This is a genomic window from Acinetobacter sp. Q85-2 (genome assembly GCF_013420555.1).
Lineage (GTDB): Bacteria > Pseudomonadota > Gammaproteobacteria > Pseudomonadales > Moraxellaceae > Acinetobacter > Acinetobacter indicus.
On record NZ_VOXW01000025.1, the window covers coordinates 1 to 41,573 of the forward strand.

General features: G+C 44.6%; 46 protein-coding genes and 1 pseudogene. 27 read left to right on the plus strand and 20 right to left on the minus strand.

Translation table 11 applies throughout. The features are described from left to right. Window positions 1–202: pseudogene (locus FTT68_RS13990) on the plus strand (DDE transposase); the annotation flags it as partial. Between the two features lie 112 nt (window positions 203–314). Here the strand turns inward: FTT68_RS13990 and rpsT are convergent. Continuing rightward, window positions 315–581: a 30S ribosomal protein S20 gene (gene rpsT / locus FTT68_RS12155; protein WP_104499671.1), complete on the minus strand. Its 267-nt coding sequence runs from the start codon at window positions 579–581 to the stop codon at window positions 315–317. A gap of 212 nt (window positions 582–793) precedes the next feature. Here rpsT and FTT68_RS12160 point away from each other — a divergent pair, with 212 nt between their 5' ends. The 7 genes from FTT68_RS12160 (at window position 794) to FTT68_RS12190 (ending at window position 9,079) form a co-directional block, all read left to right on the plus strand. Further along, complete coding sequence (locus tag FTT68_RS12160; protein ID WP_075167976.1) at window positions 794–1,459, plus strand: NAD(P)H-binding protein; 666 nt, start codon at window positions 794–796, stop codon at window positions 1,457–1,459. A gap of 11 nt (window positions 1,460–1,470) precedes the next feature. Next, entirely contained in the window at window positions 1,471–1,983 is a 513-nt protein-coding gene (gene rraA, locus FTT68_RS12165; protein WP_005178481.1) for a ribonuclease E activity regulator RraA, read from the plus strand. A 54-nt stretch (window positions 1,984–2,037) separates the two neighbouring features. Beyond that, window positions 2,038–2,814, plus strand: coding sequence for a glutathione S-transferase N-terminal domain-containing protein (locus FTT68_RS12170; RefSeq protein ID WP_034597779.1), 777 nt, complete (start codon window positions 2,038–2,040; stop codon window positions 2,812–2,814). A gap of 123 nt (window positions 2,815–2,937) precedes the next feature. After that, window positions 2,938–3,294, plus strand: a complete 357-nt coding sequence (locus tag FTT68_RS12175; RefSeq protein WP_180175399.1) for a hypothetical protein — start codon at window positions 2,938–2,940, stop codon at window positions 3,292–3,294. Between the two features lie 129 nt (window positions 3,295–3,423). Then, window positions 3,424–6,885: a transcription-repair coupling factor gene (mfd, locus tag FTT68_RS12180; protein WP_075174539.1), complete on the plus strand. Its 3,462-nt coding sequence runs from the start codon at window positions 3,424–3,426 to the stop codon at window positions 6,883–6,885. A gap of 218 nt (window positions 6,886–7,103) precedes the next feature. After that, window positions 7,104–7,538 carry an HIT domain-containing protein gene (locus FTT68_RS12185; RefSeq protein ID WP_005178471.1) on the plus strand — a complete coding sequence of 145 codons (435 nt, stop codon included), beginning with the start codon at window positions 7,104–7,106 and terminating at the stop codon, window positions 7,536–7,538. Window positions 7,539–7,621: 83 nt separating this feature from the next. Then, window positions 7,622–9,079 carry an adenylate/guanylate cyclase domain-containing protein gene (locus FTT68_RS12190; protein WP_171525163.1) on the plus strand — a complete coding sequence of 486 codons (1,458 nt, stop codon included), beginning with the start codon at window positions 7,622–7,624 and terminating at the stop codon, window positions 9,077–9,079. Between the two features lie 95 nt (window positions 9,080–9,174). Here FTT68_RS12190 and fdx read toward each other — a convergent pair whose 3' ends face one another. From fdx to FTT68_RS12230, 8 genes are all read right to left on the minus strand, one after another. Continuing rightward, window positions 9,175–9,513 carry an ISC system 2Fe-2S type ferredoxin gene (fdx, locus tag FTT68_RS12195; protein ID WP_005178469.1) on the minus strand — a complete coding sequence of 113 codons (339 nt, stop codon included), beginning with the start codon at window positions 9,511–9,513 and terminating at the stop codon, window positions 9,175–9,177. A gap of 15 nt (window positions 9,514–9,528) precedes the next feature. Then, window positions 9,529–11,388, minus strand: a complete 1,860-nt coding sequence (hscA, locus tag FTT68_RS12200; RefSeq protein WP_168398037.1) for a Fe-S protein assembly chaperone HscA — start codon at window positions 11,386–11,388, stop codon at window positions 9,529–9,531. 39 nt (window positions 11,389–11,427) lie between these two features. Continuing rightward, window positions 11,428–11,943 (minus strand): Fe-S protein assembly co-chaperone HscB, encoded by a 516-nt coding sequence (hscB, locus tag FTT68_RS12205; RefSeq protein ID WP_016659013.1) that lies wholly within the window; start codon window positions 11,941–11,943, stop codon window positions 11,428–11,430. A 104-nt stretch (window positions 11,944–12,047) separates the two neighbouring features. Then, window positions 12,048–12,368, minus strand: a complete 321-nt coding sequence (gene iscA, locus FTT68_RS12210) for an iron-sulfur cluster assembly protein IscA (RefSeq protein WP_180175400.1) — start codon at window positions 12,366–12,368, stop codon at window positions 12,048–12,050. Window positions 12,369–12,405: 37 nt separating this feature from the next. Then, window positions 12,406–12,792 carry a Fe-S cluster assembly scaffold IscU gene (iscU, locus tag FTT68_RS12215; RefSeq protein WP_005178460.1) on the minus strand — a complete coding sequence of 129 codons (387 nt, stop codon included), beginning with the start codon at window positions 12,790–12,792 and terminating at the stop codon, window positions 12,406–12,408. 102 nt (window positions 12,793–12,894) lie between these two features. Then, a complete protein-coding gene (locus FTT68_RS12220) occupies window positions 12,895–14,112 on the minus strand; it encodes an IscS subfamily cysteine desulfurase (protein ID WP_005178458.1) in 1,218 nt (405 codons plus the stop codon). A 1-nt stretch (window position 14,113) separates the two neighbouring features. Then, window positions 14,114–14,587, minus strand: coding sequence for an Rrf2 family transcriptional regulator (locus FTT68_RS12225; RefSeq protein ID WP_005178455.1), 474 nt, complete (start codon window positions 14,585–14,587; stop codon window positions 14,114–14,116). A gap of 111 nt (window positions 14,588–14,698) precedes the next feature. Then, window positions 14,699–15,346: a hypothetical protein gene (locus FTT68_RS12230; RefSeq protein ID WP_180175401.1), complete on the minus strand. Its 648-nt coding sequence runs from the start codon at window positions 15,344–15,346 to the stop codon at window positions 14,699–14,701. A 186-nt stretch (window positions 15,347–15,532) separates the two neighbouring features. Between FTT68_RS12230 and FTT68_RS12235 the strand changes: the two genes are divergently transcribed. The 3 genes from FTT68_RS12235 to FTT68_RS12245 all read left to right on the plus strand — a co-directional run bounded on the left by FTT68_RS12235 (window position 15,533) and on the right by FTT68_RS12245 (window position 18,442). Then, window positions 15,533–16,000 carry a phasin family protein gene (locus FTT68_RS12235; protein WP_005178447.1) on the plus strand — a complete coding sequence of 156 codons (468 nt, stop codon included), beginning with the start codon at window positions 15,533–15,535 and terminating at the stop codon, window positions 15,998–16,000. Window positions 16,001–16,168: 168 nt separating this feature from the next. After that, on the plus strand, window positions 16,169–16,441 hold the full coding sequence (locus FTT68_RS12240) for an HU family DNA-binding protein (protein WP_005178445.1): 273 nt from the start codon (window positions 16,169–16,171) through the stop codon (window positions 16,439–16,441). 129 nt (window positions 16,442–16,570) lie between these two features. Further along, entirely contained in the window at window positions 16,571–18,442 is a 1,872-nt protein-coding gene (locus FTT68_RS12245) for a SurA N-terminal domain-containing protein (protein WP_180175402.1), read from the plus strand. 70 nt (window positions 18,443–18,512) lie between these two features. Here the strand turns inward: FTT68_RS12245 and FTT68_RS12250 are convergent, their stop codons facing one another. Beyond that, window positions 18,513–19,385 (minus strand): DUF2797 domain-containing protein, encoded by an 873-nt coding sequence (locus FTT68_RS12250; protein WP_075174536.1) that lies wholly within the window; start codon window positions 19,383–19,385, stop codon window positions 18,513–18,515. Between the two features lie 35 nt (window positions 19,386–19,420). On the opposite strand from FTT68_RS12250, the gene FTT68_RS12255 reads away from it, so the two are divergent. Together FTT68_RS12255 and FTT68_RS12260 are read left to right on the plus strand one after the other, a co-directional pair. Further along, a complete protein-coding gene (locus tag FTT68_RS12255; protein ID WP_005178437.1) occupies window positions 19,421–19,891 on the plus strand; it encodes a DUF6231 family protein in 471 nt (156 codons plus the stop codon). Window positions 19,892–19,998: 107 nt separating this feature from the next. Continuing rightward, window positions 19,999–20,610 carry a YidB family protein gene (locus FTT68_RS12260; RefSeq protein WP_104498959.1) on the plus strand — a complete coding sequence of 204 codons (612 nt, stop codon included), beginning with the start codon at window positions 19,999–20,001 and terminating at the stop codon, window positions 20,608–20,610. Window positions 20,611–20,720: 110 nt separating this feature from the next. On the opposite strand, the gene FTT68_RS12265 is transcribed toward FTT68_RS12260, so the two are convergent. The 5 genes from FTT68_RS12265 to FTT68_RS12285 all read right to left on the minus strand — a co-directional run bounded on the left by FTT68_RS12265 (window position 20,721) and on the right by FTT68_RS12285 (window position 24,947). Next, window positions 20,721–21,833: a porin gene (locus FTT68_RS12265; RefSeq protein WP_180057535.1), complete on the minus strand. Its 1,113-nt coding sequence runs from the start codon at window positions 21,831–21,833 to the stop codon at window positions 20,721–20,723. A 345-nt stretch (window positions 21,834–22,178) separates the two neighbouring features. Continuing rightward, window positions 22,179–22,592 (minus strand): HIT family protein, encoded by a 414-nt coding sequence (locus tag FTT68_RS12270; RefSeq protein ID WP_005178433.1) that lies wholly within the window; start codon window positions 22,590–22,592, stop codon window positions 22,179–22,181. 27 nt (window positions 22,593–22,619) lie between these two features. Beyond that, a complete protein-coding gene (locus FTT68_RS12275) occupies window positions 22,620–22,889 on the minus strand; it encodes a YARHG domain-containing protein (RefSeq protein WP_045795400.1) in 270 nt (89 codons plus the stop codon). Window positions 22,890–22,971: 82 nt separating this feature from the next. Beyond that, window positions 22,972–23,844 (minus strand): NAD(P)-dependent oxidoreductase, encoded by an 873-nt coding sequence (locus tag FTT68_RS12280; RefSeq protein WP_168398672.1) that lies wholly within the window; start codon window positions 23,842–23,844, stop codon window positions 22,972–22,974. Continuing rightward, window positions 23,841–24,947, minus strand: coding sequence for an alpha/beta fold hydrolase (locus tag FTT68_RS12285; RefSeq protein WP_180175403.1), 1,107 nt, complete (start codon window positions 24,945–24,947; stop codon window positions 23,841–23,843). Before FTT68_RS12285 ends, FTT68_RS12280 begins: the two co-directional genes overlap by 4 nt. A 137-nt stretch (window positions 24,948–25,084) precedes the next feature. On the opposite strand from FTT68_RS12285, the gene FTT68_RS12290 reads away from it, so the two are divergent. The 9 genes from FTT68_RS12290 (at window position 25,085) to trpB (ending at window position 32,824) form a co-directional block, all read left to right on the plus strand. Continuing rightward, window positions 25,085–26,272 (plus strand): O-succinylhomoserine sulfhydrylase, encoded by a 1,188-nt coding sequence (locus tag FTT68_RS12290; RefSeq protein WP_005178426.1) that lies wholly within the window; start codon window positions 25,085–25,087, stop codon window positions 26,270–26,272. Between the two features lie 80 nt (window positions 26,273–26,352). Further along, window positions 26,353–26,682 carry a YbaB/EbfC family nucleoid-associated protein gene (locus tag FTT68_RS12295; protein WP_005178423.1) on the plus strand — a complete coding sequence of 110 codons (330 nt, stop codon included), beginning with the start codon at window positions 26,353–26,355 and terminating at the stop codon, window positions 26,680–26,682. Between the two features lie 12 nt (window positions 26,683–26,694). Then, a complete protein-coding gene (recR, locus tag FTT68_RS12300; RefSeq protein WP_005178420.1) occupies window positions 26,695–27,291 on the plus strand; it encodes a recombination mediator RecR in 597 nt (198 codons plus the stop codon). A 220-nt stretch (window positions 27,292–27,511) separates the two neighbouring features. Then, window positions 27,512–28,654, plus strand: coding sequence for an HRDC domain-containing protein (locus FTT68_RS12305; RefSeq protein ID WP_104472778.1), 1,143 nt, complete (start codon window positions 27,512–27,514; stop codon window positions 28,652–28,654). A 129-nt stretch (window positions 28,655–28,783) separates the two neighbouring features. Beyond that, window positions 28,784–29,092, plus strand: a complete 309-nt coding sequence (locus FTT68_RS12310; protein ID WP_005178417.1) for a YcgL domain-containing protein — start codon at window positions 28,784–28,786, stop codon at window positions 29,090–29,092. A gap of 21 nt (window positions 29,093–29,113) precedes the next feature. Further along, a complete protein-coding gene (locus tag FTT68_RS12315) occupies window positions 29,114–29,497 on the plus strand; it encodes a hypothetical protein (RefSeq protein ID WP_045795396.1) in 384 nt (127 codons plus the stop codon). A gap of 37 nt (window positions 29,498–29,534) precedes the next feature. Then, window positions 29,535–30,386 carry a MoxR family ATPase gene (locus tag FTT68_RS12320; protein WP_045795395.1) on the plus strand — a complete coding sequence of 284 codons (852 nt, stop codon included), beginning with the start codon at window positions 29,535–29,537 and terminating at the stop codon, window positions 30,384–30,386. A 15-nt stretch (window positions 30,387–30,401) separates the two neighbouring features. Next, window positions 30,402–31,589, plus strand: a complete 1,188-nt coding sequence (locus tag FTT68_RS12325; protein WP_104505803.1) for a VWA domain-containing protein — start codon at window positions 30,402–30,404, stop codon at window positions 31,587–31,589. Window positions 31,590–31,615: 26 nt separating this feature from the next. Further along, entirely contained in the window at window positions 31,616–32,824 is a 1,209-nt protein-coding gene (gene trpB / locus FTT68_RS12330) for a tryptophan synthase subunit beta (protein WP_075167962.1), read from the plus strand. Window positions 32,825–32,936: 112 nt separating this feature from the next. Here the strand turns inward: trpB and FTT68_RS12335 are convergent, their stop codons facing one another. From FTT68_RS12335 to FTT68_RS12345, 3 genes are all read right to left on the minus strand, one after another. Further along, window positions 32,937–33,368 (minus strand): CBS domain-containing protein, encoded by a 432-nt coding sequence (locus tag FTT68_RS12335; RefSeq protein ID WP_005178410.1) that lies wholly within the window; start codon window positions 33,366–33,368, stop codon window positions 32,937–32,939. Between the two features lie 145 nt (window positions 33,369–33,513). Continuing rightward, on the minus strand, window positions 33,514–33,888 hold the full coding sequence (locus tag FTT68_RS12340) for a DUF2750 domain-containing protein (RefSeq protein WP_160241259.1): 375 nt from the start codon (window positions 33,886–33,888) through the stop codon (window positions 33,514–33,516). A gap of 137 nt (window positions 33,889–34,025) precedes the next feature. Then, window positions 34,026–34,259: a hypothetical protein gene (locus tag FTT68_RS12345; RefSeq protein WP_005178404.1), complete on the minus strand. Its 234-nt coding sequence runs from the start codon at window positions 34,257–34,259 to the stop codon at window positions 34,026–34,028. Between the two features lie 224 nt (window positions 34,260–34,483). Between FTT68_RS12345 and FTT68_RS12350 the strand changes: the two genes are divergently transcribed. Both FTT68_RS12350 and FTT68_RS12355 read left to right on the plus strand, forming a co-directional pair. After that, window positions 34,484–34,843 carry a hypothetical protein gene (locus FTT68_RS12350; RefSeq protein WP_075174531.1) on the plus strand — a complete coding sequence of 120 codons (360 nt, stop codon included), beginning with the start codon at window positions 34,484–34,486 and terminating at the stop codon, window positions 34,841–34,843. Between the two features lie 102 nt (window positions 34,844–34,945). Next, window positions 34,946–35,281, plus strand: a complete 336-nt coding sequence (locus tag FTT68_RS12355) for a hypothetical protein (protein WP_005178398.1) — start codon at window positions 34,946–34,948, stop codon at window positions 35,279–35,281. Here FTT68_RS12355 and FTT68_RS12360 read toward each other — a convergent pair. Further along, the gene (locus FTT68_RS12360) at window positions 35,205–36,788 is read right to left on the minus strand and encodes a pitrilysin family protein (RefSeq protein ID WP_180175404.1); all 1,584 of its coding nucleotides are present in this window, start codon (window positions 36,786–36,788) and stop codon (window positions 35,205–35,207) included. The two genes, FTT68_RS12355 and FTT68_RS12360, sit on opposite strands and share 77 nt — an antisense overlap. Before the next feature lie 11 nt (window positions 36,789–36,799). Further along, a complete protein-coding gene (locus FTT68_RS12365; RefSeq protein WP_180175405.1) occupies window positions 36,800–38,194 on the minus strand; it encodes a pitrilysin family protein in 1,395 nt (464 codons plus the stop codon). 176 nt (window positions 38,195–38,370) lie between these two features. Between FTT68_RS12365 and ftsY the strand changes: the two genes are divergently transcribed. The 3 genes from ftsY to FTT68_RS12380 all read left to right on the plus strand — a co-directional run bounded on the left by ftsY (window position 38,371) and on the right by FTT68_RS12380 (window position 41,162). After that, window positions 38,371–39,471 carry a signal recognition particle-docking protein FtsY gene (gene ftsY / locus FTT68_RS12370; protein WP_016658995.1) on the plus strand — a complete coding sequence of 367 codons (1,101 nt, stop codon included), beginning with the start codon at window positions 38,371–38,373 and terminating at the stop codon, window positions 39,469–39,471. Between the two features lie 275 nt (window positions 39,472–39,746). Continuing rightward, the gene (locus tag FTT68_RS12375) at window positions 39,747–40,340 is read left to right on the plus strand and encodes a nitroreductase family protein (RefSeq protein ID WP_016658994.1); all 594 of its coding nucleotides are present in this window, start codon (window positions 39,747–39,749) and stop codon (window positions 40,338–40,340) included. 162 nt (window positions 40,341–40,502) lie between these two features. Continuing rightward, on the plus strand, window positions 40,503–41,162 hold the full coding sequence (locus FTT68_RS12380; RefSeq protein ID WP_005178385.1) for a DUF2057 domain-containing protein: 660 nt from the start codon (window positions 40,503–40,505) through the stop codon (window positions 41,160–41,162). Window positions 41,163–41,573: the final 411 nt, after the last annotated feature.

Here is a 41,573-nt window from a genome sequence, read left to right on the forward strand (position 1 = left end):
TTTTCATATTGCATCTATTGCCCTTCTTAATTTACTCAGATTCGACTCTTTGGCTTCTGCAGGTAATCTACCCAAACATCTGGAAAGTTTAATGGAGAAATCTAATCGGTATGTTATACCTGAGAGACGGATGAGGAGTTACCCAAGAGTTGTAAAAGGAAAACCTCAAAAATACCCAAGAAAAAGCCAGTCAATCTCTTAACTGACTAGCATTACTCAAACGAGGGCTTTTTTTATAACTGAAATAAAATTAGAAAATAGAAAAACACAAAAACAAAAAAAGCCCTAAAAAGGGCTTTTTTCATCGCAACAAATTAGTTAGCTAAAGCTTTAACTTGCGCGTTCAAGCGGCTCTTATGACGAGCAGCTTTATTTTTATGGATGATGCCTTTATCAGCCATGCGGTCGATTACAGGTACAGCTTTTTTGTAAGCTTCTGAAGCAACAGCATAGTCACCAGCAGCGATAGCAGCTACTGTACGTTTAAGATAGGTACGAACCATAGAACGCAAGCTTGCGTTATGTTTACGTGCTTTAACGTTTTGACGAGCACGTTTTTTAGCTTGAGCAGAGTTTGCCACTCGTGCACTCCTTGAAATAGATTGGTCTGGGCGGGCCGCAATTCAACTGAAAACCACATCAGCAGAATTTCACCAGCCCGTAAACAAGTGCCATATTTTGATTAAACAATGCGTCGAAGTCAAGTCTTGACAAGCTTTGACAACATTTAAGATGCAGAAAAAAATGAAAGAAAACGTTAGATTAGTGTGAGTGCCTGAATATTGGATAAAAAATGACTCAAATCATAAAAAAAGCCATTGTCATTGGATCGACCGGTTTGGTCGGCCGGGCACTGGTTTCTGCCTTAAATGATCATCCTGCCTGTCAGCAGGTTACAGCGGTGGTGCGTCGTCCGGATGCAGCCTTTGAACAGATGGCCAAAGTACAGCCATTGGTGCTGGAAGATTTACTGATGCTGAATGATCAGGATGTCAGCGAGCATAGTCATGGCTTTAGCTGTTTGGGTACCACCCTGAAAAAAGCCGGCTCAAAAGATAACTTTTATGCGACCGACTTTACTATCAATGCCCATTTTGCCGAGCTGTTGCAGCAAACCTCTGCCCATTATCTGCTGGTCAGTGCCTTGGGGGCCAATGCCAGATCGCCATTTTTTTATAATCGGGTCAAAGGTGAACTGGAACAGTACATTCAGAACTTATCTTTAAGCAAAGTTTCACTGCTGCGCCCATCGTTATTGCTAGGCGAGCGTCAGGATGCACGTTTTCTGGAAGATCTGTCACAGCAGCTGTTTCAGCGCTGTTCATCTTTTTTGCCTAAAAATTTTAAACATCGGCCAGTGACAGCCGGGCAGGTGGCTCATACTATGGTCGAGGCTGCCTTAACTCAAACTGAAAAGTTTGAAATTTATGATAATTTACGCATACAACATACAAAATGAGGGAAACACACGTGTCTACAGTCGCTTTCGTTACTTGTGATTTGCTGGATGATAACCCGGATAAACAGCTGCAAGTGGTCACCCCATCAATGGATGGCAAATTTTTCAAAAGCTATGGCGCGCGTAAAAGTTTTGGCGGTCAGGTGGTGACGGTAAAATGCTTTGAAGATAATTCGCGTGTAAAAGAATTACTGGCGACTGAAGGCCGGGGCAAAGTGCTGGTGGTGGATGGTGGTGCGTCAATGCGCTGTGCACTTATGGGCGACCTGATTGCCGAATCTGCAGTAAAAAACAACTGGAATGGTGTGATTATTTACGGTTGTGTACGTGATGTCGATGCCATTGCTGAACTGGATTTAGGCGTACATGCGCTGGCAGCAATTCCACAAAAAAGTAACCGTAAAGGCGTGGGTGAGGTCGATATTCCGCTCAGCTTTGGTGGTGTGAATATTCAGTCGGGTGATTATATTTATGCCGATAATAATGGTATTGTGGTGGCCAAAGAAGCATTGGTGGAGCTGTAATCAACCCGATTCGGCATTCATCTTCTAGAACATAACAAGAACAGGAAGGTCATGATGTTGCATCATCAAATTAAAGTGGTACAGGCATTGGCTTCTGCTTTGACCGAAGGCGGGCGCGGAAGCAATGGCACAGCATTTCCCAAGCAACCTGAGCAGCCGCTCAAGTTGTATGAGTTTGAAGGTTCACCATTTTGTCGACGTGTCCGCGAAGTCATGACCTTGCTGAATCTGGATTATGAAGTCTATCCCTGTCCTAAAGGTGGTAAAAAATACCGTCCGCAGGTCAAGGAATTGGGCGGTAAACTGCAATTTCCATTTCTGGTAGATGAAAATACTGGAGATCATCTCTACGAATCGCAGCAGATTATTCATCATCTGTTTAAACACTATGGCAAAAGCGGGAAAACCCCGCGGCGCTATGCACATTATCCAAAAATTCCCTTTGTGGCCTTTGCTGGTACGCTGCTTAATGGTGCACGCGGGGTCTGGGTCAAGAAAAAGATTAAAAACCGTGCGGCACCAGAGCAACTGCTGGAGCTGTGGGGTTTTGAAGCCAGTCCGTATACGCGCATTGTGCGCAGTACCTTAACCGAGCTGGAATTGCCTTTTATTTTCCATAATGTGGCCAAAGAGCGCTGGCAGGATCAGGGGCTGGCCAAATTACGTTTAAAGCCAGGTAAATATGTACCTTTAAAGGGCGGTAAACGTGAGAAAGTCTTGGCACTGATGGGAGAGAATATTCAGGTGCCTTATCTGGTTGATCCGAATACCGGCGCTCATATGTTTGAATCGGATGATATTGTGCATTATTTGCAGCGCCAGTATGGTTAAAACTCTCAAGTTAAAAGCATCTTCGGATGCTTTTTTGTTTTTATGAAGATATCCGCGTTCAAACGCTGGATCTCCATGCTAAAGCCGATACACTAGGCACAGCGAATTTCAGGATATAACCATATGTTCAATAAAGTGGCGCAACTGTTTAAAAGCAAGCCCTCTCCAGAAGCAGAATTTCTGGCTGAACATCAGATTCAGTTTGATCCGCAACACGGCTATATCGTCGATGGTATTGTGCTGAATGATGCTTTATCGGAGCGGCTGGAGTATTTGTCTAATCGGCGTATGAACCGTTTTGATGACCTGAAAGAACTGTATATTACCGCCATGCTGATCAATGAAAAAATTGATCTGGAAATTGCCACGCAAAGCTTTGTGACGCGTTTGGGCAACACAGAAGAAAACCTGTTGCAGTTTAAAAGTATCGTGAAACGCCTGAATGATTATTATCGTCAGTTTTTGCGTGAGAAAAAGTAAGCTTCAATCCATTTTTCAGCCAGATGCAGTCTCATTTTTTCAGATAGAGATTAAGAAAAATTAACGTAATGGATGGAAATGCTCGTGTTAGTATAAGCCGCATGTTGATTAGACCTAAAAGCTATATACATGTTCCAACACGAAAGCTCCCAACTCAATCTGAAACAATTAAAAACGGGCGAAAAACGCTGGGTGGGCAATTTGCAGGGCTCATCCGCGGCCTTGCTGATCAAGCAGCTGAGTACCCAGCATAAACAGTTATTGATTGTGGTGGCGCGTAACAGCCAGCATCTGGGGCAGTTGGAAAGCGAATTTGAGTTTTACGGTATTCAACCGACCATTTTCCCGGATTGGGAAATTTTACCTTATGACCGTTTATCGCCGCATCAGGATATTGTCTCTGAGCGTCTGGCGATTTTATCGAATATGCCACAGCAGGGCGTGCTGCTGGTGTCGGCTGCAACCCTGGCGCAGCGTGTGGCGCCAACCTCTTGGGTCTTAGGTGAGCATTTTGATATTCAGGTTGGCCAGAAATTTGAACTGGAACAGCAAAAGAAACGCCTGATTCAGGCTGGTTATCATCTGGTCGATACAGTCTATGATCATGGTGAATTTGCGGTGCGCGGCAGTATTATGGATATTTTTGCTTCAGGGCAAGAAGCACCAATCCGGATTGACCTGTTTGATGATGAAATTGAAAGCCTGAAGTTTTTTGATCCGGAAACCCAGCGGACCACCCAAACCATTCAGCAATTTTCAGTACTACCCGCCAAAGAGTTTCCTTTAAAAGAAGGCCGTTCGCTGTTCCGCGATCGTTATGCAGAATTATTCCCAAGTGCAAATCCAAAGAAAAGCCCGGTGTATCAGGATGTGCTCGATGGCATTGCCTCGCCAGGAATAGAGTTCTATTTTCCGTTATTCTTTAGCGCTCAGGCAATGGCTGCCGAAAGTACCTTAATGGCGTACTTACCTGAGAATGGCATTGTCATTACAGATAAAGGGCTGGAAGAAAGTTTAAACAGCTTCTGGCAGGAAGTAAACCGCCGTTATGAAGATCGCCGGCATAATATTGACCAGCCTATTTTACCGCCAGAGCAACTGTTTTTATCATCACAGCAGGTGCTGGGACAGCTGAACCAGTTTGGCCGCATCATCGCCTCGGCAGATCATTTTGCTGAAAAAGCCGGTGTGGTAAATCTGGCCACTGAAGCACCGCCTAAATTGCCGGTCGATCCGAAACGGGAAAAACCATTTAGTCTAGTCAAAGAGTATATTAACGCGGCCAATCATCCGGTGTTGCTGGTCGCAGAAAGTGCCGGTCGCCGTGAAACCTTAAAAGATGCGCTGCGTTCCAGTCTGGGAGAAATCCCAACGGTTGAGAACTTTGCTGAATTCCAGAAATCTTTATATGCCGTTGCCATTACCAACGCCCCTTTAGATCGTGGTCTGGTAATTCAGGGCCAGCTTTCGGTCATTTCGGAAAATCAGCTTTATGAACATCGTGTGGTTCAGCGTCGGCGTAAACGTCAGCAGGAAGTCTCGGAAGAGTTTTTAATTCGCAGTCTGACCGAGCTGAGTATTGGCGCACCAGTGGTACATATTGATCACGGTGTGGGGCGTTATGCCGGACTGGTGACGCTGGAAATTGATCAGCAGGATCATGAATTCTTGCAGCTTGACTATGCCGATGGCGCTAAAGTTTATGTGCCGGTGACCAATTTGCATTTAATTAGCCGCTATAGTGGTGGCGATCCGGATTTGGCGCCGCTACATAAACTTGGCACTGATGCCTGGAACAAGGCCAAGCGTAAAGCCTTGGAGCAGATTCACGATGTCGCAGCCGAATTGCTGCATATACAGGCACGCCGTCAGTCCAAACCGGGCTATGCCTTTGAGCTGGATGAAAAACTGTATATGCAGTTTGCGTCCGGGTTTGCCTATGAAGAAACCCTGGATCAGGCCAATGCTATTGAAGCAACCTTATATGATATGCAGCAGGCAAAACCGATGGACCGTCTGGTCTGTGGGGATGTTGGCTTTGGTAAAACCGAAGTGGCCATGCGTGCCGCCTTTGTCGCCGTGCAAAATAATAAACAGGTAGCGGTCTTGGTACCGACCACCTTGCTGGCACAGCAGCATTATGAATCCTTTAAAGACCGTTTTGCCGACTGGCCGGTGCGTATTGAAGTCCTGTCGCGTTTTGGTTCATCCAAAACCCATACTAAAATCATTGAAGATTTGGCCGAAGGCAAAGTCGATATTGTGATTGGTACCCATAAAATTTTGCAGGAAAATGTCCAGTTCAAACAGCTGGGCCTGATGATTGTCGATGAAGAACACCGTTTCGGTGTGCGCGATAAAGAGCGGATTAAAGCCTTGCGCGCCGATGTCGATATGCTGACCTTAACGGCAACCCCCATTCCACGTACCTTGAATATGGCCTTTAGTGGTATGCGCGATTTATCCATCATTGCCACACCACCTGCGCGTCGTTTAGCCGTAAAAACCTTTGTGCAGGAACAGACTGGTGATTCAGTCAAAGAAGCGATTTTGCGTGAATTGCTGCGTGGCGGTCAGGTGTATTTCCTGCATAATGAAGTCGATACCATTGAACGTGCAGCAGAAAATATCCGCCAGCTGGTGCCGGAAGCACGGGTAGCAGTCGCACATGGCCAGATGCGTGAGCGTGAACTGGAGCAGGTGATGCAGCAGTTCTATCATAAAGAATATAATGTGCTGGTCTGTTCCACCATTATTGAAACCGGGATTGATGTCCCGAATGCCAATACCATTTTAATTGAACGCGCCGACAAGCTCGGCCTGGCGCAATTACACCAGCTACGCGGCCGGGTCGGACGTTCGCACCATCAGGCTTATGCCTATTTGCTGGTGCCGTCGATTAAAGGCTTAAAAGGTGATGCTGAAAAACGTCTGGATGCGATTCAGCGTGCATCGACCTTGGGTGCCGGTTTTATGCTGGCCACCGAAGATCTGGAAATTCGTGGTGCCGGTGAACTTCTCGGGGAACAGCAAAGCGGTTCGATGCAGGCCATTGGTTATAGCCTGTATATGGAAATGCTGGAAAAAGCCACTAAAGCCATTCAAAAAGGCAAAACCCCAAATTTCGATGCGCCGTTGTCGTTAACAGCGGAAATCAACCTGCACATGCCAGCCTTGATTCCGGATGAGTATCTGGGCGATGTGCATCAGCGTTTATTGTTCTATAAACGCATCAGTAATACCGATACTCAGGAAAAACTCGACAACATCCGTATGGAACTGATTGACCGTTTTGGTATTCCGCCACAACCGGTAAAACAGCTATTTGCCGTGCATCAGCTGCGTCTGAAAGCCGAGCAGCTCGGTATTACCAAAATTGATGTGGGTGCCAATGGTGGCAATATCGAGTTTTCACCAGATACCCCGGTGCAGGCAATCAGCATTATCCAGATGATGCAGAAACATCCGACCTATTTCCGGATGGATGGCGGACAGCGTTTAAAAGTCATGGTGCTGCTGGATGAACATCAAAAACGGATTCAGTTTATTTCCGATTTGCTGGAGCAACTGCTGCGTGAGCTGCCAGCCTGAGTTAGCGCTCAGTCCTGATGCAATTCCTGCTGTTTATTTAATCGCTGACTGCGCAAAGAAGTCTTGATTATTTAAGGAAATTTATTGAAGATAGGGGATTGCTCTGGCTGGCTGCAAATAGTGTGTTATTTGTGGTGAAACGGCCGTTATAGAATATTCACGTCCTTTGGGATGTGATAGTATTAGCCATCATTCTAATTTGCGTCATTTATAAAGATATGTTTAGTTTGCATCCACAACTTGCTCAAGATACTTTTTTTGTAGGCGACTTTCCCCTGTCAACATGTCGTTTAATGAATGATATGCAATTTCCTTGGCTCATTCTTATTCCACGTGTGCCGGGCATTACCGAACTCTATGAATTAAGCCAGGCCGACCAGGAACAGTTCCTGCGTGAATCGAGCTGGTTATCTAGCCAACTGTCACGTGTATTCCGTGCCGATAAAATGAATGTCGCTGCACTGGGTAACATGGTGCCACAATTACATTTCCATCATGTGGTGCGTTATCAAAATGATGTGGCATGGCCAAAACCGGTCTGGGGAACACCAGCAGTACCGTATAACAATGAAGTGCTGAACCATATGCGCCAAACGCTAATGTTGGCACTACGCGGTCAGGGCGATATGCCATTTGACTGGCGAATGGACTGATATTCGTGTTTGCATCATGCAGGGATGTATGGTGTGACCAGATCCGCTAAGGAGAGTAGAGTACGGTGTCACTAGGTTATTGGATGGATCGAGATCCTACACAATTTGATTACCTGCATCGGGTTATGGGCTATGCCAGTTTATCGCTGATCCTGATTGTCTATCATTACACCTATCCAGACACCCAGTACCAAATTTATATTCCGGTTTTATTGGCATTTTTGCTGTTTATTACCCCGAAACTGTCGCGCTGGCTACAATCTAAATATAACTATCAGATTAAAAGAAATATCTTATTTATTATAGATATTATGATTGTGGCCATCTGTCTGTCGGCCGTGCATTTAAATCTGGTCCTGACCTTTGCGGCTATTTTTGCCTTGCTGTATACCGCCATTAACGTCAAAGTGTCGTTCTTTTTGGTGTCGCTGGCGGCTTTATTTGCAGCGTCGGTATTCTATCTGTGCAATATTTTCGTATTTGGCTTTGGTGAATATTTTGAATACACCACCAATGAGCTGACCATTCTGGCCTTCCTGTGCATGATCGTGTATTTCGGGATGGGCAGTGTTTATCAGACCCGCCGGATTCGTGCCTCTAACCATAAGCGTGAACATTATTATCAGCAAATGAACCGCTATATGGAGTTTGCCAACCAGTTGAGCCGTTATGCGCCGCTTCAGCTCTGGCACTCGATCATGAAAGGCGAGTCAGAAGCCAAAATTGAATATAAACGTAAAAAACTCACCATCTTCTTTTCCGATATTCAGGGCTTTACCGAGCTGTCTGAAACCCTGATTCCAGACGATTTAGCCTACCTGCTGAATGATTATTTGAGTCATATGACTGAAATTGCCAAGCAGTATGAAGCCACCGTCGATAAGTTTATGGGGGATGCCATCCTGATTTTCTTTGGTGATCCAAGCAGTCAGGGTGTAGAAAATGATGCCAAGACCTGCGTTGAAATGGCCATTGCCATGCGCCAGCAAATGAAACTGCTGCGTGAACGCTGGATTAAAATGGGCTATCCGCCGTTACATATCCGCATGGGCATCAGTACCGGTTATTGCCACGTGGGTAACTATGGTGCGGCGCATCGGATGGCCTATACCATTGTCGGCCGCGATGCCAATCTGGCAGCGCGTTTGCAAAGCGCAGCCGAAGTTGATGAAATCCTGCTGTCAGATGATACCTATCAACTGGTGAAAAATGATTATCTGTGTGCGCCGAAAGCGCCAATTTTCCTGAAAGGTATTCAGGGTCCGGTGAAAACCTGGCAGGTCATGGAAAAATATGCGGCCAGAAAATCCGATTATCAGCGCTGGTTTGACTATGAATACAAAGGTTTTCATCTGTTGCTGAATCTGGATGAAGTGCAAAACTTTGAATATCCGGAACTGATTGGTGTGCTGGAAAAAATGATTAAACGGATTCAGACCCAGCAAAAACTGACCAACTCGCAGGGTATTGTGAAATTAAAACTGGAAGATGAAGTGATTGAAGAAGTCGAGGTTAATCGACCAGATCGGGAATTTCATTAAATTATAAAGATAGATGATCTGCTTGATCGAAGATTGTTGAGTGTTCTATCAAGTCAAAAAAACCACGCCGGAGCGTGGTTTTTCTGTTTTAAGTCTTAGTGATTTTCAGAAGCATGGTTAATGGTGTATTTTGGAATTTCAACTTCCAGATCTTCATCAACCACCTGTACCTGACAAGATAAACGTGAATCAGGTTCTAGACCCCAAGCACGATCTAACAGATCAGCTTCGACATCATTCATTTCTTCCAGGCTGTCAAAACCGCGGCGTACCACCACGTGACAGGTGGTGCAGGCACATGACATATCGCAGGCATGTTCAATTTTAATGCCGTTTTTTAACAGGCTTTCGCACAGGTTGGCATTTTGTTCAACTTCAAACTCAGCACCTTCTGGGCAGAATTGCGCATGTGGAAGTACTTTAATACGTGGCATAGTCTTTACCTTAAATTAGTTTGAGTTTGACCAGTCGTCGAGCTTGGTGCCTTTAAGAGCAGCATCAATATGCTGGTTCATGCGAAGCGCAGCAAAAGCATCACTGTGTATTTTAAGCTGTTCAACAGCCTGTTCAATAGCCTGAATATCGGTTGTTTCAAGCTGGCTGTACAAATGGGTTTTCGCACTATTCAATGCGTCCAGTTGCTCTGCGCTCAATAGCTGTGCATCAACTTTTAGTGCCTGCTCCAGAGCTTCCAGTTCACGCTGTGCTTCGACCTTGGTTTCCTGTAAATGACGCAGGTGTTTGTCTTCTTCTGCGTATTTGAAACCGTCAAGCAGTAAACGTTCGGTATCTTCGCTCGATAAACCATAAGACGGTTTAATGTCGATATGCGCGGAAACGCCAGAAGTCGTTTCTTTGGCAGAAACACTAAGCAGGCCATCGGCATCAACCTGGAAGGTGACTTCAATACGCGCCTGACCGGCAGTCATTGGTGGGATACCATGCAGGACAAAACGGCCTAAACTACGGCAATGCTCAACCAGATCACGTTCACCTTGCACCACATGAATCAGCATGGCGGTTTGTCCATCCTGATAAGTGGTGAATTCCTGACGACGCGCAACTGGAATTGCAGTATTACGTGAAATTAAACGTTCGACCAGACCGCCCATGGTTTCCAGACCTAAAGACAGTGGGGTGACGTCTAACAGCAATGAGCCGTCTTTGGTATTGCCAATCAGCTGATTGGCTGTAATAGAGGCGCCAATCGCAACCACTTCATCCGGGTTGATGGTGCACAGCGGTTCTTGGTTAAACACTTCGCGAACAGCTTTTTGCACCGCATAGGAGCGGGTAGAACCGCCAACCAGTACCACGTTTTGAATATCGGTCAGTTCCAGTTTGGCATCGCGCAGCACGCGTTTGCAGACGCTAATGGTCTTGTCTAACGCCACCTGAATAATGCTTTCAAAAGTTGCACGATCCAGTGTCAGTGTTTGATCGAGTAGTTGCAGTTCTACTGATTTCGCATCCGATAGCGCTTCTTTGGCCTTACGCGCTGCAACGACAAAGTGGGCATATTCGGTGTCATTTAATGTGTCAATATTCAGCTGTTTTTTCGCCCATTTGACAATTAAACGATCTAGATCATCACCACCTAATGCAGTGTGACCACCGGTCGCCAGTACTTCAAATACGCCTTGCGAGAAGCGTAAAATTGATACGTCAAAGGTACCGCCGCCTAAGTCATAAATCACATAGTTGCGATCGGTGCTTAAATTGCTGTCCTGATCCAGACCATAGGCCACTGCAGCAGCAGTCGGTTCATTAAGTAAGCGCAGCACATTCAGGCCAGCCAGTTGAGCTGCATCACGTGTGGCTTGACGCTGAGCTTCATCAAAATAGGCCGGAACAGTAATTACTGCGCCATTGACCGGATTTTTCAGGCTGTCTTCAGCACGGTCTTTCAGCTGTTTTAAAATTTCAGCCGAGATTTCTACCGGTGTTTTACGACCTTGTGCAGTTTCAAAAGCCGGCATTTCATTGGCTTCACCCACTAAATCGTAAGGGTGCTGAAACTTGATGTCTGCCTTGGAGCGACCCATAAATCGTTTCACTGAAACAATGGTATTTTTCGGATCGCTGGTGATAAACGGTTTGGCATCGTTGCCATATTGCGTGGCATTTTCGGCATAATGAACAATTGAGGGAAGTAACACACGACCTTGTTCATCATGAAGGACTTTGGCTTGCGCCGAAAGAACAGTGGCCACCAGTGAATGTGTGGTGCCTAAATCAATTCCAATCGCAATGCGATGTTCATGCGGTGCGCTTGATTGTCCTGGTTCTGCAATTTGCAAGAGCGCCATTGTGTTACATCCTTTGCACGTTAATTTGAAAAAATAAAATTAAAAATCGTCATCTAAGTCAAAGCTGTCATCGTCGAGGAAACGATCTTCAGCCTTGTCAATATCGGTCATGACTTTCTGGAAGAAACGCAATTTACGTACTGTATCGCGTGCTTCGCCCCAGTCTTCATCTGCATAATCAATTTTAAATTCGCGAACCAGACCATCAATCCATTGCTGGACTTCGGTTTTCAGGGAAGCCAGTTCATCGGCAGAGCGGGCATCATCCAGCTGCTCACGAATTTCCAAGGCAGACTGTAAAAACTCGAAATCACTGATCGACTGATCCAGATGATAATCCTGTTTTTTTAAGCTCAGTAAATAACCTGCGCGGCTGTCAACCTGAGATAAAACTTTATACGCCTGGTTGATTTCGCTGGACTGAATCAGGGCCTGGTCTTTATCTTCGGCTTTATCGGGGTGATATTGTTGCTGTAACTTTAAAAATTCTGCTTTTAAAGTAGCCAAATCAATATCGAGTGCTACAGGCAGGTTAAACAGCTCAAAATGATTCATGGGAGAGATAATCCGCGATTGATTGCAAAAAAGGACTGCATAAATGCGATTAAAACAGTGTACAAGACACTGTTTTAATCTGCAAAAGAAGGGAAGGTCGGGAGTTAAACCGTGAAGGATTCACCACAACCACATTCACCTTTTTTATTCGGGTTATTGAATTCGAAGCCTTCATTCAAGCCGTTTTTGACATAGTCCATCTCTAAACCTTCAAGATAGACCAAACTTTTCGGGTCAACGAATACTTTTACACCGTGCTGTTCAAATACCTGATCGTATGTATTGACGTCATCAACAAACTCAAGCACATAGGCCAGACCCGAACAGCCGGAAGTTTTCACGCCAACGCGAATACCTTCACCCTTACCGCGATTCTTTAAGTAATTGCTGATATGAGTTGCAGCATTTTCAGTTAAATGGATCATGAAAACTCCGTTAATCTGTCTTTAAAACGAGAAACAATTAAGCTTTTTGCTGTTTGGTACGATAGTCTTCAACAGCCGCTTTAATCGCGTCTTCTGCAAGTACAGAGCAGTGTACTTTAACTGGTGGTAAAGCCAGTTCGTTTGCAATATCAATGTTTTTGATGGCTTGAGCTTCGTCCAAAGTTTTACCTTTTAACCACTCAGTTACTAGTGAGCTTGATGCAATTGCCGAACCACAACCATAGGTTTTAAAGCGTGCTTCTTCAATTACACCGTCGTTATTCACTTGAATCTGTAAACGCATCACGTCGCCACATGCTGGTGCACCGACCATGCCTGTACCTACGTTGTCTGCATTTTTGTCTAAAACACCAACGTTGCGTGGGTTTTCGTAATGATCAATTACTTTTTCGCTATATGCCATTTTGCTTCTCCAAACCTCGGGGTCAGCGTTAATATTAATATGGGGTCAATATTCGTTTTATCAATGAGATGAAGCTGAATAAAGCCTCATCTCAGAGTCGAATTAGTGTTCCGCCCACTCAACTGTAGAAAGGTCGATACCTTCCTTATACATATCCCAAAGCGGAGAAAGTTCACGTAATTTCTCAACAGCAGCTTTGGTAATTGATAACACATGATCAATATCTTCTTCAGTGGTGTATTTGCCAAAACTGAAGCGAATTGAACTGTGCGCAAGCTCGTCAGACAGACCTAGCGCACGCAGTACATAAGATGGCTCAAGCGTTGCAGACGTACATGCAGAACCTGAAGATACTGCTGCATCTTTAAGCGCCATCATTAACGATTCACCTTCAACAAAGTTGAAGCTGACGTTTAAGTAGTTGGCTACGTTTTGAGTCGGGTGACCGTTCAGGAACACTTGTTCAAGGTCTTGCAGACCATTCCAGAGTTTGTCACGTAACACGCGTAAACGGGTTTGTTCAGCTTCCAGGTTTTTACCTGCCAGCTCAAATGCTTCGCCCATACCCACGATTTGATGGGTCGCCAGCGTACCAGAACGCATACCGCGCTCATGACCGCCACCGTGCATTTGCGCTTTCAGACGCACACGCGGGCTACGGCGTACAAATAAGGCACCAATGCCTTTAGGACCATAGATTTTGTGTGCAGAGAAACTCATTAAATCAACTTTTAAGGTTGAAAGATCAATCTCGACTTTACCCGCAGCCTGTGCAGCATCAACGTGGAAGAAGATTTTGTTGGCACGGGTAATTTCACCAATTGCAGCAACGTCAGTCACGGTACCAATTTCGTTGTTCACCATCATCAGGGAAACAAGAATAGTATCTGGACGAATTGCGTCTTGAACCATTTCCGGGGTAATTAAACCGGTTTGTGGTTGTGGCTCAAGATAGGTAATTTCGAAGCCTTCAGACTCAAGCTCGCGGCAGGTATCTAAAATTGCTTTGTGTTCAATTTTAGAGGTAATGATGTGCTTGCCTTTAGATGCATAGAATTGAGCCACACCTTTTAGGGCAAGGTTGTCAGATTCAGTTGCGCCTGAAGTCCAGACAATTTCACGTGGGTCAGCTTTGATCAAGTTCGCAACTTGTTCACGTGCATATTCCACTTTTTCTTCTGCTTGCCAGCCATAGGCATGTGAACGCGATGCTGCATTACCGAAGGTGCCTTCGAAAGTTAAGCATTCCATCATACGTTCTGCAACTTGAGGGTCTACAGGAGTTGTTGCTGCATAGTCAAGATAGATCGGACGTTTCATGTCAAATACCTGTAACCGATAAAAGGGCTGAATCAAAAGATGCTGAATTTTGGCGAATTGCAACGGCTTGAACGTTGTCACGAGCTACAAGGTCAGCAAGGGTGATTTTTGCAAGATAATCGGCAATATGGTGGGAGAGTTCTTGCCATAAATCATGGGTTAAGCACATTGCACCATTCTGGCAGTTGCCTTTATGGTCACAACGGGTGGCATCAACCGTTTCATTTACAGCTTCAATGATTTCTAATACGGTGATTGTATCGGCACTGCGCGCCAGGTGATAACCACCATTGGCTCCACGAATACTGGAAACCAGGCCGTGACGCTTTAATTTCGCAAATAACTGCTCAAGGTAAGCGACAGAAATAGATTGTCGAGCTGCAATTTCTGCAAGAGTGATCGTTTGTTCAGTTGGCTGCAAAGCTAGATCAAGTAGAGCAGTCACTGCGTAGCGACCGCGAGTGGTTAAGCGCATGATTCGATACACATGGTTGGACTAGATGTGTAGATTCTATGAATCCTGACTAAAATAGTCAAGTTTTTTTATTATTCGGATATTCGATTCAATCACAGGGAAATTAAGGATTTAAACGATCCATAAATTATACACTAATAACGCAATTAATAGCAGAGTAATTAGACTAAAAGCCAGATTAATTCGCTTTTGGTTGCGCTGCATGCGACGAATGCGGTTTTTATACTGTTTAACTTCTACCTGCAGGGTATTAATGGTCGAGCGTTGCAGGTCAATTTTCTCTAATAACGGGGCAATCCGGCGTTTAGAGGTTTCCAGTTCCTGCTCTTGTTCAGGATCGGCCAGCCATTGACGCCAGTCCGAAAGTACTTTAGGGATACTGAATAAGGTCAGCAGGTCGCGGAATTCATCTTTTAAGGTCGGGTCGCCTTCAATGCGCATGGCACGAATACTGCGGCGATTTCCCAAGACAAAAATTTTAATCAAATCCAGCAGGGTGGTGCGGACATCTAACTCGACGGCTTTTTCAGGTGCTTTCTGGTCAAACAGAATACCGTGTTCACTAAACTGCACATAAAAGTCGAAATACGGAATATAGCTGTTAATTTTGACCGCAATTTTCTGGTCTACAAATTTTTTGGCCTGAAGTGCAACAACACGATCATATTTCAAGATAAAGCTAAAGATTGTTTCCAGAACAATCATCACCATCGTCAGCAACAAATGTGATTCATTTTGTCTTTGTTGCGATTCATTCATACAATTTAGTCCCTAACCAGATCGAGTCGTGCATATCCAAGCAGTGCATTACCAGGAAGTAATACATAATATTCTTGCTTTGTAGAACAGTTTAACAAAACGTTCAAGTGCTTAATTTGCTATTATAAGAGCATTTTGTTGGTTTATGATATTGAATGGTATACAAAATAAGCAGGAGAAATGCGAATGGATGAAGCAGCAGTAGAATCGCCAGAACCACAAAACGAAAATGAAAAAGCGTCTAAAAACAAAGCAAGAGTACGTTCTGGGCGTAAATCGGCGCTAGATTTTCGCAAATATACCAAACAGATCTGGCTGGCCGGCTTAGGCGCATTTTCCCGTGCTGAAGAAGAAGGCAATAAATTATTTGACTCACTGGTCAAGGTGGGGGAAGAACTGGAATCCAAAACCACCGAAATTGCCGATCAAACCGTAGAAAAAGTTTCTGAAAAGGCCAAAGAATCGGTGGTCGATACCAAAGATAAGGTCGAACGGATGATTGACCATAGTGTTCATCATTCCTTGAACCGTATAGGGCTGGTAACCGTGAAAGATATCCAGCATTTAGAGCAGCTGGTGCTGCAACTGCACAGCAAAGTCGATGCTTTAATTGAAGAAAATAAGCAATTAAAAGAACAACTCCTGAAAAAGTGAAAATCTCGACAGCTTTGGCATTTTTTGGCAGATTTTTGCAACTTATTTTGTATAAATGCGTCTGGAGAGTATTGCTTTTACCCTCAAAGCATTGCTATAAAGGCATTACGGTAACTTAAACGAAATCTTTGGACCTTAAATAAACGATATTAAGAGGACGTAATCTTCATGAATAAATCAGAATTAATTGATGCAATTGCAGAGAAAGGGGGATTGTCTAAGACTGACGCTGGTAAGGCTTTAGACGCTACAATTGCTTCAATCACTGAAGCGCTGAAAGCAGGCGACACAGTGACTTTAGTGGGCTTCGGTACTTTCAATGTGAAAGAACGTGCTGCTCGTACAGGCCGTAACCCACAAACTGGTGAAACACTTGAGATTAAAGCAAGCAAAGTACCTAGCTTCAAAGCGGGTAAAGGTTTAAAAGATTCTGTAGCTTGATCTTTTAAGCAGTATTAAACGCGCCTCCTGGCGCGTTTTTTATTAATAATCAGAGTTTCGGGTTTTAATACATTCATTCGCTGAGGGTTTTCGGTTAAAATCCTGCACAAGTAAAATATTGGAATACTTATGGAATCTTTTCGTAATGTTATTAAGGGCTGGTTGGGCAAGGTTTTGCTCGTTCTGTTTCTGATCCCTTTAGCACTTGTAGGTATTGAAGGATATTTTAGTGGCGGCAATTCTGCCGACTCGGCAAAATTAGTAAATGGGCAACAGGTTTCCAAACAGGAATTAGAAGCCTTAACCAACTCATTAAAACAACAATATCTCAGCTATACACAGGGCGATGAGACCTTGTTGAATCAGGCGTATATTGAAAATAAAGCACTCGATACTCTGATTGCACGTACCTTGCTGTTACAACAGACGGAACATTTGGGTATTTCTTTAAGCGATGCGCAAATTGAGCAGATGATCGCCCAGCAACCAAGCTTTCAGGAAAATGGCCAGTTTTCTGAAGCACTGTATGCCAATTACCTGCGTTCAGTGGGCATGAGCAGTCAGGCTTTAATCCAGAACCTGCGTCAGGATCATGCCTTGAAAATGCTTAGCGCGAGCTTTATGGATCATGCCTTAGTGAGCGAGCTGGATATCCAGCAGATTGCCAATTTACAAACCGAACAGCGTACCTTGCATTTATCCAGCATTAAACTGGATGAATATAAGAAAAATATTCAGGTTTCAGCGCAAGAAATCAGTGATTATTACAATAAACATTCGACCCTGTTTAAGCAGGTCGCCAATGTTGATGTCGACTTTATTGTTCTGACGCCAGCACATATTTCCGCGACTGAAGCTGCAATCACCGATGCAGAATTGCAACAGGCCTATGACAAGTTTGTTGAAGCCCAGCAAAAAAATGCAGCGCGTGAGGTTAAACATATTTTAATTACCACCGATGCACGTGATGATGCAGCTGCCAAAAAACTGGCAGATCAGGTGTATGCTGAAATCCAGCAGGGCACCAGCTTTGCCGCTGCTGCTCAGAAATACTCAGAAGACCCGGAATCTAAAGACAAGGGTGGCTTATTTGAGGCTTATGACGTGGGTGCCTTTGGCAATGGCTTTGATCAGGCAGTCACCAGTCTGAAATCAGGTCAGATTTCTCAGCCGGTGAAAACCCAATATGGTTATCATCTAATTCAGGTTGAAACCGATGCAGTTCAGGTGCCTTCTTTTGAAGCGGAAAAAGCCCGTTTAACTGCAGAACTGAAAAAGACCAAACAGCAAAATGCCTTCTCGGATACGGTAAATAGCCTGAATGAGATGGTGGTGGGTAGTGATGCGCTGGATGTGGTATCTCAGGAAGTCAAAGGCACCAAGGTTGAATCGGTAAAAGGCTTTAGTCTGGCCTCTCAGCATCCAGTATTATCTGATCCAAGTGTGAAGGTGAAACTGTTTAATGATGATGTGAAAAACGGCGATCGTAACGCTTCAAGTAACATTCAAATGGCCAATGGTAATGTGGTTTGGGTGAAAGTACGTGAGTATCATGCTGCGGGTGTGCAAACCCTGGCTGAAGCAACACCACGTGTACGTGCCAAACTGATTGAAGAAAAAGCCTTTAATGCAGCCAAAGCCAAAATCCAGAAATCACTGGATGAGTTCAAGACGCAACCGGCTGCAGAAGTCTTGGCTCAGCAGCAAATCCGTTTTGAAGATGCTGGTGTATTTACCCGTGCTGAAGGTCGTTTAAAGCGTGAAATTGAGCGTGCTGCATTTAGCTTGATGCCACCGAAGCAAGGGATGTGGTCTGTGACCACGGCAGCTTTGCCAAATGAACTGGTGGTCGTGGCAGTATCGAATGTGAACCGTACCACTTCAAATGCTTTAACGCCTGAACAGTTACAGGAGCTGGCCAAGTTGTATCAACAGCTGCGCGCCCAGCAAGAACTGGATGACTATACCCAGTATCTGAAAGCTAAAGCAGATATTGAATAAGTCTGACTGCATAATAAAAAACCGGCGCAAACGCCGGTTTTTTTATTGTGCTTATATTTTGGTGAAAAGTTTATTCAGTACGGATAATCAGTTCATAGCCGGTATATTTACGGATATTAATTACGCCAGTATCTAAAATTAAATATTGTCCTTTAATCCCGAAAAGTTTGCCGCGAATCACCGGGGTCTTATCCAGATTATGCGATTTAATTTTTTCAGGATACTGTTCCACCGGATAAATAAACTCACGTGGACGTTCCTGCTCCATCAATTCCAGCGTTTCATTAAACTCAAGATTCTGGTTAAATTCTTCACGAATAGTGCTGATTTTAGGTGCAAATTCTTCAATCAGCTGGTCACGGGTCGCAATTAAATCGACCGGTTCAGCTTCACCTTTGAGCAGTTTGCGCCAGTCAGTTTTATCGGCAATTTGTGAGCCAAACATGATTTCCAGCTGGCCAGATAAACGACGAGAGCCGACTTTCATAATCGGTAAGGCCTGAGTTGCGCCCTGATCCAGCCAGCGTGTTGGCATTTGGCCAATACGGGTAATTCCGACCTTTAAGCCACTGGAGTTGGCTAGGTACACCACATGCGGTTGGAAGCAGACAGATCGTGCAAATTCTTCTTCGCGGCAAGTGCCTAAATGATAATGACAGGTTTCCGGTTTCATAATACACATGTCACAGGACGCTTTGGTTTTAAAGCATTTAAAGCAGTGACCTTGTGAATAGGATTTTGGAGTTTTGCTGCCGCAAGAAACACAGTAAATATTGCCGGTCCATTCAATTTCTATTTCTTGACCCAAGCGAAAAGGCAGTTCGATTTCTGAGCGATCCAGAATAAATTTATATTCAACATTTGCCCGGTGTGTCTGTTGATCAGTTACACTAAGGTCCTTTAGACCTGCATGCATTTTATGGCAAATGCCTTGTAGTTCCATAAAAAATACTCACTTTCATCATAAGGAATGCAGTCATGGCTGAGATGAATGTCATCACTTCTATGCTAGACGATTTAACCCAGGAGCAGCCAGTTTCTACTGCATTGTGTATTGGTCAACATCTTGAACAATACGATCATCATCAGACAATTCAATGGCAATATTTTAACGTAACTACGCTTTTAAATCTGCCTTTTACCCAGCGTTTTGATTTGGCTTTTGTACTACTCGATACTGAAGAAATGGCAGATTTGAGCAGCGCGCAGAAATCGCAGCTTTTGGTGAAACTGCGTGATTTGCTGGCCAAACGTATGGTGGTGGTGACTAAACGTCAAGATGAACCTTTATTACGTGCCTTGGGCTTTACCCAACTGATGGATAAAAGCCAGCCGCAGCATGACCTAATGTTGTGGCAATTTAATATTTTGACCTATAAGCATGTACCGGACTGGTTTAATTCCAAATTCTGGGCTAACCCGGAAAACTGGGATAAATATCGCTGGTAATGCTCAGCTTTTCTGCGGTTTTTGCAAAAACATAACAATTTCGGATGTTTCAAATGAATGAAGCATCGTATGCTGAGTGAATGTCATTAAAGGAAGAAATAAAAATCATGACAAACTTAAGCAATATTGTGGAAATTTTGGCGAAACAGGCCTTAGGTTCAAATTCCAATCAGCAGCAATCCCAACAAAGTGGTGGGCTAGGCGGTATTCTCGGTTCAGTTCTAGGTCAACTTGGAAATAATCACCAGCAGAGTGGGCAAAGCCAGCAAGGCGGTTTGGGTGGGATTTTAGGCTCTGTGCTGGGCCAATTCGGTGGTTCCAGTCAGGGGCTAGGTGGTAGTTCTAAAACTTCTCTTCTGGTTGCGGTATTGCCTTTGGTGCTGGCCTGGATTCAAAAGCAGGGTGGTTTGCAAGGTGCACTGGACAAATTAAAAGGTCAGGGCCTAAGCAGCCAGGTGGATGACTGGGTTTCGACCGGGCCGGGCGAGAATGCCAGTGTGAATCCGCAGGAAGTCCAGAATCTGTTTGATGATGAAGAAGTGGAACAGGTAGCGCAGCAAACCCATGCCCCTAAACAGGATATTTATGGCGCAATTTCACAGGTGTTGCCACAGATTATTGACTCTTTAACTCCACAGGGTGAGCAGACCAGTAAAACTGAAGCCAATAATGATATTCAGAATGTGCTGAATATGGTGTCAGGTTTCTTGAAAAGATAAGCCTGTTTATATAATGAAGCCAACCTGAGGTTGGCTTTTTAAATCCATAAATCTGGATATAAAAAACACGCCGAAGCGTGTTTTTTTTGCTTTTTAGGTAGAGGTTAGACTTAGAAGTCGTAACGGAAACCTAGAGAAAGACCGAATGCATCTTCACCACGTGTACCACCTACGCTATTTGAGCGTCCTTGAGACCATGGAGTCAGATTTGAGTTTTCATCATTCAGTACAGTAGCCAAGTTACCATATACACGTACTGCTTTGTCTAGGCGATGTTCAAGACCCACTGCAAGAAGAGTTGCATTTGCATCATCTGCATCTACATCACGGTGGAACACTTGACCACGTAAATAAGTTTTTGGTGCAAATTTATAGTCAGCAGCTACACCAAATACTTGGGCATCTGGGTTTGCAACATCGTTATCATGCGTTAAATATTGGTATAAACCACCGAAGTTTAATTCAGGTGTGATTTTATATGCAGCTGCAACACGGAAACCATCACGTTCGCCACGGCCTGCATCTTCTTCGTAGTGTTCATACGCAGCAGCAAAATCAACCGGACCTTCTTTATAAGTTAAAGCAAGATCGTAGGCTTTGTCTTTTTTGGTGTCGCCTTTTTGTGCGATGATAACATCTTGTTCTACACCATTCTCATCTTCAACAGTCTCTACAATTGTGCTTGGGTATCCTGCACTATTACCTTCATGTAAAGAAAGAGCAGCTAAAACGTTAAAGCCACCACCAAATTTTGGTGATTTATATTCAATTGTATTGGCATTACGTTCATCAAAACGTAAGTTACCTGCACGTGTTACGTTACGGATATCACCTAATTGGTCACCAAAGAAGTTGACTGGACCGCGAGCAACTTTAAACGGGCTGTCAAAGCGACCTACACGTGCCTGACCAAAATCACCTTTTAAACCAACGAAAGTATCACGTGTAGCAAACTCTAAATCATCGTTTGCTGAACCGCTAGCGAAGTTAATTTCTTGTTCGATTTGACCAAAAACAGTCATGCCGTTTTCTAATTTTTGTTCAGCTTTGAAGCCTAAACGAGAAGAGTTTGAAGATAGTCCAACTTCGTTGTAGTCTGCACCATCATCAAGATAGTCTAAAGATACGTGTGCACGACCATATACTTTTACATCAGCAGCCATAGCTAATGCTGGTGTAAATAAGGTTGCCCCAACTGCTAATGCGCAAAGCGTTTTTTTCATGTGTAGCTCCAATACAGACTATTGTTTTTAGTCCTAAACATTGTTCAGAAGTAGGATTGATCTACCCCCGTTCTCTATTGGTGCTAAGTATTCCTTACAAATGCGACAGTAATATTAAGGAAATATTTCAAAAATATTAAAAAGTACAAATCAGATCAAAAACTTACTTTTAATAGCATTGTTATAAAAAGATAAATTTCCAAATCAGGAAAAATTTTAAAATGAATCACTTAATTGCAAGCGAATTGACACCTTAGTGTCATAAAAATAGGTTTAGCAGAAGTTCTGCTTAAAAAAATGGAGCAGCCGCTCCATTCATTTTTACATTTCACCGGGGAAAATATTTTAAAGCACTGCCTTAATCTTTTCAGCCAGTTGCATGATTTTTTCCTGGTCACCCATCTGCGCAGCATGTTTGCCGAGTTGATGTACCGAGGTAGGAATGAGGTGGAAATGAACATGCGGTACAGTTTGTCCCGCAGCAGCGCCAGACAGCTGCATCAATACAATTCCATCTAGTCCTAAGGCTTTTTCCATGGCTTTGGCAACTTTCTGCACCACCTGAATGGTGTAGGCTGCGACTTGTGGATCTAAGTCGAGCAGGGTAACCGCAGGTGATTTCGGGATGACCAGTGTATGACCATCTGCCTGAGGCATGATGTCCATAAACGCAAGAACCTGCTCATCTTCATAGACTTTAATTGCAGGCAGTTCTCCACGCAGGATTCTTGCAAAAATATTTTGATCATCGTAAGCCATGATATTTCCTTTAATCAATGCATTGAATTATTTACAGTTCAATTCTTTCTGACGTGCCTTGATTTCGTCAAGTCGTTGTTGCTCTCTTTCAGAAAATTTTGGCTTGGTGGTATAGCAGTTGTCATTGCCAAACTTGGCTTTGGCTTCAGGATCTTTAAAGCAGAAGCCTTTTGATGCATAAATTACATCATGATCATTTTTCAGCTTTTGACATTCCTGTGCTGAAGCAAAAGCAGTGGTATTTGCCCCAATGAATGTTGCAAGACTGGTCAATAATGCAACAGTGAGCTTATTCATACGAGTTTCCTCTGTAATAACATTGTGGGTAAGCATCTACTCACAATATTAGGTTTTATTCTGATTATTCAATGGCCAGATCTTACTCAATTGTAATCTTGTTCCAGTCCTCATACATTTTAACGGCGCTGGAGAAGTCGCTATCTGGTTCAGCAGTAGCATTGGCAGCCTGAATCAAACTTTGGGCCAGTCCGAGTACCGGTGCTGAAAGTTTTGCATCGCGTACCAAGTCTAAAGCAATTCCGGTGTCTTTGGCCAGTAGCGGCAGGGCAAAGGTTAGTGGAAATGCGCGATTAAGAATACGCTGGGGTAATACCATTTCCGTTACCGCGCTTTTGCCGCTTGAGGCATTAATACAATCCAGCGCTTCGTTTAAGTTTACCCCATGCGCTTTTAAGGTGGTAAATCCTTCGGCAACGGCGCATAAATTCACAGCCATCAACATGTTGTTAATGGCTTTAACAGCAAAACCAGCGCCCGGTTCACCGACATGCTTGATCAGTTGCCCAAAAGCCTGCATTGCGGGTAGGGCTTTTTCAAAAGCTTGCGCATCACCGCCCACCATCACGGTTAAGGTGCCTTTTTCTGCACCGATGGTTTGCCCACTGACAGGTGCATCCAGAAAATCTACCTGTTGTGCTTTGAGCTGCGCAGCCACTTTTTGGGCAGAATCTGGAACACCGCTGGTACAGTCCACCCAGATAGAGCCGGCTTTTAGCGTCAAACCCTCTAACAGATGTTCTACATCCTGGCTGGTCGGCAGGCAGGAGAAAATCACATCGGCCTGTACGGCCTGTTCAAGCTGAACCGCTTGGGTGGCATATTCCGCTGCGTGTTGCTCGGCTTTGGCAAAATTACGGTTCCAGACATAGACTGTATCAAAATGCTGGGGTAAATGTGCGGCCATGCGGTATCCCATAGCGCCCAAACCAATAAATGCAACGGACTGAATCATGCGGTTTCCTTGTGTATTTTTGTTGATCTTTGCTCGAGCCAACGGGTCAGCTTGGGCCAGAATTCATTGGCACTTTTCTGGCTGGACATCAGGCCTAAGTGACCACCCGGAATAAGAGTAAACGTGACATCTGTACTACTTGTCAACTGGCTTAAAGGCTGTGCAGCGGCAGCCGTCACAATCTGGTCGCTTTGCCCGGCCCCGACAAATAAAGAACAGCGAATATTTTTTAGTTCAATATGTTCATCCTTCAGGCGGATAATGCCGTTTTTTAACGGATTTTGCAGCCAGACATTCAGTACCATGTCCTGATTAATCCCGCCCGGATAATCAATCATATTGTTCAGGAAATTCCCCAGCGTGGCATGTTCATGCAGTATTTGCGGATCATGCAGGTTGAGAAACAGCTGGCGCTGACTGTCCAGCCAGCCTTTAGGATCTAGAATTTTAAAACCTAAAGCGTTGATGATGCCGGGCGTATGAATGAAATGTGGGGGAATAGAGCCCTGATGTAAGGCCTGTTTTAATTTGTGATTACGTGAAATCAGCTGGTTGCTGCGTTTAAACAGCTGGCCGATGCGACCGGAAGCATAACTGTCTACCGGGCTGCCCAGCACCATCAGGTTTTTCACGATCTGAGGTTGATGATAGGCGGTATACAGCATCACAAAGACGCCGGCCATACTCCAGCCATGCAGGGAAATCTGCTCGCTATGGGAGTGCTGTCGAATCTGCTCAATACAATGCGGAATCGCAGCATTAATAAAGTACATAAAATTTAAATGACGATGGGTATAGTTTAAACGTCCCCAGTCAATCAGGTAGACATCAAAACCGCTATGCTGGAAATGCTTGATTAAAGAGCGATAGGGATACAAATCATAAATCGCCATATTAATCGCCAGCGGCGCAACAAAGACCAGCGGCTCCTGATAGGCTTTATTGGGTGAAGCGTAATAACGGATTTGTGCGTGTTGGTATTCGCCAATGATCTCATACGGTGTGGTTTGGGAGATCACCAAAGTCTTGCTGTTAAAAAGCCGGGTCGATAAGTTTTTTAACTTCTTGCGTTGATCTGCAAATTTTTTCTGTACTGGGTTCATAGCCTCTATCTGCTTGTCATGACGCTGAGTTGGATGAAGTCTAAGCGATATTTCCATATTTTACCTTGACCTTAAACACCTTGGGCGCTCAAAATGTTGGCAATTCTTATAACGGTAGTCTAAGGGCGAAAATCGAGATGAGCGAACAAGACGAGATCGAATATCAGTTAGATACTTTGGCAATTCGTACTGGTCATGACCGTACCTTCGAGGGTGAGCATAGTGAACCCATCTTTTTAACATCGTCTTTTGTTTGCGAAAGTGCAGCTGATGCAGCCGCTAAATTTTCTGGGCAAATTGAAGGGAATACTTATTCCCGTTATACCAATCCGACTGTCCATACTTTTGAAAAACGCTTAGCAGTGCTCGATGGCGCAGAACGTGCCGTGGCCACCAGTTCAGGTATGGCTGCAGTACATGCAATTACCCTGGCCTATTTAAAAGCCGGCGATCATGTGGTGTGTTCACGCGCGGTATTCGGTTCGATCATTTCATTATTTGAAAAATACGTCATGAAATTTGGCGTAGATGTAACCTTTGTTGATCTGGAAGATTTAGCGGCCTGGCAGCAGGCGATTCGCCCGAATACACGTTTACTGTTTATTGAAACCCCATCTAACCCGTTGGCACAAGTGGGTGATTTGCAAGCGATTGCCGATATTGCCCATGCAGCCAATGCCTTGTTTGCCGTCGACAATACTTTCTGTACCCCGGTTTTACAGCAGCCGATTAAATTTGGTGCGGATTTAATCATTTATTCATCAACCAAATATATTGATGGTCAGGGCCGTGCCTTGGGTGGTGCAGTGGTCGGTAATCATCAGTTATTGGAAGAAATTAATGGCGTGATTCGTACCCTGGGTAACTCGATGAGTCCGTTTAATGCCTGGGTCTTCCTTAAAGGTCTGGAAACTCTGAACCTGCGGATGAAAGCCCACTGCGCCAGTGCGCAGAAGCTGGCAGAATGGCTGGATGCTCATCCAAAAGTGGAAACCGTATATTATGCTGGCTTGCCGCAGCATCCAGGGCATGAGTTAGCGAAAAAACAACAAAGCGGTTTTGGCGGTGTTGTATCGTTCGTGGTGAAAGGTGAGCGTGAAGGCGCATGGACCGTCATTGATAACACGCGTTTCTTATCCATTACCAGTAACCTTGGCGATGTAAAATCTACAATTACCCATCCTGCTACCACCTCACATGGCCGTATGTCTGCCGAAGCCAAACAGCAAGCCGGTATTTCAGAAGGTTTAATTCGTGTTTCTGTGGGTCTGGAAGATATTGATGATATTATTCGCGACCTTAGCCGTGGTTTAGACCTGATTTAATTTATAAATTCTGACATCTTTTTGCTGAATTTTCGTGTAGAGTGCTTAGCCAAAGATGTCAGTTTTGTTCGGAGATTTTTATGAACATTAATATGTTAATGCAGCAAGCGCAGCGCATGCAGAAAGAAGTAGAAAACAATATCAAGAAAGCCAAAGAAGAACTGGCACAAACTGAAGTGCATGCCGAAGCGGGCGGTGGTCTGGTCAAAGTAACCATGACCTGCCGTAACGTGGTGAAGCGTATTGAAATCAATCCTGAACTGTTACAAGACGATCCAGACATGATTGAAGACCTGATTGCTGCGGCCATGAATGATGCAGCGCGTCAGGCAGAAACCATTTCTGAAGAACGTATGAAAGCAGCGAATTCTGGTATGGGCTTACCACCAGGTTTGGCAGGCATGTTCTAAGGTAGCGCATCTGTGTTCAGCGATCGTTTTGATCAACTGGTACAAGCCTTGCGTATTTTGCCAAGTGTTGGGCCAAAATCGGCCCAGCGCATGGCCTTGCACCTGATCATGAAAAACCGTGAAGGCGCGCTGGGTCTGGCTTATGCCTTAAATGAGGCGACCACGCATATTCACGAATGTTCCATCTGCCATTCTTTAACCGAAGATGAAGTGTGCAATATCTGCGCATCTTCGGAACGTGATGAAGAATTACTCTGCGTGGTGGAATCACCAGCCGATGTCATGGCAATTGAACAAAGTGGCAGCTTCCGCGGTAAATATCATGTCTTGGGCGGGCATTTATCGCCGCTTGACGGGATTGGCCCGGAAGAAATCGGGATTCCAGCTTTAATTCACCGTTTAAGCTCGGGTCAGGTCAAAGAAGTGATTCTGGCGACCAATGCCACGGTAGAAGGTCAGGCGACGGCGCATTATCTGGTCGAAGCGACCAAGCATTTACCGGTGCAGATGACCCGGATTGCCCAGGGCGTGCCGCAAGGTGGTGAACTGGAATATATCGACAGTCACACTTTAAGTCAGGCTGTCCATAACCGTATGCGCATGAAATAAGTACTCCGGTGCTTATTTCATCAGATTTCAACTTTTTAAATTGTGTCTTAATCAAATATTGAAACTTTAACTAAGATATAAAAAATATAAACTTTTGTTTATCTTGAGCTTAAACTTTAAAAAAAATCAGCAAAATATACCGTAAGTTTTATTTTTTTATAGCTAAATTATATTTATTGGTTAAAATACCCCTTGAGAAACTTTAACGACTCTCTCTGCTATGTTCCAATTTATTCAACAGCAACAAGACTTTGAAAATGTTTTAACATTAATGAGTCAAAACTCTACCTATGGACTGGATACCGAATTCATCAAGGTTGATACCTTATGGCCCAAATTGGGGGTGTTCCAGATTAATGTCGCAGGAAAAGTTTATTTGTTGGATGGAACAACGCTGAATCTTTCGGCGTTCTGGGAAAAAATCTTCCAGGCGCAGCAGAATATTTTCCATGCTTGCGGCGAAGATATCGACCTGATCTATCATTATGCCCAGCAAAAATCACTGAAAAATGTATTTGATACCCAGGTTGGCATGTCCTTTTTGGGCTATGGTCTGCAGGTCAGCTATCAGAATGCTCTAAAGCAGGTGCTAGAGGTCGATATTGACAAAGACCAGACCCGCTCGGACTGGCTGGCGCGACCATTATCACCGGAACAGTTGCAATATGCAGCCAATGATGTGCTGTATTTAATGCAACTGGCAGAAAAAGTACAGCAGGACTTGCAGCAAAAATCGTTACTGAATCTGGTGGTAGAAGACTGCCGTCATTTAACCCAGGAAATTGGGGAAGATACACCGCTAGAGCGTCTGTATCAGGATGTCGGTAATTACCGCCATTCACGCCGTCAGCTCATGCAGTTGCAGCAATTGGTGGTCTGGCGTGAACAGATGGTTAAGGCTTTAAACCAGCCACGCAGCTTTATTCTGAAAAATACCACCTTACTGGATCTGGTTGAAAAAAATCCGAAAAATAATTTCCAGCTGTCACACGTGAAGGAAATCCGTCCGAATATTTTACGTGAACATGGCAAAACTATTTTAGACCTGTTGAAATTCCTGCCCGATCCAGAGCATTGGCCGCTGCGCATGGCGCGTCCAATTCGCCATTCTTCCAAAGAAGTCGGGCAGCACATTGAGCAGGTGATTCAACGCGGCGTCAATGAAACCGGCATCCCTAAAGAAGTGCTGATGCGGAAAAAATGGCTGAATGCCCTGTATCAGCATGTGGTATTTAAAAATGATGAGCAGGATTTACCAAGCTATTTATTGGGCTGGCGTTATGATCTGCTGACCAAGCCGCTGATTGAAGTGCTGCATCAAGATCAGCAGTATTTATCCAATCATATGAAAGTGATGGATTAAAAAAACAGCAAACTGCTGCCAGAATTATGATTTGTACACAATCACGACTGATGCGTTAATAATCACTAATGTATCCGTCTTTTTTTTGATGTATGCTTTGGCCTGAGTTAAACGAGTATTGTGCTGAATATGTTCTGTTCAATTTATAAATCGAGCAAAAAAGATGAAATGTATCTTTATGTCGCTCGTATTGAAAGCCAAGATGATCAAGCAGAAGCGGCAGATCCGCTTGAAGTGGTACCGGAAGTACTGCGTACTGCATTTGGTCGTGCAACGTTTGTCATGGATTTAGAATTGCATGAAAACCGTAAACTCGCGCGGGCCAATATTCTGCATGTCATGGATTCGATTCAAACCAAAGGCTTCTTTATTCAAATGCCGCCAGAAGGTTTAATTAATCCGAATGCGGTTGAGCCAGAAGGCTTACGCGGTGCCTAAGTTAAATTCAGGAGTTGAGTGATGGAAAATTTAATGACTTTTTTAGAATCAATTCCTGAAAATACCATTGCCGTTACGGTCTATCTATTGGGTAGCCTGATTATTTTATGGTGCTGGTATGAAATTGCCAAACGTCTGCCTCATCCACTTGGCGGCGTAAGCTGGATTGTGGTCTTTGCTATCTTGCTGACGCCTACCATTTCCGAAGGGCATAATGCAGGTATTGCACCGGCCACCTTTGGTTTGCTGTTTGGTGTATTAACCAAGGAAATGCCGCTGGTCTGGTCCAATTTATCTGCCATTCTGGTGGTGATTGGTTTAGGACTGGTGGTTGGTTATTTCTGGTCTAAATATAGCCAGCGTAAGGCAGGTCTTGCTGCCAAGAACAACAGCACAGCGCTTTAATTACAAAAATAAGTTTAAATTGAAATAAGGTTATCTCATGTCTGTAGATACACAACACTTCACTGGTACTGATCAATACATCGCCACTGACAGCTTAAAGCTGGCGGTGCAGGCGGCACGTCGTTTACAAAAGCCCCTGTTAATTAAAGGTGAACCGGGTACCGGTAAAACCTTACTGGCCGAGCAGGTCGCGCAAAGCCTGGGACTGAAACTGATTACCTGGCATATCAAATCGACCACCAAAGCCCAGCAAGGCCTGTATGAATATGATGCCGTGTCGCGTTTACGTGATAGCCAGCTGGGGGATGACCGGGTTTATGATATTAAAAACTATATTAAGCCGGGCAAACTGTGGGAAGCGTTTAGCAGTGAAGAGCGCTGTGTACTGCTGATTGACGAGATTGACAAGGCCGATATCGAGTTTCCAAACGACTTGCTGCATGAGCTGGATAAAATGTCCTTTTTCGTTTATGAAACTGGCGAAACCATTAGCGCAACGCAGCGTCCGATTGTGATCATCACTTCCAATAATGAAAAAGAACTGCCCGATGCCTTCTTGCGTCGCTGTTTCTTCCATTATATTGATTTCCCTGATGAAGCCACCATGCGCGACATCATCAATGTGCATTTCCCGAATATCTCCACGACTTTGGTGTCAGAAGCCTTACAGGTGTTCTTTAAACTACGCCAGATTCCGGGCCTGAAAAAACCGCCTTCAACCTCTGAGCTGATTGACTGGCTGAGTCTGTTAATGGCGGATGACATGCCGGACGATATTCTGCGTAATGCTGACAAAACCAAAGCCATTCCACCATTGTATGGCGCGCTGATTAAAAACGAGCAGGATGTTCAGTTACTGGAACGCTTAGCCTTTATGGCCCGTCGTTAAGGGAGTAATCGCCACATGTTTGTGCGATTGTTTTATACCTTAAGAAAATACGGCATCCCGGTCACCACCCGCGAACTGATTGACCTGAACCGTGCAGTGGCAGAAGGTCTGGTCTTTGCCAATCAGGATGAGTTTTATCATCTGGCCAAAACCATTATGGTCAAGGATGAGCGCTTTTTTGACAAGTTCGACCGGGCCATGAAAGATTACTTTGATGGTATCTCGACCTTTGATCTGGATGAATTGCTGAATCAGGTCCATAAGCTGCCGAAAGACTGGTTTGATCTGGAGCTGCTGGAAAAGCATTTAACCCCGGAGCAGCGCGAAGAACTGAAAAAAGCCGGTTCACTGGAAGAACTGATGAAAATGCTGGAAGAGCGTTTACGCGAACAGCATAAAAAGCATCAGGGCGGTAACCGCATGATTGGGACCGGTGGAACCTCGCCGTTTGGTGCCTATGGTGATCATCCTGAAGGGGTGCGTATAGGCGGGCCGGGCCGTAAACGTTCAGCGGTTAAAGTCTGGGAACAGCGTCAATACCGTAATCTGGATGATGACCAGCTGCTCGGTTCACGGCAAATGCAAATGGCGCTGCGCCGTCTGCGCAAGTTTGCCCGTCAGGGCGCGGCTGAAGAGTTAGATGTCGATGGCACCATTCGTGAAACCGCCAAACAGGGTATTCTGGATGTGCAACTGGTACCCGAACGGCGTAACCGGGTTAAAGTGTTAATGCTGTTTGATGTCGGCGGCTCCATGGATGCGCACATCGCCCAGTGTGAAAAGCTGTTTAGTGCCGCCAAAACCGAATTTAAAACGCTGGAATATTTTTATTTTCATAACTGCCTGTACGACTATGTCTGGAAAGACAACGTGCGCCGTTCACACACCCGTATGAATACCTGGGACTTATTCAATACCTATGGACGCGACTATCGTGTGATTGTGGTCGGGGATGCCAGTATGGCACCTTATGAGCTGAATGCCGTTGGGGGTTCAGTGGAATATATGAATGATGAGGCCGGGCAGGTGTGGTTGCGCCGTTTACGCCAGCATTTTGATAAAACCGCCTGGCTGAACCCGGAACAAGAGCAATATTGGCACTACACCCAGACCATCGGTTTAATCCAGCAAATTTTTGAAAATCATATGTATCCCATGACGTTAAAGGGGATTGAAGATTTAACCCGTTATTTGGCGCGTTAAGCTTCATAAAATAGAAGGAATACTGCATGAACTCTCAGATGAATGGCGTTGCCTTACCCAATGAAGATGGCTTTTTTGGTGAATATGGCGGGCAGTTTATTCCACCGCATCTGAAAGCGGCGATGGATGATATTAAAGTGGCCTACGAAGAAATTCGTCAGACTCCGGAATTTCAGCAGGAACTGGCTGAGCTATTCGCACATTATGTAGGTCGTCCAAGTCCGCTATTTCATGCCAAGCGTTTATCTGAGCAGTTGGGCGGGGCACAAATCTATTTAAAACGTGAAGATTTAAACCACACTGGTGCACATAAAATTAACCATTGTTTAGGTGAAGCCTTGCTGGCCAAATATATGGGCAAAACCAAAGTCATTGCCGAAACTGGCGCTGGTCAGCATGGCGTGGCATTGGCAACCGCCTGTGCTCTGGTGGGTATTCCATGCGAAATTCACATGGGTCAGGTCGATATTGAGAAAGAACATCCAAATGTCGTAAAAATGAAAATTCTGGGCGCCAAGCTGATTTCCGTGACCCGCGGCACTGCAACCTTAAAAGATGCGGTAGACAGCGCCTTCGAAGAATACTTAAAAGATCCGAAAAACTATATTTATGCGATTGGTTCGGTGGTGGGACCGCATCCATTCCCGATGATGGTACGTGATTTCCAGGCCATTATTGGTGATGAAATTAAAGTTCAGGCGCAGGAACGTTTTGGTGCACAGCCGGATTATATTGTGGCTTGTGTCGGTGGTGGTTCTAATGCTGTGGGCGCTTTTACCGCGTTTCTGAATGATCCGGAAGTAAAACTGGTTGGTGTTGAGCCAGCCGGTCATGGCCTGAATACCGATATGCACTCTGCAACCCTCACCTTAGGTAAACCGGGTCAGTTACACGGTATGGCCTGTTATGTGCTGGAAGATGAGCAGGGTGAGCCACTCCCGGTACACTCGATTGCATCTGGGCTGGATTATCCGGGTGTAGGGCCACAGCACAGCTTCCTGAAAGATGCTGGTCGTGTCGAATATACCACTGCTACTGATCAGGAATGTCTGGACGCCTTTATTCAGCTATCACGGGTTGAAGGGATTGTGCCGGCACTGGAAAGCTCGCATGCGGTCGCATGGGCAATACGTGAAGCACCAAAAATGTCTAAAGATACTAATATTGTGGTAAACCTGTCCGGTCGCGGCGACAAAGATGCGGACTATGTGGCACACAAGCTGGGCTTGAATTAATCCTGTTTAGTCTCTTTTAAACGAGCAGTTTTAAAAAAGATCGTTTTTTAAAAGGCTAGCCATAAAAAAACTCTCCTGAAGGAGAGTTTTTTTTGTTTTTTATATTGTCTGTTTAGCTGGCAATATATTGTTGTAGCTGGTCAATCAGTTTACGTTGATCATCCATTACTGCTTTTACCAAGTCGCCAATCGACACCAGTCCAACCAGTTTGCCATCTTCTACTACCGGTAAATGACGTAAATGACGATCGGTCATCAGGCTTAAACAGTCTTCTACACTGGTGCTTTGGGTCACGGTCAGTACCTTTGCGGTCATAATCTCATTGACGGTGGTGTCATAAGAAGAGCGTTCCATCAACGCAATTTTACGGGTGTAGTCACGCTCGGATAAAATCCCGACCACTTGGCCTTCATGGGTCACTACAAGCGCCCCAATGCCTTTATCGGCCATAATTGAAATTGCTTCGAGTACAGTTGCTTCTGGACTAACGGTGTATATTTCCTGGCTATGCTTATCTTTTAATACGTGTGTTACATTGGTCATTCTGTCTGGTCCTTGCCATTTTTGTTCTTGGTATGGGTTCTAACTTAACCTCAATTTTGAAAAATGCCAATAGTTTTATCATTAGAGGCCATAATCAGCAGTCATATTGTTTTCGTTGAGGTTTGATGGTGCATGAATCTCTACGTTAAGCGGTCTTTAACTGGGTGTCATTAAAGAAAAAGTGTTTCATTTGCTGTGTGGTCAGCTTGAATTGCTGGCTGGAACAATGACACAGCGCCGGTGTAACTTTTAAACGGGTTAAGGTCGGTAGCAAAGAATTCTGGAAATCCTGCGGACTAATCTGGCGTGGAGTGTAGTTTGGCCAGTGTTTCTTGGCATATTTATAGGCTTGGACACCGTTTAACCAAAAGGGAAAAATAAAATCATCCTGATCGGAGGTCATGGCCCAACCCTGATGATATAGCCCCCAAAGTACCCCGCAATACATCATTGATTTTAGAATACTGATTTTCATGTGAATATCTTGGGCAGCGGGTTTTAAAGACTTAATCTGGTTCATGTCATATAAACACTAATGTGGTGCCTGTATTGTAGGAAATTCAGATGAATAAAGCGTTTAAGCTTTGCGTTAAATCGTAAACAAATATAAAAAACCAAATTTCAGGCATTAAAAAACGCCACCTAGGTGACGTCTGTTTATGCTTGCATGGTGGCCATATTCTGCCAGTACTGTGCTTTGAGTGAATCGCGTTCTACGCGGAAGCCTTGATAGTACAGTTCAGCTAAGAACATAGCGGCTTTGCCATGACCCGCGCGGGCAACCTGTTCAAGTTCAGCCACAGCATCTTGGAAGTTCATCTGTGATTGAATGGTGTTAACCGCATTTGCATATGCAATTTCAAGATCATGGTGAGAGATACTCTGAATCATATAAAACTCCTTTATTTTAATTATGATCGCAATAAAGACTGTATAGCCAGTCTAAATAATAGTTTATCGAGGTTGTGTTAAACTAATATTACACATTCGTGGAAATGTCAACTAAGAGATGGGGCAGATCCGTGATATTTCAAGTTTACATGATTAAACATTGAACACTCTATAATTTTATTATGATATGCATATAAGAAAGGTAACATAAAAAGGAGAGCCACATGACAAATACAATAGACGGTTTTAACTTTGATCTGCCTTTACGTGCGGAGCAGATTATCGAGCTGGCCCATCATCACCGTAAAAAACTCGATGAGGCGGTGTTCCATCAGGAAATTCATTTAGGTGAGTATTGTCTGGCGCAGCGTAAACGTGTGCATGACTTTACCAGTACACTCGATCCACAGCAGCGTGAAGAATTCTACCGTATTTATAATGGTGAGCTAATCAGCATTGCCGATGATGATGAACTGCATCCGGCTGATGCCGAAAAAGGGGTCAGTATCTTTGCCATCTTCATTGTGCTGGCCCTTGTCGCGGGTATTATCCTGTATACCGTATTCCGCGCGCTGATGACTTAAACAGCAATGGCTCAATTTTACTCGCCAGTTCGGGTAAAATTGGGTCATCTATCTTGTGCAAATACCGCTAGCATCCTACACTACGGCTATTCGAGGTAGGCTATGCATGACGCAATACAAAAAATTTCTCAATTATTCATTCAATTAAAATCACGACTCACGTTAGAGCAAATTTATAATGGGGTAGTGGTCAGCATTATTGTCATTATTCTCCTGTTATCTTCTATTGCACTTTATCGCCCGGTCGGGTCCGTACAATTTCAGAATATTGAGTATCTGTCACAGCAGTCGATGTATCCTGAAACCCAGGAGATGGCTGTGCGCTTAATGCAGCAGCCACAGGTGCGTTATGGGCAGTATCTTAAATTGATGCAGGCCCATCAGATGGAACTGGGTCAGGCAAAACAACTTCCTCCCCTGGATGTGGAGGCATATTAATCGCCGGAATATCTTCAACCTGAGGAAGCGATTGACCGCCGGTGGTCTGTAAATTGTACTGCAACAGTTGTTCTAAAGCCGCCTTATCTAAACTTTCACTCACTACAATCACGGTCAGATGTTCCGGATGCAGATGCCGGCGTACCACAGCTTGCACATCTTCGGCGCTAATTTTACTGAGCTGCACTGAATATTCACTCAGGCTTTGTGCCGATTGTCCATAAAATCCCAAACTGCCGAGCTGGGCATTAATACTGGCATTGCTGCTGTAATGGTTAGGATAGGCTCTTAACAAGCCGTTTTTGGTTTCTTCCAGCTGTTTCGGATCAATCGGTTCGCGGACAAAATCGACCAGTGCCTTATGCGCGACACGAATACTGTCCATCAGTTGATCTTGCCGGGTTGAGTAGCTGATGCGAAATACACCCGGTGCCTGACTAAAACTCATGCTGCTGGATGCGCCATAGGTATAGCCGCGTTTTACCCGCAGTTCTTTCATCAAAACAGAATGAAAACCACTACCGCCGAGCATACGATTGGCCACTTCTAGAGCCAGCCGGTCTGGATCATGACGTGTGGTGCCAATATGACCGAGCACAATATGCGCCTGACTGGACTGATAGGGCATGTGTACAATCTGAAAGCCATTTGCTGTGATGGGTGTGGGGAGTGGTGCAGCCGCCTGACCTTGCGCTAAGTTGCCGGCAATGCGTTCTGCCAGATTTAAAGCTGCTTTGGCCTGCATTTTTCCGGTAATGGCAATATTCATATTCTGCGCCACCAGAAACTGCTCACGGAACTGTTGCAGATGTTTGGGCTGAATCCGCTGAATACTGCCATTGGTACCGTTAATTGGCTGGGCATAAGGATGTTGCCCATATAAGCTGCGATACAGCTGAATCTCCATCATCCGGCTGGGATTTTCTTTCAGCTGTTTTTGCCCCAGCTGGTTATTGCTGACCACCATGCCAATACTCTGTTTTTCAAAGGTGGCATGTTTGAGCAGTTCCATCATCATGGCTAAAGCCGGTTCCAGTTTTTCCGGGTCAGACAGCACCCGTAATTTGACAATAAACATATCCCGATAGGCTCGCGCACTAAACTGCGCGCCGACCTGTTCAAACACGGCAGCCACTTGTTGTGCATTATATTTGGGCGTGCCTTCATCTAAGAGCTGGGCGGCCATATTGGCCACGCCGTATAAGCCGCTTTCAATTTCCCGATCACGCGCGGCACCGGCATTAAAGGTCAGCTGTATATCCAGAATTGGCAAGTCCTGTGTTTCCACAAACAGGGTTCTGACCTGATAACGGTTGTTCAGGTCATGCACATAAGGCGCGCGATAATCCAATTTCTGCTGATTAATATTTCTGAGACTTTGCAGCAGCGGCAGAGATTGTAAGGTATTTGGATTTTCATCCACTTCGGTGGTGGTATTGACATTGGCCTGCGCAGAACTGATCGCAAATAAGCTGGCCACCAGAACGCAGGAACGGAAATAGGGCATGTCGGTATCCTTTAGGGTGACTTGCTGTGTGGACGCAAATATAAGGTGGTCAAATTGTCACGCACAAAATAGACATTGGCGACGCGTTGAATGTCTTGCGGGCGTACGGTTTCAAAATGCTGGGGCAGCTCATCCATCAGGCGATAACTCAATCCATTCACCTCCAGATTACCCATCATCTTGGCCTGTCCAGCCAGATCATCCTGACTATAAAGCAAATTCGACACAAACTTGGCTGTCACGCGTTTCACTTCCTGTTCATGCACCAGCTCGGTTTTTAGGCGTTCAATTTCAGCCTGAATCGCCTGTTCAGCTTGGGCCAGATCCACGCCATCCACCGGTAAAGCTGAAATGGTAAACAGGCTGTCGCCACGATTATATGGATCATAGCTGACGCTTAAGGCGCTTAAGAGTTTTTGCTCACGAATCAGACGCTGCTGCAGACGAGAAGAAATGCCGCTGTCTAATAAATGCTGAATAATGGTGAGTGCATAGGCATCTTGCGGATTGGTCGCAGTCGTTAGCGAACGGACATTCCAGGCCATATACAAATTCGGCACCTGAACCGGAAAATTCAGTTCCATGTGCCGATAGCCCAGACGTTCAAATTCGCGGACATCATTGCGGGCTGGCAGGCTGCGCGCTGGAATATCGGCAAAGTATTTTTGCGCCTGCAGCAAGGCCGCTTCAGCATTAACATCGCCGACAATAATTAAAATGGCATTATTCGGGCTATACCACTGCTTGTACCACTGACGTAAATCCTCCAGCTGGATATTTTGCAGATCTTTCATATGCCCAATAATTGGCTGGCGATAATGACTGGTCGGGTAGGCAATCCATTTAAACCGTTCAAAAGCCAAAGCACGCGGATTGTCATCGGTACGCTGGCGCCGTTCTTCCATCACCACTTTGATTTCGGTGGCAAAATCCTGCTGGCGCAGCAATAAATTACGCATCCGGTCGGCTTCAAGCTCCAGCGCCATCGGAAAATAGGTTTTTGGATACAGCTGATAATAATTGGTGTAATTGGTAAAGGTCGAGGCATTGACCCGGCCGCCGTAAATCCGGCTGAGGCGGGTAAATTCATCATTCGGTACTTTATGCGTACCCTTGAACATCATATGTTCCAGTGCATGAGAAATACCGAGTAAATTTCCCGACTCATCACTGCTACCAACTTTGTACCAGATTTGAGTCATCACCATTGGCGAACGATGATCTTCACGAATAATCACTTTTAAACCGTTTTTTAACGTGGTTTCAACGGTACTGCGTGCCAGCTCGCTTTGAGTATTGGCCGCCAAAGCATTCGATGAGAAACCGATCAGAAGTAGGGTAAGGGCGAAACGTTGTTGTTTTAAATGATGAACCACAGCAGGCAAAATTTTATTGTTCAGTATCACAAAGATGATCCGCAATGCATCTGTATTTGCTTTCATTCTTCAGAAACGGGGCAGTGAAAGCAAGGGAATCCTGTAACTTTTTGCAGCCTGCGACACATGATTGGCAATGACAAGTCAAAGCGGGCAGTTTATGTTAGAATCCAACTTTTTAACGCACTGCTTTTCAAGGATTCGGCATGCAACAGCAATCTAATGGGCAAAATAAATTTTTGATTGATGCTGATATCGGGGATGACGATGTCACTTTGCCAAGTTTACCTGCGGTAAATGTACCTATCGTTGAAACACCTAAAGTAGAACAAGCACCTGTTTCTGCGCCTGTAGCCACAGAAGCAGCTGAAGAGAAATCAAAAGGCGGTTTCTTTAGCCGTATGAAAGAAGGGTTAACAAAAACCCGTAAAAACTTTGCCGATGGGATGGTCAACATCTTAATTGGTGGCAAAGAAATTGATGATGAACTTTTAGAAGAAGTTGAAGAGCAATTGCTGGTGGCCGATATTGGTGTTGATGCCACCAAAACCATTATTGCCAACCTGACTGAACGTACTGCGCGTGGCGATCTGATTTATTCACACTCGTTGTATAAAGCCTTGCAGGAAGAGCTGGTGGCTTTACTGGCGCCGCGTGTTAAACCGTTGCATATTGATTCGAATAAAAATCCGTATGTCATTCTGGTGGTGGGCGTGAATGGTGTGGGTAAAACCACCACCATTGGTAAGCTGGCCAAACGTTTACAAGGTGAAGGCAAGAAAGTCATGCTGGCCGCTGGTGATACCTTCCGTGCAGCAGCGACTGAACAGTTACAAATCTGGGGCGAGCGTAATGATGTTGCTGTGGTCGCACAAGGTCATGGTGCAGACAGTGCTTCGGTTATTTTTGATGCCTTTGAAAGTGCGCGTGCCAAAGGTATGGATGTCTTGATTGCTGATACTGCAGGACGTTTGCATAACAAAGGTCATTTGATGCAGGAACTGACCAAAGTTAAACGCGTGATGCAAAAAATTGATGCCACTGCACCGCATGAAGTGATGCTGGTGGTAGATGCCGGTACCGGTCAGAATGCGATTAACCAGGTTGAAATGTTTGATGAAGCGGTCGGCTTGACCGGTCTAACTATTACCAAACTGGATGGTACCGCCAAAGGTGGTGTGCTGTTTAATATTGCCAGCCGTACCCATGTGCCTATCCGCTTTATTGGGGTGGGTGAAAAAATTGATGACCTGCGTCCATTTTCAGCCAAGTCCTTTGTGGCAGCGCTGTTTGAAACAGACAAATAAGCAGCTCAAAAACTCCGCGATTTGCGGAGTTTTTTTATATATCCTTTAAACTGGAAGAAAACCTAATAATTGATCTAAACCTAGAGCAGGAATGATGCTCCATCCGCTTTGATGTGCTTTAAAATTTAACTTGTTTTCATAAAATCTACGATAAGCGCGGTTATTGTTCCATAAATGCAACACATTGTTATAAAACTGGGGCTATTTCCCAGCCCAGGCAGCCGTTAAGATAAATCCATCTGTTATAAACACAAGACCATACCAAGGAAAAAGATATGTCATTTAAAGATCATTTACTTAAACGCCGTACCATTTACTCAATTGGTAAAAATGTGGCGCTAGACGAAGCGAAAATTGAAGAAATTATTAAAGAAGCCGTTCGTTTAAGCCCATCTTCGTTTAACTCGCAAACTTCACGTGTGGTGATTCTGTTTGGTGAATCACATGCCAAATTCTGGGAAATTGTACGTGAAACCTTGCGTAAAATGGTGCCGGCTGAAAACTTTGCATCAACTGACAGCAAAATCAGCAGCTTTGCCGCAGGTTTTGGTACTGCGTTATTCTATGAAGACCAAGATGTCGTGAAAGCACTGCAAGAACAATTTGCACTATATGCAGATAACTTCCCGGTATGGTCAGAGCATTCAACAGGGATTGCCCAGTTTGCAACCTGGATTGCGCTGGCAGAAAACAACATTGGTGCATCGCTACAGCATTACAACCCGATTATTGATGAAGAAGTTGCGGCGACCTTTGATGTACCAGCCAACTGGAAATTAAGAGCGCAACTGGTGTTCGGTTCAATTGAAGCACCAGCGGGTGATAAAGAGTTTATGAATGATGCAGATCGTTTTAAAACTTTTCACTAAGTTGCATAGCTAAACCAAAGAAAGGGCGCATTCAGCGCTCTTTTTTATGGCAAAACGACACTAAAAAGAGAGAAATTGGGCTTTCCCCATTTTTGTCATAAAACTGTCATTTCAGCGCTGCATAGTGCAACTAAAATTGAACAATTGACTAGAGTGAACAGCATGGCTTTACGTTTATCCTTCGCAGCACTGGCTTTAAGTTTAAGTAGTACAGCTTTTTCCGCAGTGACCATTACGGCACCGGAAGAAATTAAGGTTGAAGGTTTAAATGGTCAGGAAGTGAAAAGCCGTCTGTTTAGCAGTAATCATAACTATAGCGTGCAGCCTGGCGAGAATGTGCTGAGCGTACGTTATGTACAGTTTTTTGAAGAGCATCCGGGCATTGGTTCACACGATATTGTACGTTCGGGCATCGTGCATATTAAAACTCCGGTTTTACAAGATAAAGCCACATACCGTTTAGGGCTGGTGAATCCACCAAAAACGCATGATGATGCCAAGGAGTTTGCCAAGCAGCCGGTATTCGGTTTATTTGATGCGAAAAATCAGCTGCTGGTGCAGCAGGCTGGAGCCAAAGATTTAAACCGTGGCATTTTACAAAACTTATTTAGTACTTCTTCAACAGAATCTGCGCAGGCCGCACCTGTATCGGTGACACAACCAGCAGCGGTGTATAGTCCGCAAGCAGTCGTGACAACCAAACCCGTTGCAACTGTTAGCAATGTTGCCGGTGCAGATCAGCAACTGATTCAGCTGTGGCAACAAGCGTCTAAAACAGAACGACAAAAATTTATGTCGTGGCTGGCAGAACAGGCCAATTAAAAACCGCAATAAAATGAAAAGATTATAAAACCAGCTTCGGCTGGTTTTTTATTTATAGATTTAAAGTCTAAGTGGACTACTTTATTTTTATAATTACTTAGCTAAACTTAGTAATACAGATGAAATATGCAGCAATCTGGTTTAAAAATAACCAGACAGGTACTTTTTTCTTAAAACTTTATAAAATGTGCTTGCAAAGCTTTTAAATTTCTCTAGAATGCACCCCATACCGACGAGATACACGGTGATGAACGAGGCGGATCGCTGAGTTGTCGAGTGTTTTGAGTCCAGCTTCTGGCACTGACGAGGTGTTGGAAAGATCATTAAGAGATTATGAAGAACAACTTGTGTGGATTTTTACTGGTTGATTAATCGAATATATTTTCATTAATTGATTGGTTTAAATTACTC

Coding starts and splice junctions, on each gene's coding strand:
- FTT68_RS12160 (WP_075167976.1), top strand. CDS start 794: ATGACTCAAATCATAAAAAAAGCCATTGTCATTGGATCGACCGGTTTG.
- FTT68_RS12170 (WP_034597779.1), top strand. CDS start 2,038: ATGTTGCATCATCAAATTAAAGTGGTACAGGCATTGGCTTCTGCTTTG.
- FTT68_RS12175 (WP_180175399.1), top strand. CDS start 2,938: ATGTTCAATAAAGTGGCGCAACTGTTTAAAAGCAAGCCCTCTCCAGAA.
- mfd (WP_075174539.1), top strand. CDS start 3,424: ATGTTCCAACACGAAAGCTCCCAACTCAATCTGAAACAATTAAAAACG.
- FTT68_RS12185 (WP_005178471.1), top strand. CDS start 7,104: ATGTTTAGTTTGCATCCACAACTTGCTCAAGATACTTTTTTTGTAGGC.
- FTT68_RS12190 (WP_171525163.1), top strand. CDS start 7,622: ATGGATCGAGATCCTACACAATTTGATTACCTGCATCGGGTTATGGGC.
- fdx (WP_005178469.1), bottom strand. CDS start 9,513: ATGCCACGTATTAAAGTACTTCCACATGCGCAATTCTGCCCAGAAGGT.
- hscA (WP_168398037.1), bottom strand. CDS start 11,388: ATGGCGCTCTTGCAAATTGCAGAACCAGGACAATCAAGCGCACCGCAT.
- hscB (WP_016659013.1), bottom strand. CDS start 11,943: ATGAATCATTTTGAGCTGTTTAACCTGCCTGTAGCACTCGATATTGAT.
- iscA (WP_180175400.1), bottom strand. CDS start 12,368: ATGATCCATTTAACTGAAAATGCTGCAACTCATATCAGCAATTACTTA.
- iscU (WP_005178460.1), bottom strand. CDS start 12,792: ATGGCATATAGCGAAAAAGTAATTGATCATTACGAAAACCCACGCAAC.
- FTT68_RS12220 (WP_005178458.1), bottom strand. CDS start 14,112: ATGAAACGTCCGATCTATCTTGACTATGCAGCAACAACTCCTGTAGAC.
- FTT68_RS12225 (WP_005178455.1), bottom strand. CDS start 14,587: ATGCGCTTAACCACTCGCGGTCGCTACGCAGTGACTGCTCTACTTGAT.
- FTT68_RS12230 (WP_180175401.1), bottom strand. CDS start 15,346: ATGAATGAATCGCAACAAAGACAAAATGAATCACATTTGTTGCTGACG.
- FTT68_RS12235 (WP_005178447.1), top strand. CDS start 15,533: ATGGATGAAGCAGCAGTAGAATCGCCAGAACCACAAAACGAAAATGAA.
- FTT68_RS12240 (WP_005178445.1), top strand. CDS start 16,169: ATGAATAAATCAGAATTAATTGATGCAATTGCAGAGAAAGGGGGATTG.
- FTT68_RS12245 (WP_180175402.1), top strand. CDS start 16,571: ATGGAATCTTTTCGTAATGTTATTAAGGGCTGGTTGGGCAAGGTTTTG.
- FTT68_RS12250 (WP_075174536.1), bottom strand. CDS start 19,385: ATGGAACTACAAGGCATTTGCCATAAAATGCATGCAGGTCTAAAGGAC.
- FTT68_RS12255 (WP_005178437.1), top strand. CDS start 19,421: ATGGCTGAGATGAATGTCATCACTTCTATGCTAGACGATTTAACCCAG.
- FTT68_RS12260 (WP_104498959.1), top strand. CDS start 19,999: ATGACAAACTTAAGCAATATTGTGGAAATTTTGGCGAAACAGGCCTTA.
- FTT68_RS12265 (WP_180057535.1), bottom strand. CDS start 21,833: ATGAAAAAAACGCTTTGCGCATTAGCAGTTGGGGCAACCTTATTTACA.
- FTT68_RS12270 (WP_005178433.1), bottom strand. CDS start 22,592: ATGGCTTACGATGATCAAAATATTTTTGCAAGAATCCTGCGTGGAGAA.
- FTT68_RS12275 (WP_045795400.1), bottom strand. CDS start 22,889: ATGAATAAGCTCACTGTTGCATTATTGACCAGTCTTGCAACATTCATT.
- FTT68_RS12280 (WP_168398672.1), bottom strand. CDS start 23,844: ATGATTCAGTCCGTTGCATTTATTGGTTTGGGCGCTATGGGATACCGC.
- FTT68_RS12285 (WP_180175403.1), bottom strand. CDS start 24,947: ATGAACCCAGTACAGAAAAAATTTGCAGATCAACGCAAGAAGTTAAAA.
- FTT68_RS12290 (WP_005178426.1), top strand. CDS start 25,085: ATGAGCGAACAAGACGAGATCGAATATCAGTTAGATACTTTGGCAATT.
- FTT68_RS12295 (WP_005178423.1), top strand. CDS start 26,353: ATGAACATTAATATGTTAATGCAGCAAGCGCAGCGCATGCAGAAAGAA.
- FTT68_RS12305 (WP_104472778.1), top strand. CDS start 27,512: ATGTTCCAATTTATTCAACAGCAACAAGACTTTGAAAATGTTTTAACA.
- FTT68_RS12310 (WP_005178417.1), top strand. CDS start 28,784: ATGTTCTGTTCAATTTATAAATCGAGCAAAAAAGATGAAATGTATCTT.
- FTT68_RS12315 (WP_045795396.1), top strand. CDS start 29,114: ATGGAAAATTTAATGACTTTTTTAGAATCAATTCCTGAAAATACCATT.
- FTT68_RS12320 (WP_045795395.1), top strand. CDS start 29,535: ATGTCTGTAGATACACAACACTTCACTGGTACTGATCAATACATCGCC.
- FTT68_RS12325 (WP_104505803.1), top strand. CDS start 30,402: ATGTTTGTGCGATTGTTTTATACCTTAAGAAAATACGGCATCCCGGTC.
- trpB (WP_075167962.1), top strand. CDS start 31,616: ATGAACTCTCAGATGAATGGCGTTGCCTTACCCAATGAAGATGGCTTT.
- FTT68_RS12335 (WP_005178410.1), bottom strand. CDS start 33,368: ATGACCAATGTAACACACGTATTAAAAGATAAGCATAGCCAGGAAATA.
- FTT68_RS12340 (WP_160241259.1), bottom strand. CDS start 33,888: ATGAACCAGATTAAGTCTTTAAAACCCGCTGCCCAAGATATTCACATG.
- FTT68_RS12345 (WP_005178404.1), bottom strand. CDS start 34,259: ATGATTCAGAGTATCTCTCACCATGATCTTGAAATTGCATATGCAAAT.
- FTT68_RS12350 (WP_075174531.1), top strand. CDS start 34,484: ATGACAAATACAATAGACGGTTTTAACTTTGATCTGCCTTTACGTGCG.
- FTT68_RS12355 (WP_005178398.1), top strand. CDS start 34,946: ATGCATGACGCAATACAAAAAATTTCTCAATTATTCATTCAATTAAAA.
- FTT68_RS12360 (WP_180175404.1), bottom strand. CDS start 36,788: ATGCCCTATTTCCGTTCCTGCGTTCTGGTGGCCAGCTTATTTGCGATC.
- ftsY (WP_016658995.1), top strand. CDS start 38,371: ATGCAACAGCAATCTAATGGGCAAAATAAATTTTTGATTGATGCTGAT.
- FTT68_RS12375 (WP_016658994.1), top strand. CDS start 39,747: ATGTCATTTAAAGATCATTTACTTAAACGCCGTACCATTTACTCAATT.
- FTT68_RS12380 (WP_005178385.1), top strand. CDS start 40,503: ATGGCTTTACGTTTATCCTTCGCAGCACTGGCTTTAAGTTTAAGTAGT.